The organism is Cellulosimicrobium sp. Marseille-Q8652 (assembly GCF_965112045.1).
In genome coordinates this window covers 1-54,836 of the sequence record NZ_CBCOPS010000003.1, presented here as the reverse complement: position 1 = coordinate 54,836, position 54,836 = coordinate 1, and the positions used below count along the sequence as shown (strand labels likewise).

The 54,836-nt window shown below is 69.8% G+C and carries 60 protein-coding genes, 1 pseudogene and 1 riboswitch (1 of these 62 running past the window's edge); of the genes and pseudogenes, 33 read left to right on the top strand and 28 right to left on the bottom strand.

What is annotated here, in order from left to right; all coding sequences use genetic code 11:
• Together ACWPWV_RS19710 and ACWPWV_RS19705 are read left to right on the top strand one after the other, a co-directional pair.
• Positions 1-579 carry the 3' portion of a DUF262 domain-containing protein gene (locus ACWPWV_RS19710; RefSeq protein WP_454044669.1) on the top strand. 639 nt of this gene lie to the left of the window's left edge, so the window shows 579 of its 1,218 coding nt (coding positions 640-1,218); its start codon lies beyond the left edge, outside the window; the stop codon is at positions 577-579.
• 128 nt (positions 580-707) lie between these two features.
• Positions 708-1,592 (top strand): hypothetical protein, encoded by an 885-nt coding sequence (locus ACWPWV_RS19705; RefSeq protein ID WP_454044668.1) that lies wholly within the window; start codon positions 708-710, stop codon positions 1,590-1,592.
• Between the two features lie 11 nt (positions 1,593-1,603).
• Here ACWPWV_RS19705 and ACWPWV_RS19700 read toward each other — a convergent pair whose 3' ends face one another.
• The 7 genes from ACWPWV_RS19700 to ACWPWV_RS19670 form a co-directional block, all read right to left on the bottom strand.
• On the bottom strand, positions 1,604-2,389 hold the full coding sequence (locus ACWPWV_RS19700; RefSeq protein ID WP_454044698.1) for a zeta toxin family protein: 786 nt from the start codon (positions 2,387-2,389) through the stop codon (positions 1,604-1,606).
• A 125-nt stretch (positions 2,390-2,514) separates the two neighbouring features.
• Entirely contained in the window at positions 2,515-2,982 is a 468-nt protein-coding gene (locus ACWPWV_RS19695) for a Fic/DOC family protein (protein ID WP_454044667.1), read from the bottom strand.
• A 174-nt stretch (positions 2,983-3,156) separates the two neighbouring features.
• Positions 3,157-3,288 (bottom strand): antitoxin VbhA family protein, encoded by a 132-nt coding sequence (locus tag ACWPWV_RS19690; protein WP_454044666.1) that lies wholly within the window; start codon positions 3,286-3,288, stop codon positions 3,157-3,159.
• A 55-nt stretch (positions 3,289-3,343) separates the two neighbouring features.
• Positions 3,344-4,369: a toprim domain-containing protein gene (locus ACWPWV_RS19685; protein WP_454044665.1), complete on the bottom strand. Its 1,026-nt coding sequence runs from the start codon at positions 4,367-4,369 to the stop codon at positions 3,344-3,346.
• 50 nt (positions 4,370-4,419) lie between these two features.
• Entirely contained in the window at positions 4,420-5,622 is a 1,203-nt protein-coding gene (locus tag ACWPWV_RS19680) for a hypothetical protein (protein WP_454044664.1), read from the bottom strand.
• 1,025 nt (positions 5,623-6,647) lie between these two features.
• Positions 6,648-6,989, bottom strand: a complete 342-nt coding sequence (locus ACWPWV_RS19675) for a helix-turn-helix domain-containing protein (protein ID WP_454044663.1) — start codon at positions 6,987-6,989, stop codon at positions 6,648-6,650.
• Positions 6,986-8,095 carry a tyrosine-type recombinase/integrase gene (locus ACWPWV_RS19670; RefSeq protein WP_454044662.1) on the bottom strand — a complete coding sequence of 370 codons (1,110 nt, stop codon included), beginning with the start codon at positions 8,093-8,095 and terminating at the stop codon, positions 6,986-6,988. Before ACWPWV_RS19670 ends, ACWPWV_RS19675 begins: the two co-directional genes overlap by 4 nt.
• Positions 8,096-8,334: 239 nt before the next feature.
• On the opposite strand from ACWPWV_RS19670, the gene ACWPWV_RS19665 reads away from it, so the two are divergent.
• Genes ACWPWV_RS19665 through ACWPWV_RS19655 form a run of 3 tightly spaced genes read left to right on the top strand, consistent with a single transcriptional unit; the run spans position 8,335 to position 11,576 of the window.
• A complete protein-coding gene (locus ACWPWV_RS19665; protein ID WP_454044661.1) occupies positions 8,335-8,718 on the top strand; it encodes a hypothetical protein in 384 nt (127 codons plus the stop codon).
• A gap of 17 nt (positions 8,719-8,735) precedes the next feature.
• Positions 8,736-9,401, top strand: coding sequence for an ABC transporter ATP-binding protein (locus ACWPWV_RS19660; RefSeq protein WP_454044660.1), 666 nt, complete (start codon positions 8,736-8,738; stop codon positions 9,399-9,401).
• Between the two features lie 18 nt (positions 9,402-9,419).
• Positions 9,420-11,576, top strand: a complete 2,157-nt coding sequence (locus ACWPWV_RS19655; protein WP_454044659.1) for a hypothetical protein — start codon at positions 9,420-9,422, stop codon at positions 11,574-11,576.
• A 51-nt stretch (positions 11,577-11,627) separates the two neighbouring features.
• On the opposite strand, the pseudogene nrdH reads toward ACWPWV_RS19655, so the two are convergent.
• The 4 genes and pseudogenes from nrdH to ACWPWV_RS19635 form a co-directional block, all read right to left on the bottom strand.
• Positions 11,628-11,870 (bottom strand): annotated as a pseudogene (gene nrdH / locus ACWPWV_RS19650) (glutaredoxin-like protein NrdH); the annotation flags it as partial.
• Positions 11,871-13,085: 1,215 nt separating this feature from the next.
• Entirely contained in the window at positions 13,086-13,688 is a 603-nt protein-coding gene (locus ACWPWV_RS19645) for a hypothetical protein (RefSeq protein ID WP_454044658.1), read from the bottom strand.
• The gene (locus ACWPWV_RS19640) at positions 13,688-14,464 is read right to left on the bottom strand and encodes a ParA family protein (RefSeq protein WP_454044657.1); all 777 of its coding nucleotides are present in this window, start codon (positions 14,462-14,464) and stop codon (positions 13,688-13,690) included. Before ACWPWV_RS19640 ends, ACWPWV_RS19645 begins: the two co-directional genes overlap by 1 nt.
• A gap of 153 nt (positions 14,465-14,617) precedes the next feature.
• On the bottom strand, positions 14,618-15,796 hold the full coding sequence (locus ACWPWV_RS19635; protein WP_454044656.1) for a hypothetical protein: 1,179 nt from the start codon (positions 15,794-15,796) through the stop codon (positions 14,618-14,620).
• 171 nt (positions 15,797-15,967) lie between these two features.
• Between ACWPWV_RS19635 and ACWPWV_RS19630 the strand changes: the two genes are divergently transcribed.
• The gene (locus ACWPWV_RS19630; protein ID WP_454044655.1) at positions 15,968-16,162 is read left to right on the top strand and encodes a hypothetical protein; all 195 of its coding nucleotides are present in this window, start codon (positions 15,968-15,970) and stop codon (positions 16,160-16,162) included.
• A 407-nt stretch (positions 16,163-16,569) separates the two neighbouring features.
• Here the strand turns inward: ACWPWV_RS19630 and ACWPWV_RS19625 are convergent, their stop codons facing one another.
• The 5 genes from ACWPWV_RS19625 to ACWPWV_RS19605 all read right to left on the bottom strand — a co-directional run bounded on the left by ACWPWV_RS19625 (position 16,570) and on the right by ACWPWV_RS19605 (position 20,493).
• A complete protein-coding gene (locus tag ACWPWV_RS19625) occupies positions 16,570-17,037 on the bottom strand; it encodes a hypothetical protein (protein ID WP_454044654.1) in 468 nt (155 codons plus the stop codon).
• A 157-nt stretch (positions 17,038-17,194) separates the two neighbouring features.
• On the bottom strand, positions 17,195-18,574 hold the full coding sequence (locus ACWPWV_RS19620) for an ATPase (RefSeq protein WP_454044653.1): 1,380 nt from the start codon (positions 18,572-18,574) through the stop codon (positions 17,195-17,197).
• A gap of 16 nt (positions 18,575-18,590) precedes the next feature.
• Positions 18,591-19,586 (bottom strand): M23 family metallopeptidase, encoded by a 996-nt coding sequence (locus ACWPWV_RS19615; RefSeq protein ID WP_454044652.1) that lies wholly within the window; start codon positions 19,584-19,586, stop codon positions 18,591-18,593.
• Between the two features lie 65 nt (positions 19,587-19,651).
• Positions 19,652-20,194 (bottom strand): hypothetical protein, encoded by a 543-nt coding sequence (locus ACWPWV_RS19610; RefSeq protein WP_454044651.1) that lies wholly within the window; start codon positions 20,192-20,194, stop codon positions 19,652-19,654.
• Between the two features lie 23 nt (positions 20,195-20,217).
• Entirely contained in the window at positions 20,218-20,493 is a 276-nt protein-coding gene (locus ACWPWV_RS19605) for a helix-turn-helix domain-containing protein (RefSeq protein WP_454044650.1), read from the bottom strand.
• A 144-nt stretch (positions 20,494-20,637) separates the two neighbouring features.
• Between ACWPWV_RS19605 and ACWPWV_RS19600 the strand changes: the two genes are divergently transcribed.
• Genes ACWPWV_RS19600 through ACWPWV_RS19555 form a run of 10 tightly spaced genes read left to right on the top strand, consistent with a single transcriptional unit; the run spans position 20,638 to position 31,517 of the window.
• Positions 20,638-21,270, top strand: coding sequence for a DUF6668 family protein (locus ACWPWV_RS19600; protein ID WP_454044649.1), 633 nt, complete (start codon positions 20,638-20,640; stop codon positions 21,268-21,270).
• A complete protein-coding gene (locus ACWPWV_RS19595; RefSeq protein ID WP_454044648.1) occupies positions 21,267-21,572 on the top strand; it encodes a hypothetical protein in 306 nt (101 codons plus the stop codon). The genes ACWPWV_RS19600 and ACWPWV_RS19595 overlap by 4 nt, the downstream gene beginning before the upstream one ends.
• Positions 21,573-21,585: 13 nt before the next feature.
• Positions 21,586-22,329: a hypothetical protein gene (locus ACWPWV_RS19590; protein ID WP_454044647.1), complete on the top strand. Its 744-nt coding sequence runs from the start codon at positions 21,586-21,588 to the stop codon at positions 22,327-22,329.
• A gap of 6 nt (positions 22,330-22,335) precedes the next feature.
• On the top strand, positions 22,336-23,964 hold the full coding sequence (locus ACWPWV_RS19585; RefSeq protein ID WP_454044646.1) for a hypothetical protein: 1,629 nt from the start codon (positions 22,336-22,338) through the stop codon (positions 23,962-23,964).
• Positions 23,951-25,459, top strand: coding sequence for an SCO6880 family protein (locus ACWPWV_RS19580; RefSeq protein ID WP_454044645.1), 1,509 nt, complete (start codon positions 23,951-23,953; stop codon positions 25,457-25,459). The genes ACWPWV_RS19585 and ACWPWV_RS19580 overlap by 14 nt, the downstream gene beginning before the upstream one ends.
• Positions 25,456-26,760, top strand: a complete 1,305-nt coding sequence (locus ACWPWV_RS19575) for a hypothetical protein (RefSeq protein WP_454044644.1) — start codon at positions 25,456-25,458, stop codon at positions 26,758-26,760. The genes ACWPWV_RS19580 and ACWPWV_RS19575 overlap by 4 nt, the downstream gene beginning before the upstream one ends.
• Positions 26,720-26,983, top strand: coding sequence for a hypothetical protein (locus tag ACWPWV_RS19570; RefSeq protein ID WP_454044643.1), 264 nt, complete (start codon positions 26,720-26,722; stop codon positions 26,981-26,983). Before ACWPWV_RS19575 ends, ACWPWV_RS19570 begins: the two co-directional genes overlap by 41 nt.
• A complete protein-coding gene (locus tag ACWPWV_RS19565) occupies positions 26,983-28,815 on the top strand; it encodes a TraM recognition domain-containing protein (RefSeq protein WP_454044642.1) in 1,833 nt (610 codons plus the stop codon). The genes ACWPWV_RS19570 and ACWPWV_RS19565 overlap by 1 nt, the downstream gene beginning before the upstream one ends.
• The gene (locus ACWPWV_RS19560; RefSeq protein WP_454044641.1) at positions 28,812-29,645 is read left to right on the top strand and encodes a DUF4913 domain-containing protein; all 834 of its coding nucleotides are present in this window, start codon (positions 28,812-28,814) and stop codon (positions 29,643-29,645) included. The genes ACWPWV_RS19565 and ACWPWV_RS19560 overlap by 4 nt, the downstream gene beginning before the upstream one ends.
• A 60-nt stretch (positions 29,646-29,705) precedes the next feature.
• Positions 29,706-31,517, top strand: coding sequence for a hypothetical protein (locus ACWPWV_RS19555; protein ID WP_454044640.1), 1,812 nt, complete (start codon positions 29,706-29,708; stop codon positions 31,515-31,517).
• A 108-nt stretch (positions 31,518-31,625) separates the two neighbouring features.
• On the opposite strand, the gene ACWPWV_RS19550 is transcribed toward ACWPWV_RS19555, so the two are convergent.
• The 3 genes from ACWPWV_RS19550 to ACWPWV_RS19540 are packed head-to-tail and all read right to left on the bottom strand — an operon-like array spanning position 31,626 to position 34,814.
• Positions 31,626-32,693, bottom strand: a complete 1,068-nt coding sequence (locus tag ACWPWV_RS19550) for a hypothetical protein (RefSeq protein ID WP_454044639.1) — start codon at positions 32,691-32,693, stop codon at positions 31,626-31,628.
• Between the two features lie 13 nt (positions 32,694-32,706).
• Positions 32,707-34,419, bottom strand: coding sequence for a relaxase/mobilization nuclease domain-containing protein (locus ACWPWV_RS19545; protein WP_454044638.1), 1,713 nt, complete (start codon positions 34,417-34,419; stop codon positions 32,707-32,709).
• Complete coding sequence (locus tag ACWPWV_RS19540) at positions 34,416-34,814, bottom strand: MobC family plasmid mobilization relaxosome protein (RefSeq protein WP_454044637.1); 399 nt, start codon at positions 34,812-34,814, stop codon at positions 34,416-34,418. Before ACWPWV_RS19540 ends, ACWPWV_RS19545 begins: the two co-directional genes overlap by 4 nt.
• 256 nt (positions 34,815-35,070) lie before the next feature.
• On the opposite strand from ACWPWV_RS19540, the gene ACWPWV_RS19535 reads away from it, so the two are divergent.
• The 5 genes from ACWPWV_RS19535 (at position 35,071) to ACWPWV_RS19515 (ending at position 37,479) form a co-directional block, all read left to right on the top strand.
• Positions 35,071-35,412 (top strand): hypothetical protein, encoded by a 342-nt coding sequence (locus tag ACWPWV_RS19535; RefSeq protein WP_454044636.1) that lies wholly within the window; start codon positions 35,071-35,073, stop codon positions 35,410-35,412.
• A 518-nt stretch (positions 35,413-35,930) separates the two neighbouring features.
• On the top strand, positions 35,931-36,641 hold the full coding sequence (locus ACWPWV_RS19530) for an SOS response-associated peptidase (protein ID WP_454044635.1): 711 nt from the start codon (positions 35,931-35,933) through the stop codon (positions 36,639-36,641).
• Between the two features lie 73 nt (positions 36,642-36,714).
• The gene (locus tag ACWPWV_RS19525) at positions 36,715-36,936 is read left to right on the top strand and encodes a DUF2188 domain-containing protein (RefSeq protein WP_454044634.1); all 222 of its coding nucleotides are present in this window, start codon (positions 36,715-36,717) and stop codon (positions 36,934-36,936) included.
• A gap of 3 nt (positions 36,937-36,939) precedes the next feature.
• A complete protein-coding gene (locus ACWPWV_RS19520) occupies positions 36,940-37,065 on the top strand; it encodes a hypothetical protein (RefSeq protein ID WP_454044633.1) in 126 nt (41 codons plus the stop codon).
• A gap of 186 nt (positions 37,066-37,251) precedes the next feature.
• Positions 37,252-37,479, top strand: a complete 228-nt coding sequence (locus tag ACWPWV_RS19515; protein ID WP_454044632.1) for a hypothetical protein — start codon at positions 37,252-37,254, stop codon at positions 37,477-37,479.
• Positions 37,480-37,526: 47 nt separating this feature from the next.
• Here the strand turns inward: ACWPWV_RS19515 and ACWPWV_RS19510 are convergent, their stop codons facing one another.
• From ACWPWV_RS19510 to ACWPWV_RS19490, 5 genes are all read right to left on the bottom strand, one after another.
• Positions 37,527-37,847: a metal-sensitive transcriptional regulator gene (locus ACWPWV_RS19510; RefSeq protein ID WP_454044631.1), complete on the bottom strand. Its 321-nt coding sequence runs from the start codon at positions 37,845-37,847 to the stop codon at positions 37,527-37,529.
• Between the two features lie 89 nt (positions 37,848-37,936).
• Positions 37,937-38,221, bottom strand: coding sequence for a hypothetical protein (locus ACWPWV_RS19505; RefSeq protein WP_454044630.1), 285 nt, complete (start codon positions 38,219-38,221; stop codon positions 37,937-37,939).
• A gap of 38 nt (positions 38,222-38,259) precedes the next feature.
• On the bottom strand, positions 38,260-40,578 hold the full coding sequence (locus ACWPWV_RS19500; protein ID WP_454044629.1) for a heavy metal translocating P-type ATPase: 2,319 nt from the start codon (positions 40,576-40,578) through the stop codon (positions 38,260-38,262).
• 49 nt (positions 40,579-40,627) lie between these two features.
• A complete protein-coding gene (locus tag ACWPWV_RS19495) occupies positions 40,628-41,608 on the bottom strand; it encodes a heavy-metal-associated domain-containing protein (protein ID WP_454044628.1) in 981 nt (326 codons plus the stop codon).
• Positions 41,605-41,823, bottom strand: coding sequence for a heavy-metal-associated domain-containing protein (locus ACWPWV_RS19490; protein ID WP_454044627.1), 219 nt, complete (start codon positions 41,821-41,823; stop codon positions 41,605-41,607). The genes ACWPWV_RS19495 and ACWPWV_RS19490 overlap by 4 nt, the downstream gene beginning before the upstream one ends.
• 97 nt (positions 41,824-41,920) lie before the next feature.
• Here ACWPWV_RS19490 and ACWPWV_RS19485 point away from each other — a divergent pair, with 97 nt between their 5' ends.
• From ACWPWV_RS19485 to ACWPWV_RS19440, 10 genes are all read left to right on the top strand, one after another.
• Positions 41,921-43,105, top strand: a complete 1,185-nt coding sequence (locus ACWPWV_RS19485) for an FAD-dependent oxidoreductase (RefSeq protein WP_454044626.1) — start codon at positions 41,921-41,923, stop codon at positions 43,103-43,105.
• A gap of 208 nt (positions 43,106-43,313) precedes the next feature.
• Positions 43,314-43,718, top strand: a complete 405-nt coding sequence (locus tag ACWPWV_RS19480) for a four-helix bundle copper-binding protein (RefSeq protein ID WP_454044697.1) — start codon at positions 43,314-43,316, stop codon at positions 43,716-43,718.
• Positions 43,719-43,778: 60 nt separating this feature from the next.
• The gene (locus ACWPWV_RS19475; protein WP_454044625.1) at positions 43,779-44,219 is read left to right on the top strand and encodes a DUF6153 family protein; all 441 of its coding nucleotides are present in this window, start codon (positions 43,779-43,781) and stop codon (positions 44,217-44,219) included.
• A 96-nt stretch (positions 44,220-44,315) separates the two neighbouring features.
• Complete coding sequence (locus ACWPWV_RS19470) at positions 44,316-44,939, top strand: DUF305 domain-containing protein (RefSeq protein WP_454044624.1); 624 nt, start codon at positions 44,316-44,318, stop codon at positions 44,937-44,939.
• Between the two features lie 66 nt (positions 44,940-45,005).
• A complete protein-coding gene (locus tag ACWPWV_RS19465; RefSeq protein WP_454044623.1) occupies positions 45,006-45,944 on the top strand; it encodes a F510_1955 family glycosylhydrolase in 939 nt (312 codons plus the stop codon).
• 149 nt (positions 45,945-46,093) lie between these two features.
• Positions 46,094-46,252: riboswitch (cyclic di-AMP (ydaO/yuaA leader) on the top strand.
• Entirely contained in the window at positions 46,252-47,055 is an 804-nt protein-coding gene (locus ACWPWV_RS19460; RefSeq protein WP_454044622.1) for a C40 family peptidase, read from the top strand. It overlaps the preceding riboswitch by 1 nt.
• 114 nt (positions 47,056-47,169) lie before the next feature.
• The gene (locus ACWPWV_RS19455) at positions 47,170-49,446 is read left to right on the top strand and encodes a heavy metal translocating P-type ATPase (RefSeq protein WP_454044621.1); all 2,277 of its coding nucleotides are present in this window, start codon (positions 47,170-47,172) and stop codon (positions 49,444-49,446) included.
• Complete coding sequence (locus ACWPWV_RS19450) at positions 49,443-49,889, top strand: hypothetical protein (protein ID WP_454044620.1); 447 nt, start codon at positions 49,443-49,445, stop codon at positions 49,887-49,889. The genes ACWPWV_RS19455 and ACWPWV_RS19450 overlap by 4 nt, the downstream gene beginning before the upstream one ends.
• A 32-nt stretch (positions 49,890-49,921) precedes the next feature.
• Positions 49,922-50,395: a hypothetical protein gene (locus ACWPWV_RS19445; RefSeq protein WP_435737699.1), complete on the top strand. Its 474-nt coding sequence runs from the start codon at positions 49,922-49,924 to the stop codon at positions 50,393-50,395.
• Between the two features lie 98 nt (positions 50,396-50,493).
• The gene (locus ACWPWV_RS19440; RefSeq protein ID WP_454044619.1) at positions 50,494-50,805 is read left to right on the top strand and encodes a hypothetical protein; all 312 of its coding nucleotides are present in this window, start codon (positions 50,494-50,496) and stop codon (positions 50,803-50,805) included.
• A 33-nt stretch (positions 50,806-50,838) separates the two neighbouring features.
• Here the strand turns inward: ACWPWV_RS19440 and ACWPWV_RS19435 are convergent, their stop codons facing one another.
• Both ACWPWV_RS19435 and ACWPWV_RS19430 read right to left on the bottom strand, forming a co-directional pair.
• Positions 50,839-51,345, bottom strand: a complete 507-nt coding sequence (locus tag ACWPWV_RS19435) for a hypothetical protein (protein ID WP_435737701.1) — start codon at positions 51,343-51,345, stop codon at positions 50,839-50,841.
• A 33-nt stretch (positions 51,346-51,378) separates the two neighbouring features.
• Complete coding sequence (locus tag ACWPWV_RS19430) at positions 51,379-51,753, bottom strand: ArsR/SmtB family transcription factor (protein ID WP_454044618.1); 375 nt, start codon at positions 51,751-51,753, stop codon at positions 51,379-51,381.
• 83 nt (positions 51,754-51,836) lie between these two features.
• Between ACWPWV_RS19430 and ACWPWV_RS19425 the strand changes: the two genes are divergently transcribed.
• Entirely contained in the window at positions 51,837-53,255 is a 1,419-nt protein-coding gene (locus ACWPWV_RS19425) for an FAD-dependent oxidoreductase (RefSeq protein WP_454044617.1), read from the top strand.
• The gene (locus ACWPWV_RS19420) at positions 53,252-53,752 is read left to right on the top strand and encodes an N-acetyltransferase family protein (protein ID WP_454044616.1); all 501 of its coding nucleotides are present in this window, start codon (positions 53,252-53,254) and stop codon (positions 53,750-53,752) included. Before ACWPWV_RS19425 ends, ACWPWV_RS19420 begins: the two co-directional genes overlap by 4 nt.
• A gap of 59 nt (positions 53,753-53,811) precedes the next feature.
• On the opposite strand, the gene ACWPWV_RS19415 is transcribed toward ACWPWV_RS19420, so the two are convergent.
• Both ACWPWV_RS19415 and ACWPWV_RS19410 read right to left on the bottom strand, forming a co-directional pair.
• Positions 53,812-54,249, bottom strand: a complete 438-nt coding sequence (locus ACWPWV_RS19415) for an arsenate reductase ArsC (RefSeq protein ID WP_454044615.1) — start codon at positions 54,247-54,249, stop codon at positions 53,812-53,814.
• Positions 54,250-54,265: 16 nt separating this feature from the next.
• A partial coding sequence (locus tag ACWPWV_RS19410) for an arsenate reductase/protein-tyrosine-phosphatase family protein (protein ID WP_454044614.1) occupies positions 54,266-54,836 on the bottom strand: 571 nt, incomplete at its 5' end.

The following is a 54,836-nucleotide window of genomic DNA, read 5'->3' as shown; positions in this document are numbered from 1 at the left end:
CGCAACGAGAAGTTCTGTCGCGCTTGGGGAATTCCGGAGCCAATCCCCGACGTGAACGATCTTGAGCGGGATGAGGTACTCAGCGACCTCCGCTTTCAGAGCATGGACGACGTCGAGATGGTCTTGCGCTTCTTCGCTCACCGTCAACGCGGCCTCGAGGGCGCACCACGGCGCCTCCGCGCGTTTCTGGACCAGTACTGGAGCAGGGCAAACGCGCAGCTCTCGACCGAAACCGTCGAGGCGATCGGCCAAATCTTCGAGCGCACCATAGAACTTGTCTACTCAGTCCTAGCAGAAAAATCGTTCTACATCAGGCGCGAGCGTTCTGGAGAACGCTCATGGGTGCCGAGGCCGACACTCTTGGCGTACGACTCGATAATGTCTGCATTCAGCCAGAGACTGGAACACGCAGAAGCATTGGTATCGCGCAAAGATGCCGTGCTCGAGGCACTTAGCGAACTCTACGACGAGCACGCCTCTGCTTTCGATGGGCGAAAGACGGACCCACAGGACATTCTGCTTAGGGACCAGTTGATACTGACAGCCCTTGACAAGGTCATCGGCAATAGCAGCATATGAGGAGCGTCCGGGCCACGGTGGTTGCAGATTGTGCAACCTTGCGGGATGACGTCGCTAATCTCCAGGCGGACATCCCTCAATTGGGCACGGAGACATCGAAGATTAGCCGCCTGCGAAGGATCGCCTATGTGGCCGGAATTATTCAGACCTACGGACTCCTTGAACAATCACTGGACGCTCTGCTGATAGCGGTGGCACAGGGATACAACGTGATCCATACGTCGTTCGACGAGATTCCTGAGCGGGTGCGGGTCGAATTTCGCCGGCTTTCGCTTCAGTCGATTCTTGATGGTAGTCGGTCAAGACTCCGGGAGCAGATTGACGAGAGCGTCGTACTGTCGGCAATAAATTCGAGTTCACTTCCGGAAGATCGGCGCCTAATTCCTGCGGTCTTTACCAAATCCCAGGCGAACTACCGTCACCCTCACGTAAGAGAATTGCTCGCACGCCTCGACGTATCGGTTGAGGTTCCGCCAAGTTCAACCATGCAGTCGGTCCTCGACGAATTGGGCATGGCGAACGCGGAGTCCGTAATTAGCGACCTCGTCGAACGCCGCAACGCTCTAGCGCACGCCTACTCGTTCCCCGACGACATCCTGGCAGTCGAACAGATTACCGCTATCATCGATGTCGTCGAGTTCTACTTGTTGTCACTAGAAGAGGCAGCAAGCAGGCGCATGCTCGACGAGTGCGTCAAGCATGCACGCGCTGTGCAGCTCGGGACGGTTGCGAAGCGATGGGCGCATGCGATCGGCGTTGACGTCGACGCCGGAGTGCTCAGCGTTGGAGAATCCCTACTCTTCAGACGAAAGAACGGGCGCTATCTCTGCCGTGAGATCGCGTCGCTTGTCTTAGACGGAGAGAATATAGCCAGCGTAGACGCTTCCTCCTGCCCGGGGCCGTTGGCGGTCGGCGTGGGCTTCGCAAATGGTGTTCCACCGAGACTGAATGGCGCCGCCGTGTTTCGCCTTCCCACTGACTACGTCGACTTCTACCCGGTAACCGATTCGTGACGTAGTCACATTCAGTCGCGGTCGAGTCTTTGGGATTTCCCTCGTGGTGGGCGACGATGGTTGGCGAGCGGTGCCAACCCTGCTGAAGCACGGGACTTAGTGGCGATAAGGGCGTGCTCCACGAGCTCTCGGCCGCGTTGAAAGCGTCCCATGTCGGTCTCGACCCGCATGGGCGCGTCGGCTGCCCGGGTCCAGAAGCGGCGGTAGCGCAGTACAGCGGGGCAGGTGGCGGCAAGTGTGGCGGCGGACTCTTGGGAGCGGGCGCGCCCGCCGGGTCCGTCGAAGACGTCGCGGGCGTACACGCTGGGCACCCAGCGGCCTCCGAGCCCTTCCCCGGTGACGACGGCGCCCTCGTAGGACTCGCGCCAGCGCTGGGCGATGCGAGCCTGGGAGAGCTCATACGGGACCTCGACGTCGACGACCTCGACCTCGTACCCGGCGGCCGCGAGCCGGTTGCCGAGCGCGATAGCCGCACGAGGGTTGGACAGCACCGAGTCGATGACGACGTTGGTGCCCTCGCGCAGTGCTTCGTCGCGGAGCAGGCGGGCGAGGTGGGAGGACTCCTCGTGCACGAGGGCCGCGAGCTCCAGGGGGAAGAACGGCTCCCCTGCGGCCTCGCGCTCACGCACGGCTTCGGGCTTGAGGAAGGTCTCATAGCTACCGTCGTTCAAGGCTTCGCGGAGCAGCTTGTCCTTGAACTTGTCGGCGTCGACGACGAGCCAGGCGTCCTTGTCGAGCCCCAGGACGTTGCCCTGGACGTGGCCCTTGCCCGCCCCGGGCGGGCCGGCGAGGACGATCGCCTTGCCGTCCTGGCGCGCCGCCGGAACCTCGGCACGTGCCTCGTCGCGCAGACGGCGCCACAGGGCGCGCCGTCGGGCGGTGGACTGGTCGACCTTCCCGTCGATGAACCACGCGGGGTTGTTCAGCGTGGAGTGCGGCCCGTCCTTGTCGAGCGGCCCCCCGGCGCGGGAAGCGTCACCTGGGTCCAGTCGAGGCGGTGCCCGGACTTGCGGGCCAGGGCGGTGACGAACTCGCGCTGCACGCGCCCGTTGTCCTCCCGGAAGGGGTGGGTCTGGTTGATGACGTCGTAGACGCTGGCGAGCGCGCCCGGCACGTCGCCCGGGTCGAGGGTGCGCAGGTTGTCGGTCTCGCGCAGGTAGGTCGCCACGACGTCCATCGCGTCCTCAATCCGGTCTAGCGGCGCGAACCAGCCGTCACGGCTCTTGGGGATCGACACGGTGCGCACGTCCCCGGCCCAGTCGTACACGTCTTGGAACAGGTGACGGTGGATCGCTCGCAGCCCGGCGAGGTCGTACGTGGCGGGCAGGCCGTACTCGCGCAGGGTCAGGGCGCGGGCCTCCACGCGCCGGTCCTCGCGGTCGCGCAGCATCTGGGGCGTGGTGGCGCCGACGCGGTTTGCGCAGGGTGCGCCCGGCCTCGAGCAGATACCCGTCCCAGCGGGCGTGCTCGTCACCGCTCTCCCAGGGGCGTTCGGTCAAGGGCTGGCTCCGTCCTGGTCGCTGTCGAGGGCGATCGTCTGCCGCATCAGTTCCTCGGCGTCAATCTAGCCGCGGACGTACTTGTCCTGGATCGCTCTGGCGGCGTCGCTGGTGCGTCCGCCCTCGAGCTCGGTGCTGTGTCGGATGCGCTGGGCATCCGCGGCGCGCTGGGCGCGCTCCTCGTCGCTGATCGGCATGCTCGTCCTTCCCCGGCCTGGTGCATGCCAACCTAGCCCGGGCCCACGTTCCGGCTCAGGTGTTGTCGTCGTGCGCCGCGGCGGCCGCGATCGCCAGCTCACCGGCGATCACACCGAGGTCGGTGCACGGGGCCAGACGCGCGTGCAGGTGCGTACCCACCCGAGACAGCGGCACGGCGGAGATGCGCGCGACGCGCGCGGCCGCGGCACGCAGGCCGGCGATGCGGCCCTCGGGGATGGTCAGGTCGTGGCGGGCGAGGACGGAGTCGACGACCACGGACGCAAGGGCCTGGGGCCGGGACAGGCGCTCGGCGAGGGCCTGCCCGTGGCTGTCCTGGACGAGCTGGGCGGGGTCGGTCCCGTCGGGCAGGACCAGGGCGCCCGCGGTGCCAGCCTCATCGTCGGTGAGCAGGTCCCACACCCGCGCCGCCGCGGCACGCCCTGCGTCGTCGGCGTCGAACGCGAACACCCCCAGCGCGACGGCCGATTCCTGGATCGCGCGCAGCTGGACGAGGTGGGTGGCGGTGAGCGCGGTCCCGCACCCCGACACCGGCACGACGACGGACCCGGTACGGCGGATCGCCTCGACGTCCAGCGCTCCCTCGACGAACACGACCCGCGCGCCAGCCTGGATGCGGCGCACCGCGGCGGGGTCGAGCCCGTACAGGTCCCGGCTCTTGTCGAACGCGGACGTGCTGGTCGTGTTGAGGTACTTCGCCGGTGCGTCGTCGACGCCGTCGGTCGCGGGATTGCGGCGCGCGGTGAACCCGATGATCGCGCCCGTCTCGTCGCGGTAGGGCAGGACCAGACGGTCGCGGAACACGTCCCCCACTCCCCCGGCCTCGGTGCGGAACGCCAGGCCGGCGGCCACGAGCTCCTCGGGGCTGTAGCCGCGGCCGCGCATCCTTCCCACGAGCCGGGCCCAGCCCTCGGGCGCGTACCCGGCCTGCAGGCCCCGCAGCCCGCGCCGGGCGAGGTACGCCCGGGTCCAGTCCTCGTCCTCGTTCGCGCTCCAGCGCCAGTACTCCCACGCCGCGGCGTTGATCTCCACGACCCGCTCACGGGTGAGCTCGACGCTCATGTCAGGCCTCCTGGCGCGCGACTGGCAGAGTGCCGATATTCGAGGGTGCGCTATTCATCCTTGCCACTCCTGTCACCAGACGTTCCGGTCCGTGCCGCGAGATAGTCGGCCCAGCCGGTCTGGGAGTGCACGGCCCATTTCGTAGCGGTGCTCTGGCTCAGGCCGAGGATCTCGGCGAGTACTGGTGCTGGCAGCCGCTCAGCGAGGAGCAGTAGCGCGAGATGCCTGCTGGCCCGCACGGGGATCCCGGCCTTGTGCAGGTTGACGGCGATCTGACGGGTGCACAAGTGCGCTCCCGGGAGCGCGGGCGAGGGCAGGAGCCACCTGTTGCCGCTCTCACCAGGGACGAGCGCGTAGGGCTTGTGCTGCGCGATGTGCGCCAGCTGGGTGATGCGTTCAGCGAGCACAGGCGGGAGCGGGACCGGGTGGTCGGCGAGGGCGAGTCGGACGACACCGTCACGCGTGTGGAGGTCGTTCGTGGTGAGTCGCTGGATCCGCGTGAGGGGCAGGGCGAGCACCATGACAAGCAGACCGGCGACTTGTGTCTCGAGCGACGCGTCGGGATCGGCGAGGAGGGTCTTGATGCGGGCATCGTGCTCATGGACGTCAGCGAGCACGATGGGTTCGTCGGGCTGTCGGAGAGGGACGACAAGGCGGGCATCGACGAGATCGCGCTGGCGCGCCCACGTGATGAAGCCGGTGAGTTGGGCTGCCCGGTTGCGATCGCCACGTAGGTGGTGGTCGAGGTCTGCTTGGGTCAGGTCGGCGAGGGATCGTTCTCGCCGGTGGAGCCAGCGCAGCAGCCGAATCGCCTCGCTGATGCGGCGACGGTCGCTATGGCCCGCGGAGAAGCTGTAGTGACGGCGAGCAGCGCGCCGCCGGGCCCGTCGTAGCACGCTCCATATGGCGTACGGGGCGATCACCGCCGCGTGTCCGGGCGGGAGGCCGACGAGCTGGTGCTCGAGCCAGGCTTCGAGCCGGCCGAGTGGTTCCTGGCGCGGCGGCAGGACTCCGCAGTGCACGAGCACTGCGCGTAGGTGGTAGAGCGCGAGCGTCGCTGGTCTGGCGTCGAGGTCGGCGTGGGTGACGGGCCGGGGAAGCCGCGCGATCTCGTGGAGCAGCTCAGTCGACGTGCTGCGCTGCAGCCAGCGCATGGTGGAGTCCGCGCGCGGGCTGTTCGTGATCATCGTGAGCAGCGGTTCGAGCCACGGGGGCGCGGTGCCGTCGTCGCCGGAGAGGAGGCGCGTCGCCATCTCGCTTCTGGAGCAGGCCATGCAGGTGCGGGTGTAGTAGAACTCCCCCGCGGCCGTGCACCGGTGGCACCTATAGTCGTACTCGGGTGCCCCCGCGCAGGGCCCGCACGCATGACCGTCCGCAGTGCGGCCCACCAGCACCGCGGTCTGGTGACAGCTCGCGCAAGGACCGGGAGTGCGAATCGCTCGCCGGGAGCACGCGCGGCAGACCGGGCCGATCGGCCAGTGCACGTGCGCCGGTCGGTCCTTTCCGCAGAGTCGGCAAGTGTGTGCCGGCTCGGGTGCGCAGCGCCGGCATAGGTCAGGACTGCCGTCGCGTGCCTTGAGCACGACGGGTTCGAGCCGCCCGCACCGGCCGCAGGGCCGCGGTTCTCGCTGGTGACAGACCTGACACAGCGGCCCGGCCTCCGTGACGCGCTTGACGTGCTGGAGTCGTCCGCAACTCGCGCAGGCGCGCCGCGGGCGGGCGCAGTTCTCGCACCGTGCCCGGCCGCTGGCGTCGCGCGCGTACGGCGCAGAGTGCTTGCCACATCCTGCGCAGGGCACCGCTCGCCCGGGTTCGGTGGCGTAGCAGCGCCGGCAGATCAGACCCTCGGGGCGGCGAGCGGTCGGGTGCCCGAGCGCCCCGCAGCGGGCGCAGATCTGGCGGCGGCTCTTGCTGCGACACCAGTCACAGCACCGTCCCTCGTCGACACGGCCCGAGAGACGACGGTTGGTCTTGCCGCACACGACGCAGCGGGGCAGGTCGACGTCGTGGCCGGCGTCGTGCAGGGCGAAGGCCAGTCGCACGAGCGCGAGCGGGCAGTGCGGGTCGTAGACCGCCAAGGCATCGGGCCTGCTGGCGAGATGGCGGTCCAGCGCGCGAAGACCGCGCGCACTGCTCCACACACCTGCGGCCCGGAGAGCATCGACCGCCACCGTGGCCCGGGCCTCGTCGACGCCGACGTGGGCAGCGACGACGCGGACGATCCGCTCGCGCACCACAGCCTCGGACTCGACGGGCCAACGGACGCGGTCACCACTTGTCACGGCGCCGAGTCGTGCCGCGGCCGGCGGATCTGCGTGCGTCGCGCCTGCGGCTTCAACGGGGTCACGGACGCCCCGCTGGTGGCGTCCTTGCGGATCTCCTCGTTGACGATCTTGGGCGTGATGAGGTCGTTCGGCGTGCACGTGAGGATGTCGCAGAGCGCGACCAAGGTGTCCAGACTCAACCGCTGCGGGGCCTGGGTCACCAGGCGGTAGACCTGCTCACGCGAGAGCACGATCCCACGCTCGGCGAGCAGCGGCTGCAGCTCGCTCGTCGCGTACAGGCCGTGCTCAGCCATCCGCAGCCGCAGGTGCCACTCGTAGCCCATCTTCTTGATCATGCTTGCTCCAAGTGCTCGCCGTAGATCGTGTCCAGTGCCCGTGCCAGCAGCTGGTTGCGGTAGGACGCTGACACACCGGTGTAGATCGACGTGGTCGAGGCGTGGGCGTGCCCAACCTGTTCTTGTACGAATCGCACCGGGTAGTCGAACTCGATCAGGTGCGTCACGTACGAGTGCCGAAGACAGTGCAGATCCAAGCCCGCGTCGAGACCGGCAGCGTCGCGCGCCGTGGCGAAGGCCTCGTTGATCGCCCTGCGCGACAACCGCGTGCCGCGCTCGCTCACCCACAACGCCGTCGACGCGTCCTTGCCCAGCGGCCCGCGCACCTCCTGCAGGTAGTGCGTCAGCACGTCCACGACCCAGTCCATCTCCGGCACGAGCAGCACGGTGCGCCGCTTCGACGGGCCGCCGCGCGACGCCTTGCCGTGCCGGACAGCGAACGTGCCGACACGTCCGAACCGGGAGGCCTTCGCGTTCCCGCGCAGATCGACCAGGTCGGCACCGAAGAGCTCGCCGCGGCGTAGGCCGAACGCGTAGCAGGTCTTGAGCAACGCCGAGTCCCGCAGCGCCGAAAGCGAGCCCTTACGACCCCTGCGCCGGATCTCGTCGGCCAACCCGTCAGCGGCATCGAACAGCGCCTGGACCTCGTCGAACGTCAGCGGCCGACGCCTCGGCACACCCTCATACTCATCCTTGTGCAGCACCGAGTTGTCCTCGTGGAACACCTCCCGCGGCGCGGCACCGAACCGCCGGACACACTCCACGTCCCACTCGTACCGAGGATCACGCACGTAGGCACAGAACATCCGGATGGAGATCTCGTAGTTGCGGAGGGTAGACAAGGCCCGCGGGGCGGGCCCCGACCGCAGGGAGCTGATCCACGCCTCACCTTCGGCCGGCCCCCACTGCCACGGGTACAGCCCGCTGAACTGGATGAAGCGCCGCACCAGCCGCAGCCGAGCAGTGATCGTCGCCTCCCGAAGGAAGCGAGCACGCTGCTGCCTCCCCCACCCCTCCAACATCGCCTCCAACACAGCCTGCGCCGGATCCAGAGCCACCACGTTGCTCGCAAGCACCGAGCGAGCTGAGACAGGCAGATCTTCCACTCGATAGTTGTATCAGATGCAACCATCATGCATGTGATCTAGCAGACGGTACTCCGGTCTCCCCGAAGCTGACAGCCGCCTACACCAACTCGCCCTCGCGCGGCGAGGAGACAGGACTTTCGCTTGCTGCTACGTTGACCCGCAAGTCGCTGGGGGGCGCGACAACAATGGAGTTCGACTGGCCTCTCAGCGCTTCGACGAGCAATGGCTGCTCGCCGTTGACACCGAGAGAGGTGTGTATGAAGCAGAGGGCAACCACCGCGTCCAAGGGGTTCAGGTCGCGGCTCAAGAAGGTGGCGATCGCCACCGCGCTGGTTGGGGCGGTCACGATCCCCACTAGCGCCCAGGCGTACTCGGTGCTGTACAGCTACAGCGGCCTCGACTACACCCGGAACAACACTTCCGCGAACTCGCTGGCGACGCACGACGGTGAGTGCGACGACCGCCAGGTGTCGGCCAACTGGTACCCGTGGGGTTCGACCAACTGGGTCGGCAAGGTGAACGGCAGCGGCTGCGGGACGACCGTCAACATCGGGACGAACGGACGTCACTACGGGCACCGGGTGGTCGAGCTGAACCCCGGCGGCGCGAACGACTACGGCCCCTGGAAGTACCCGGCGTGATCCTTCCTTCGACTCGCGTGAGCGATGTCGAGGTGAGGTACGGGGCAGCGGTCGCGCTGCCCCGTACCTCGCTCTCAGTCGCACCTGGTGAGGCTGTGGCCCTCATGGGGCCATCGGGATCCGGGAAGACCACGCTGCTGGACTGCATCACCGGACTGACGACGCCCACGTACGGCACCGTGGAGGTGATGGGCCGCCCGATGGCAGGCATGTCAGCCGCCCAACGAGCGACTCTGCGCCGCGAGCACCTTGGCCTCATCTATCAGAGCCCGGAGCTTCTACCCGAGCTTGACGTGGCTGAGAACGTCGCCCTGACCTTGCTCTTCGACCGAACACGACGCAGTACAGCGCTAGCAGCCGCGCAGAATGCCTTGAGCGCAGTGGGACTCAGTGAGGTCAGCAAAATGCGTCCCGAACAGCTCTCCGGAGGAGAAGCTCAGCGCGTCGCAGTCGCACGCGCACTAGTTCGCGAGACCGTGGGTCTGGTTATCGCCGACGAACCCACGGCATCACTCGATGCGGAGAACGCTCGCATCGTGACCGACCTCTTGGTCGCTCAGGCGAAGGACCGAGACGCCGGCGTACTGCTCGCCACTCACGACCCCGCGGTCGCAGATCGCTGCGATCGCATCGTCACCCTGGTGCACAGTTCCCATCGCTCCGAACACGTCGAGGTGTCCTAGGTGCGTTCGCTGGTTCGCATGGGAATCCGCCTGGGTTGGGCACGAGAGTCGGCTCAGCGTTGGCGCCAGCTCAGCCTCATCCTTGGGACCGCCCTCGGAGTTCTCGTCCTCGGGCTGGCTGGGAGTGTCGTCTCCGCCGCTCACGACGTGCACGACCACTTGCTTGCGCGTGGCGCGATCTGGGCCGAGTCCGAAGAAGCCGCATCCTTCTTCATCACCCCCCGCGGCTTCGTCCACAACCGTCAGGACGTGACGATCCTCTGGATCGAACCCGCCGCCGGGCACGAGGACGATCCCACGATCGTTCCCCCAGGGCTCTCGGCACTTCCCGAACCTGGGACTGCCGTGGTCTCCCAGCGCGCCGCGGAGATCGGGTTAAGCCCCGTCGATCTCGGCGTCGCTCAATCCGAGGTAGGCACTGGGCCAGATGGGACGATCGGGCCTGAAGGCCTGGGCGCACTGTCGGAAGCTCTCGTATGGCTCCGTCCTGCCGAGGGGCGATCCCTCGGTGAGGGCGGCAACCTGCTGCCGTTCGTGCGCTTCCCCCAGAACACCAGCGAGGCACTGCAGGCCGGGTTCAGCGCAGATCCCCCGCTCGGCACGATGCGTGATGCCATGTTTGGCGCGACGCTGTTCCTCGTCTTTCCTGGCGTACTCCTCATCGCATTCTCATCCCGCGCGCTCTCGCCCGCCCGCACCGCCCGCTCAGAGATGCTGTTGCGCTACGGCATCACCGGTACGCGCGTCCGGGCGCTCCTTGCAGTCGAAGCGGCGTCGCTCGCTGTGGTCGGAGCACTTCTGGGCGTAGTCCTGCACTCGCTTCTGGTCGGCACCAGTCATGCGCTGCCCCTCACGGACACCGTCCTGCACCCGGGTGCCCTGCGGCTGACCGGGCTCGAGATGATCACTGTGGCGGGCCTCGCCGTTCTCCTGGCCGTGGTCTGCGCTTCAGTCGGCCAGCTCCAGGTCTCCAAACGGCAGCGATCTCCCCGACAGCCGCGCTGGTGGTCCGCACTTCCGCTTCTCGCTGGCTTGGCCGTAACGGCAGGGAATCACCTGATCGCACAACAGCTCGGCCTTCGGCAAGACTCCGTGTTCGGGACCGGCGTCGTGCTCCTGGCGATCGGTGTCCCCCTGGCGCTACCGTGGCTCACTCGCCGGATCGCGAACATGTCTGTCGGCTCCGACGACCCCGCTCGCTGGCTCGCCGCGCGCAATGTGACGTTCTCTCCCCGAAGCCTCACACGGCCCGCATCAATGCTCGCGCTGCTGCTGCTTCTCGGAGCATCATCGGTCTCGCTGGCGGCAACAGTGCTGGCGCCCAACCAGTCGGCCCAGGAGCAATCAGGCCGCGTCATCGTCGCCAACTGGCGCGACGTACGCCCCGACGACGCCTCAATCCTTGACGAAGAGCTACAGGGCATCGGCGCGCGCGCCATCGAGGTGCAGAACAACGGAGACGACAACAACTACGCCGAGTGGCTCGTGGTCCACGACTGCAGTCAGCTCGATCCTGTCGAGGACCTGATCGGCAACTCCACCTGCACCCCCGAAGGAACAACCACGGCCGCAGCCTCGCAATGGCTCGAACGCGCCACCGGACTCCAGACACGCACCACAGAGCCCGGACAGGAACTTGGCGGCGCCGTCCTGATAGTCACACCGGCCGGCATCACCATCCCGGACATCCTGCAGGCCGGCGGCGGGACGCTGCCCGCCTTCAACCCCGGAGTCATGGGCAACGTCGACTTCGTTCCCACCATGATCCGCTGGTATATCGCAGGCTGGATCGCGGCAACCCTGGTCCTTTCACTCGTGATCCTGCGCGAGCTCGGTGACCGATCACTCGACAGTGCGGCACGAGAGGGCCGACTCCTACGGCTCGGACTCACCCGCTCAGAGGTCTCGCGCACATCCCGGTGGACGATCCTGCTTCCCGTTGTCGTCGCCATCCCCCTCGGATACGTCAGCGGATTACTCATCGCATGGGCAGGCCAAGGGCCGGAGATCACCCAGTACCTACCGACACTGATCACCTTCTACAGTCTCGGGATCGTCGCTCTCAGCGCGCTGACCCTGGCCGCAGTGACACCGCTTCGCCGCGCATGGGCCTTCCGTGCAGCCGGTGAGATGGGACGCACCGCATCTCCAACACTCGGCGTACTGCAACGCTAACGCGTCTACTCGCGCTTCAGAGCTCTCACGCGTTGCACCACGTTCGAACGTTGCTCGCTTTGCGAGGGCGGAAATCTGGTCAGGCCGGAATCCACTCCATGACTCCTCGCCGGCAACGACGACCGGGGCCTGGAGGAACCCGAGAGCGCGCACCTGCTCGAGCGCGTCGACGTCGGTGCTGATATCCACCACGGTGTACTCGATCCCCTTCCTGTCGAGCGCGCGGTACGTCGCGTCGCACTGGACGCACGCCGGCTTGCTGTACACGGTGACCTTGACCTGCTGGCTGGTCATGATGCCTCCCCCACGTCGTTTTTCGGACCGTCCCTGCAAGCGAAGCGTTTGGCCGCAAGCCGTCCCAGGACGCACCCGCAGGGCGTGAGCGCAGCGAGCGAGTCGGTGCGCCCGGGTGGCCGGGAAGTTCTGGGCGGGCTCAGCGACGAAGGAGCGCAGCCGAGAAGTTGGCGGGCGGTCGGGCCGGAGCGCAGCGGAGCCGACTTGCGCCCTGGGACGGCCGGCCACACTCGGAGCCAGGGACGGACCGAAACAAGAAGCGCTTGTGCAGCCGCGGCCCGCAGGGCCGCGTCATGTCGTTCCCGGCGCTACGTTGCCGGGAACCTCGGTCGCTCCTCGGTCCTGGGCGTGGAGCACAGGGACGGCAGTTTGCGCGCAGGTTCGCGCGCCACGATGACGGAGAGCCTAGAAGGGCAACAAGCGCCGCGCGTAGCGCGTCACAGCGGCCGCGCAGCGGCCACGACGCGGGCTTCGGCCACACCGGCTGGAAGCACGACGCACCCGGCGGGTTCGACCGAACGACCCGACAGGGCACCCCTCCCCCACCGGCCAGGTTCGCTGGGCCAGGTCAGGTCACCCACGAACGGTAGGCTGCGTCTGTCCAGGACCAGCCCATGCCGGCCTCTGCTCGACGCGTCGGCACGGGGGTTGAGCAAGATTGCCATGCGGTTCACGCCAGTGGTGGACGTTCGCACTGGCAGGACATTTCATTCATTCATGCCGCACTTCATGCATGAACGCACTCGCGGCCTAGCGGCCCGGCGCGCAACCAGACGTGCACTCGAAAGCGCAACTTGGTGGCGCGGGCACAGCATCCCGCTGCGACACGTTCATTCATACATGTTTTCATGCCCTGCGCTCTTCATGCATGAAGTGAGCCATGCAAGATTCGCTTCATGTATGAGTTCATGCGTTCATGTCGCGGTTCATTCATACTACCGCACCAATCTCGCTCCGGTTCATGCATTCATGAACGCAGTCGTACATTCAGTACTGCATGAAGTGGTTCATGAAGTAGTGCACGCCAACCGCTCCGCAGGGGCGCAACAACCGGCACTGGGCATCTGCCATCCCGCTGGCAGATGCCGCAGCAACTTCATGCCTTCATGACTTCATGCCCACGCGCGTCGCTCGGTATCGAAGGGCGTGAGATGGCCAAAGGGCCCGCCGTGGGTGTCTTCCCACGACGGGCCCTTCGTGCAGGCACCCGGGAGGCTACCGGAGACCGACCTTGCGCTCTGCGACCTCAAGCATGTAGTCCAGCGCGCGGTTTGTGAGACTCGTTGTTGACTCACCGGACACCGCTGAGTAGAGCTTGAGACGACGGCGCAGTTCAGGACTGAGGCGGGTGGAGAAGGGGACGAGGGCGGCGTCGTCGTTCCGGCCGAGCACGGGCTCGAACCGAGGGTCGGTCTGTTCTGGCGACACGGCCGGGCGGGACTGGCGGCTTGTCCCCGATCTCGTCCCGTTCGACGCGGGCGCGACAGCAGCGGGCAGCATGGCGACCGCGGGGGGCACGCTCTTCACCTGCTCGTCCTCACGCTCGTTGTCGGACACCTCACTGCCGAACACGGCCGCCCTTGACTCCGTATCCAACTCGGAGCCCACGGACGCTACCCGAGCCTCGCTCTCAGACTCGCCCGCGCCTTCTCCAGCGTCATCCTCCTGGTCGGCGCCGTTCTCTGCGGTGACGACCGGTACAAGAGACATGGAAGCACCGCTCGTCCCGTCCTCGGTCTCTGTCGATGAGATCTCCGGGGCCGGCTGGCCAAGGACGACGTCCAGCGCAGTCCTCTTCTGCATCCGTGGCTTCGGCATCAGTTCTTCTCCCTCTTGCCCTCGGCCAGCGCCTTGGCGTGCTCACCGAAAAGGTCCGAGAGGACCCTTGCACCGTCGTTCTTCAACTCGTGGAGTGGCAGCTGTTCGCTGGCAACCTCTGCCGCGGCCACACGCTGGGGGATCACCGGCTCCATGACCAGCCCGCCCACGGTCTCGTTGAGCTCGCTGATGCGGTAGCGGTGCTCGTTTGTCCTGCGCACCATGTTCACCATCACTCCGAAGAGCGTGAGCGACGGGTGCGGACCCTGCCTAATCCCTTCGAGGGTCGTCAGGAAGCGGTCGAGACCTTCGGAGCTCCAGGGCTCCGGAATCGTCACCGCGATCACCTGGTCCGCGGCGAGCAGCCCCGACACGGTACATGTGCCCAGGTCAGGTGGGAGGTCGATGATGATGTCGTCGTACTTCGAGAGCAGGTCGGCGTTGTCTCGGAGCACTTTCTGGAGCCGGAACGCGGCCATGACGTCGGGGTCGCGCTCGAGTGTCTGGATGGTGTCGGAGCCTGCGACGACGTCGATTCCCTCCCACTGCGACTTCTCGATCGCATCGGACAGGTGAGCAGGACCCTTCGCTCGCAGGACATCCTCGATCGTGATGTCGCCTTCAGCGCCCACTGTTGAGGAGGCTGACATCTGCTGGTCGAGGTCGATCAGCAGGCAGGACCTGCCCAGACGAGCAAGCTCGCTCAGCAAGCACAGCGAAACCGTAGTCTTCCCGACACCACCCTTCTGGTTGCCGAGCGCGGTCGTGGTCGTCATCGAGTACCTCTCTCAAGTTGCCCAGCGCGTCCTGCAGGCGGCTGGTTCTGACGATGTGCATGAATGCATGAAGTCACGACTCGGCGACACGCTTCATGACGCTCTTCATGTCTGTGTTCATGAATGAAGACTGAAAAGGCCTCGGCCCACATCTCAGGCCACCTCCGTCGCGAAGAGCGTCCCCGGGTTGGGGGAGTGGAGCACGCCCCAGTCCTCGTCGTCGTCCCAGACGCCCTCAAATCGTGCAAGCCATGCGCGCCAAGCTGCCCGCTGTGCACGATGGCGGCGCATCTGCTCGTAGATCGCGTCGAAGACGCCGAGGTGCTCGGCCACTCGGCCCAGCCGCTCCGGGAACGCGTGCAGCCCGTCGCCACTGCGCTCAACAAGGTCCCACGCGATGAGGAGATCAACACTCGTGTGGACGGCTCGTCGTGAGATACCCGTAGCTGACACGAGCTCTGTGATCGAGGAGGCTCTGCCCTGTTCCAGAGCCTCGAACACGAACGCACTAACGTGCCCGAGCTCGCGAAATGCCGGGCGCAACGAGAAGACCTTGCCTCTCTGCCATCGGAGGTCCTCAGCGCTCTCACGCAAGTCGCGAGGGAGCGTCAGCTCGTACAGGTCCGCCATCTCACGGCGGCCAGGCTCAATGAGGTCGATCCACCCGGCTCGCTGCAGTTCGTGGAGTAGAACCGACACCGTGGTGTAGTCCGCTCCGCAGGCTTCTGCGAGAGAGCGGCACCCGAATCCGACGTATCTGCTCCCGCTCTTGTGCGCAGCCTCACCGATGGCCCGAAGCACGAACCGTGCTGTGTACCAGTGACGCCCGGACAGCCGGACCGTTTCGTACGTGGAGACCGCCGCTCGCCACGTTCGAATCCAGCCGTGGTCAGCGCCCCCCTGTGACAGAGAAGCGCTTGTGTTGGAGATGTGCACAGTGTGATTCCGCGGCTCGGTGCGAGGTTTGACGTGCTCTGGTGCGTGAGCGATGAAGGCCTGCGCTTTGAGCCAGTCGGCACGGAGCGACGCCGGGCGTCGGCTGGGGGAGTAGCGGGCGTACATGCCGGCAAGAGCTGGCCATGTACCGTCGCTGATGCGGCGTTGGACGTCCGTGATGTTCCAGCCGGCGCGCACGCATGCGGTAATTACGGCCTGGCGGGCGGCTGAGGGAGAGTCGTACCTGCCGTCGTCCCACAGTCCATTGCGAGCGATTGCAACGACGCGGGCGGAGAGCTTGTTCGAAGCCGAGCCTCGGTGGGGCTGGCAGCCCTCTGGCGCGGCCGCGAGGTCGGCTCGCTGAGCGCGCACGGCGGCGATGTCGGCGGCGAGCATCCCGCGAAGTTCCGCTAGCGCGGTCGGTGTGTTCGGGCGTCGCAGCACGTCGACGGCGCTGGACAGGCTCGAGGTGAGCGTCTGGTGCCCTCCCGCGCCGTGAGCCGAGCCCGGGGTGCGAATACAGCCCGTGCGTACGCTGCGGTGCGGGCCGGGGTCGAGTGTAGGAGCGTGGCGGGCCAGTGCCTCGACGATCTCGCGCGCCACCTCAAAGGGCAGTCGCTTGCCGAGTGGGACGTAGATGTGCCGCCCACCTGTCGGCGCGACGTCAGCGAAGGTACGAAGCCCCGCCACCGCGAGGATGCGCTGCAGGACCGCCTCGTCACGCTCGACATCGGCCGGCCCGTGACGGCCCTTCGCGTCTAGATCGAGAAACAGGGCCTGACAGCATCCGTCATCACCGTAGACGCGCACCGCGGCAGGGCTGATGGGCCGCGCGAGCGTGAGCTTCCGCTCACCGCGGGTGGGGTAGTCGACGCTGCGGTCGGCCCGGACGGTGCCGATACGTACTCGGGCACACCCTGCAAGCAGGCTCGCGGTATCTGCCCATTGCTCGTCCGGCGAGCCGGCGCGCGGGTGCGCGGGGATCGCCTGTGAGAGCTCAGGAACGGTCGGCGGCGACACGCCCAGGTAGGCGTGATCGCGCCCCGTCGGGGCGGTGGGTATGATGGCTCCTGTTCTTAGTAGAGAACCACTCCGGTTTCCAGCCGCCAAGCAAGTCGCCGGAAGTGGTTCCATCTGGTGGCCCGTCCCGCGAGGGACGGGCCACTTTCTTATGCCGGTAGACGCATCGCCTCCCGCACGTAGCGCGTGCGGGGGGCGAGCACCGAGTCGGCGTCGCGCGTGATCCCATGCCACGCCATGACGGCGGCGACGATGTACTCCTTGTACGTCATGCCTTGCGTTCGCGAGCGTGAGCGCACGAGGTCGCCTATGGGTCGTGCTGGTCTCGTTGTGAACTTGACGGTTTCAGCCCATCCAGATGCCGGGGCGGTATCCCAGTGGCCGACACCAGCCTCATCGAGCAACTCCTGGATGCGTCCTGCGAAGGACGCCCGGGTCTCGACGGGGGACAGCCATGGCATCCCGAACTGCTCCGCGAGTACCGCTGCGATGTACTCGCCGTGCGGCATCTGCAGCGCGTCGGCATTGTGTCGGAGGACGTCTGCGACGGCGACGGGGAACTCGGGCAGGAACTGGTCCCTGTCGCCCTTGCTCGGTCTGCCGGTCGAGATCGTCATGCGCATACTCAACCACACGAGTTCCTGAATCTGTCCGTATTCTGCAGTCGGCGTGTCGGCGTGTCGGCAGTGGCGACATCTCGGTGTCCTACTGTTCGACGACACCGCTCCAGCGACCGGATTGCGGCGGACATCACAGCCGGTCATTGGCGAACCGTCACAGCCCACGTACGACAGCGGCGGCAGCAGCCAACCATGCACGTTGTGTGCTGGGGCGGAGGGAGCCAAAGCGCAGGGCGCCTTCGACCATGGACGGGTCGTAGGGTATGGCAACTGCTTCGCGGGCGAGGGGGCGGAATGCTGCTGCGACCTGCTCGGCTTCGGCGAGGGTGCCGTCCTTCTTGGGTTGGTTGACCACGACGACGGCGTTGCGTGCCAGTGCGGCGCTGCGCTCGTCGCGGTCGGCCAGCGCCTCGAGCAGAAGGGCGCCGGCCTCGGCGATGTCGCCGCGAGTCGTGGTCGCGACAACGAGTTGGTCGGCGTTCTCAACCATGCGCAGCCAGAGCGAGTCGGACTCGTCGTTGCCCGAGTCCATGAAGATGAGCCGGTAGTACTTGCGCAGAACGGAGTGGATCGCGTCGAACTGGGCCACTCCCAGGCGCTGCTCGTCCGCCAGGATCATCGGCTGAGAGCGCAGCACGTCGTACTTGTCCTGCGTCTGGTGGTGCACGAAGTGGGCGAGGTCCGCGGACTGGGCCGCGGTGCCAAGCAGCCGGTCGACCTCGGGCAAGAGCTCGAGGAAGGTCGCGTCGTGCGGCCCCTGCTCGGTGCGCCACCCGAGCGTGCCGCGGGTCTGGTTGTTGTCGTGCGTCACGACGCCGGCGCCGCCGTAGCGCGCGAACACGGCCGCAAGGAACGCGGTGGTCGGCGTCTTGGACGCGCCGCCCTTGCCGTTGACGATGGCAGTCGTGCGAGGCCCAGGCCAGTGCTGGGAGACGAGGCGGATGCACTCGCGCAGTTCGCGCTCAGCCTCGCTCGGCGCCATCCGGATACCGACGCGGGTCAGGAACCCGCGCAGCCCTTCGGTCGCGGGCTCTTCGGTCTGCTCGACCGTCAGGAACGACTCGCGGCGTTCTCGGCGGGTGTGCGGTGCGGCGTCCGCAGCTACGGCCTGGTCGTGAGCCGAGCGTGCCCATCCGCGTGGTGCGGTCGTCGCAAAGGGCGACGTCGCCGTCTCTGCGACCGGCGTCGCGGCGGCTATGGCCGGGGGAGCGGACGCATGCTCCGGTGCGGGTGTTGTGGTGTGCGTCTTGGTGGCTCGGTCATGGGGCTCGATGCTGGTGTCTTCTTCTACTGTTCCGTCGGCGTGGATGATCAGGGGCCATTCGCCGTCGGGGTCGCGCGTGATCGCGCGCAGGGGACGGCCGAGCTGGGTGGCCTTATGCGCGACGAGCGAGACGACCTGCACGCGTGCCTCGTCGACGCCCGAGGCGGCGATGGGGTGCAGGATGCCGCCGATGGAGACCTCGGCGGTGCCGTCGTCGTTGAGCGTCGCTTCGACGCGGGGCCAGGTCGCTGCTTCCGTGGTGGTGCTCATGGTGTTCCTCCTTGCGTTAGCCGAGCTGGATGCCCATGTCGTTCATGAACGGCACCGGGTCGGTCGGAGAGCCGTCGACGATGACTGAGAAGTGCAAGTGGCAGCCGGTGGACTGCCCCGAGGATCCGACGCGGCCGATCTGGTCGCCGGCCTTCACCTGGTCGCCCTCGCGCACGAGGATCCCGGAGGCGTACTCGTGCAGGTAGGAGGTCTGGACGCCGCCACCGTGGTCGACGGTGATCGTGCCGTTGCCGTTGCGGTCGAACCCGGTGAAGGTCACCACGCCGTCCTGCGCGGCCCAGATCGGTCCGTCGCATCCGCCGCCGTTGAGGTCGACGCCGCTGTGCAGGCGCCAGACGTTGTCGATGGGGTGCAGGCGCATCCCGTAGACGCTGCCGATCGGGCCGGCCGCGGGCACGGCCCAACCGGTCGCGCTGACCTCGCCCGGGATGGTCGTGCCGCCCGAGCAGACCTGCCCGCCGGTGCCAGCGTTGAGACCGCTGTCGACGCCCGACAGTCCTTCGACCACGGCGACTGCGCCGTCCCAGTACTTCGTGTAGTGGAACGGATCCGCGTTGCGCTGGGTACGGTGCGCGACGATCGTCGGCTCCAGCGACTCACGGTCGGGGACGTTCCCGATCATCGCCTTGAAGAAGTTTGTGGCGCTGATGTACGGGTCCATGCGGTCCTCGTACGAGCCCCAGGCGCCGTTGGCGCGCTGCTGGAACAGTCCGCGGCTGTCGGGTCCGGCCGCGTCGCCGTAGTCGACGACGCGCAGGCTGGACTCGCCCATCGCGGTCATGACCCCGATCGTCTGGTCCCGGACCCCGAGGCCGAGCGCCTTGCCAGCGGCGATGATGTGCGCGGCGTTGACGAGCTGCTCACGGTCGTAGCCCGCGATCGAGGCGTCCGGCACGGTCGCCGGATCCACCGCGATGCTGGTCCCGGCTCCCGCTGCAGGGTTGCAGGTCGCCGCCTCGGACGAGGACCCGAGCAGGAGCAAGCTGAGCACGGTGCCAAGCGCGAGAGCCGGCACGCCGGCCACTACCGCGACCGCTCCCGTACCGCGAGGCGCCACTACTGACCATCCTCGAGCGGACTGATGCGGGAGGTGAGCCACGGTGCTGCCGCATCCTGGCGGCTGAGGATGAGCACGTATGTCCCCGCATCGGTCGGCACCTCCACCGTCGCGACGTAGGCGCTGGACTCCTCGATCACCGTCCCGGGCCCGGTCACCGCGGTTGCGGGCACGTTCGCGGGGTCGGCGTAGACGTAGTCGAGCGCCGCCTGCTGCGTTAGCAACGGCTCGAGCCCTACCCACCACGCGTCGTGGTCCAGATCGGGACGGGCGAACGCACTCATCGTCGCCTGCGCAGCGTCGACAGCGGCTTCGCGCGACACCGCGTCCCAACTCGGTACGGGCCTAGCAGTGATGACCTCGCCGGTGTCCTCATCGATCACACCGTTCGGCGTCCCGGGATACCGGTCGATGCCCTCAGGCGCCGCGACCGCCGGCGCGGGCTCACCCTGCGAAGGTTCGGTCGCAGGTGCACCGGCGCAGCCTCCCAGCGCGACCGCGACCGCAAGAGTCCCGGCCGCCCACGCGACCCGTCGTGCCATGCTCAGCCCCCCGCTGGTCGTGCTCAGTCGCTCGGACGCGTCTCCTCGCCGTCCTCACGCGATACCGGGCGGACATTGGATCCCGCCTGCAGCGTCGCCTTGAGCTCGTCACGCAGGATGAACCACGTCGCCCCGATCTTGTACCCAGGGATCACGCCGTCCTTGAGCCACTTGTAGACACCCGGCTTGGTCATACCCAAGATCTCCGCGACCTGCGGCACCGTCAGCGTCTTGTCACGGCCCTCGAACAACTCGTCCAGAGCCGATATCACGGCAGACACCTGCACCAACGAACGCATGCGAACACATTGGACGCTACACCAGCCTCGGTGACTGTGTATAGGTCTGTAGATGTATAACGCATCCTGTTGCCTTCCATTGGTGTCTCACGCTAGGGTCGGCGCATCGACGACTGCGTCCAATTATCAGGGGGCTCTGGGCAAATGTCCGATACCAACCCGTGGGTGTCGCGCGCGCAAAATGTGCCGCCCCCCGCCGAGGCGACCGTAGCTGACCCCGCCCAGCCTGTGCTGACAGGCCCGTCTGTCCCACAACGTGGCGTCCCAGCGCCCGAACGCGCCGACCAGCTGCCGACCCGCCCTCAGCACTGGAACGCGACCCTGTGGTGGCTCGGTGTGCACGGGGGAGCGGGAGAGTCCACGCTCGCCGATCTCGTCCCCGGCTCGCGGGCCGCGGCGCACGCGTGGCCGCGGCTGCCGGACCACGCACCAGTTCGCGTCGTGCTCACGGCGCGCTCGAGCATGCGCGGCCTGCGCGCCGCGCAGGCCGCAGCCACCCAATGGGCGGCCGGCCTCGTCCCGCACGTCGAGGTACTGGGGCTGGTCATCCTCGCCGACGCACCAGGCCGGATGCCGCGGCCCCTGCGCGACTTTGCCCAGCTCGTCGCCGGCGGCGTCCCCCGCGCCTGGACTCTGCCGTGGATCGAGGGATGGCGCTTGGGGGAGCCGCCGGCACTGTCCGACTCCCCGCGCGAAGTCCGCCGACTCGTCGACGACCTCGACGCGCTCGTCCGACCTGGTGCCGCCGGCACCGTCAACCGAAAGGAAACCCGATGAGCACCTTGCACAGCGTCCTCACGGCGGCGAGCGACCTCGCCGCCGTGATCCCGGCGCAGCTTCCCGATCCCGCACCGACCCAGCCGCCGGGCACCGACGCGGTCTCTACCATCCTCGGCTGGGCGAAGTGGGTTGGCCTCGTCGTGTGCATCCTCGGCCTCATCGCGGCCGGCACCCTCATGGCGGTCCAGTCGCGTCGCGGCGAGGGCGGGGAGCACGTCGGCAAGATCGGCATGGCGCTCGGCGGCGTGATCGTCATCTCGGCTGCCGTCGCGCTCGTCGGCTTCATCTCCGGGGCCTGAGCGGAGTTTCGACATGGCAACCGACGACAACGAGCAGAACCCGTTCACCCGGCCCGGCTTCATCGCGGCCGCGGTGGTCGTCGCCCTCGTCGTGGTGCTCGGCATCGTGATCGCGATCGTCAACGCGACGCGCTCTGACGATCCCGCACCCGCACCGTCTTCCCCGTCGCCGACGATGAGCGCCGCCCCGACGTCCGAGCCTTCGGACGTCGCGGACGGTGCCAGCGTGTGCGGCCTCGAGGGGGTGGAACTGTCCGGCACGCTGTCAATCGCTCCGGAGGCCGAGTGGGCGTATCAGGGGACCACCGCTTACCCCACGTCGCCCGAGTACGGGCCCAGGGAGACCACAGCAGACGGGGTTCGGTTCTGCTTCCAGCACTCGCCCACCGGCGCGCTCTTCATGGCCGCGAACGCACTGGTCCAGGGCTCCGACCCGGCGGTGAGCGGGGCGTGGGTCGACTACAGCCTCGCCGACGGCCCGTACCGCGACGAGCTCATCGGTCAGGTGGGTGACACCTCAGGCTCTGAGGGCACCCGCATGAACCTGGCTGGCTTCCGAATGCTCGCCTACGACGGCGACACCGCCCGAGTCGACCTCGCTGTCCGGGCGTCGTCCGGTGGGCAGAACGTGACCCTCTCTGGGGTCTACGAGCTGGTCTGGCAGGACGGTGACTGGAAGATCAGCGCCGACGTCGCCCAGCCGCTCAACACCGCGACGGTTCCGGACCTCGCGGGCTACATCACCTGGGGGGAGTGACAGACGGTGGCGGAGTGCGGATTCATCGACTTCGGCTGCAAGGCCGAACAGCTCGCGACAAGCGCGATCGGTGACGCGATCGAGAACATGGCCAACGCAGTCCTCGAGGCGTTCGGCAAGGCGGTTGCCTCGCTAGGAACGATCTGGGTTCACATCGGCACTCCGAACCTCACCGGCTCCGGCGGGCAGTCTGCGATCAGTGCAGGCAGCTCGGCACCGAACTCGGGGAACATCTCCACGGTGATGGGGTACGTCACGTGGATCAGCCTCGTCGTCGCGATCCTCTCGCTCGTGATCCTGGGCGCACTCATCGCCACGCGCATGCGCGCCGGCGAAGGGATCGCGGCCGTGGGGAAGGTCGGCCTGGTCCTGGGCGCCGTGGTGCTGATCTCTGGTGCCAGCGCGCTCGTCACCGGGCTTCTGCCCACGGGGCCGCAGAACGCGGGCGGAGCAGTGCTCTTCCTCCAGTCGAGCCTCTGGTGGTACATGGGGGCGGCGGCGATCGTCTCAGTCATCATCGGAGGCGCGCGCATGGCGTGGGAGCAGCGTGCCGAGCCCGGGCGGGAGACGGTCAAGAGCCTGCTGACGCTCGTCGTGGTCGCCGGTGCCGGCGTCACGATCGTGGGGATCCTCGTCGCGGCCGCCGACTCGTTCTCGGTTTGGGTTCTGAACGGCTCGCTCCAGTGCGACGTCATGACTGCCGGGTCGGCATGCTTCGGGGAGAACATGCTGACCCTGCTCGCTCTGACAACGAACCCCGCAGCGGGTGGCTTGGGATCGCTGCTCATCATCATTCTCGGAATCATCGCGATCCTCGCTGCGGCGCTCCAGATCGTCCTCATGGTCGCCCGCGGCGGCATGCTCGTGATCCTGACCGGCATCCTGCCTCTCTCGGCGTCGTTCACGAGCACGGAGATGGGTAAGACCTGGTTCCGCAAGTGCATCGCCTGGCTGGTGGCCTTCATCCTCTACAAGCCCGCCGCGGCGATCATCTACGCCGCCGCGTTCCAGCTCGTCGGGACCGACGTCTTCTCTGACGACGGCTCGGGGCTGCTGGCCGTCCTGACCGGCCTGATGCTGATGGTGATCGCGCTGTTCGCGATGCCGGCGCTGATGCGCTTCGTCACACCGATGGTGGGTGCGATGGCGGCCGGCGCCGGTGGAGCCGCGCTGGCGGCCGGCGCCCTCGCGGCGCTGCCGAGTGGCGCTGCCGCGATCGGACGGCTCGCTTCGGGTGGGTCTAGCTCGTCGACGACGAGCAACGCGCAACCGGGTAGCAGCGGCCAGAGCGGGAGCCAGGGCCCCTCGGGTGGAGGCGGGGGCGGCAACACCGCTCCGACTGCGAGTGCGCCGCCGAACCCGCAACAGAGCGTGGCCGGAGCCGGGGCTGGTAGCGGCGCCGGAGCGGGCACCGCAGGCGCTGGTTCAGGCGCTGGTGCAGGCGCGGCGGCCGGTGGGGCCGCAGCGGCTGGAGGTGGGGCGGCCGCGGCTGGTGCGGCGGGCGGCCCGGTGGGTATGGCGGCTGGTGCGGCACTGGATGTCGCGTCGAAGGCAGGACAGGCCGCAGCAGGTGCAGCGAAGAGTCTTGGTGAGCAGTCGACGGGTGAGGGGGGCGGTCCTGATGGCAGCCGTTGAGGTGAACAGGGGTCCTCGGACCTACGGGAACTGGCGACGTCCGACGTCGCCAGGGATCCTCGGGCTCGGTTCCGTGAGTACGGGGATGCTCCTGGCAGGGCTCATCGCGGTGGTCATCACCGTGATGGTCGCCGGGCTGCTTGAGGCCGTGATCCTTGCCGCGGTGCTCGGGGGCGTCATGCTGGCCGTGTTGACGAAGGACGCGCACGGCAAGAACGTCATCAGCCGCGGCGGTGCGCGCGTCGCGTGGTGGTCCGCGCGCTCGCGTGGCACGCACGTGTACCGCTCGGGGCCGCTGGGTCGCGCGCTGTGGGGCACCTACCAGCTCCCGGGCCTCGCGGCACCAACCCGGCTGACCGAGCACACCGACTCCTACGGTCGGCCGTTCGCGCTGCTCTATACGCCGGCGACCGGGTCGTACTCCGTGGTGATCGGTACGGAGCCCGACGGCGCCGCTCTCGTCGACCAGGACCAGATCGACGTCTGGGTGGCCGACTGGGGTCACTGGCTGGCGAACCTCGGTGACGAGCCCGGCGTGGAGGCCGCGTCGGTCACGATCGAGACGGCACCCGACTCCGGGTCGCGTCTGCGTCGTGAGGTCGAGACGAACCTGGACGACGGCGCGCCCGAGTTCGCTCGGCAGATGCTCCTCGAGGTCGTCGACCGCTACCCGGCCGGGTCCTCGACGGTGAAGGCGTACGTCGCCATCACGTTCACCGCGGCGAACCGGGTCGGTGGCAAGAAGCGCAAGCCTGAGGAGATGGGCCGCGAGCTCGCCGCGCGCCTGCCCAGCCTCACGGCCGGCCTGCAGGCGACCGGCGCAGGTGCGGCGCACCCGCTGTCGGCGCAGGACGTGTGCGAGGCGATCCGCGTCGCCTACGACCCGGCCGCCGCGGTGCTCATCGACGAGGCGCACGCGGCGGGCGAGCCCGTCGAGCTGTCCTGGCCCGACGTCGGCCCCTCGGCCGCGGAAGCGTCCTGGGGCGGGTACCGCCACGACTCGGCGTACTCGTGCACGTGGGCAATGACGTCGGCGCCCCGCGGCAACGTCCAGTCGGGCGTCCTGGCCCGGCTCCTCGCCCCGCACCGCGAGATCGCGCGCAAGCGGGTGACCCTGCTGTACCGGCCGATCGACGCGGCGCGCGCCGCGGCGATCGTCGAGGCCGACCTGCGGGCCGCGGAGTTCCGGGTCACCTCGACCAGCAAGCCAGCCGCCCGCGAGACACTCGCTGTGCGCGCTGCGGCCGCGACGGCGCAGGAAGAGGCCAGCGGGGCGGGCCTGGTGCAGTTCGGGATGCTCGTCACCGCCACGGTGACCGACGCCCGCCGCGAGGCCGATGCCCGGGCCGCGATCGACAACCTCGCCGCGACGGCGCGCCTGCGGCTGCGGCCCGTGTACGGGTCGCAGGACTCCGCATTCGCCGCGGCCCTTCCGCTGGGCCTGGTGCTCCCGAAGCACATCAAGGTCCCGGCCGAGCTGAGGGAGAAGCTGTGAGCACCCGAACACGCGCGAAGAAGGCACGGGGGCAGCGCGAGCTGCGCCCCCAGCGCCCGCCGATGCGCGGGTGGCTAGGCCGCGGTCGCGGCCAGTCCAACTACATCCAGCAGGCCGACGAGTGGCGCGGCACCACCGTGCAGGTGTGCGGCATGTGGCCGTTCGCGATCGGCGCCGGCACCCCCATGGTGGGGGTGCCGTTCGGCCGGCACATCCTCACCGGCGCCACGCTGTGCTGCGACCCGATCAGCTGGTACCAGCGGGCGAACCTCATCGGGAACCCCTCGGTGTTCTTCCTCGGCCGTCCCGGTCTCGGCAAGACGTCCGCGGTCATGCGCATGGCCGTCGGCCTGTCCGGGCAGGGCGTGATCCCGCTGGTGCTGGGGGACACCCGCCCGGACTACGTCCGCATGGTCGAGAAGCTGGGCGGCCAGGTGATCCCGCTCGGACGCAACCGCGGGTCGCTGAACGTCCTGGACCCGGGCGAGGCTCCCGACGCCGCGCGCCGGTTGCGCGCGGCCGGGTACCACCAGGCGGCCGAGGAAGTCCTGGCCGATGCCCAGGGCCTGCGCCTGAACATGCTCGTCGCGCTCATCACGGTGCTGCGCAAGAGCGCCCCGACCTCGCGCGAGGAGACGATCCTCGCGCGCGGTATCGCCTGGCTCGACGAGCACCACGACGGCGTCCCCCTGATCCCGGACCTGCTGCGCGTGGTGCGCTCGGCGCCGCCCGAGCTGCGTGAGGCGGCCCTGGACCGCGGGACCGATCACCGCTACCAGGAGGTCACCGAGGAGCTGGAAGCCTCGCTCGTGGCGCTGAGCCCGGGCGGGAAGTTCGGGGACGTGTTCGCCAAGCCGACCACGCACCCCATGCGCCGTGACCGGGCCGTGGTCTACGACGTCTCGGCGATCCCTCAGTCCGACGGCGACCTGCGCGCGGTCGCGCTGCTCGCGTCCTGGTCCGCCGGCTTCGCCGTGGTGAACATCGCCCAGACCCTCGCCGACGTCGGCCTCGAAAAACCGCCGGCACTACTTCGTGATCCTCGACGAGCTCCACCAGGCCCTCAAGGCCGGCCCGGGCCTCGTCGACCGCGTCGACTACCTCACCCGCCTCAACCGCACCGTCGGGGTGGGCCTGGCGATGATCACGCACACGCTCAAGGACCTGCGCTCCCTCCCGCTCGAGGAGGACCGGCAGAAGGCCATGGGCTTCATCGAGCGGTCCGGCCTGGTCGTGTGCGGCGGCCTGCCCCTGAGCGAGATGCCGCTGCTGACGTCCGTCGTCGCACTCTCGCGCGGTGAGCAGGAACTGCTCGCCGGGTGGCAGGACCCGCCCGCGTGGGACCCAAAGGAAGGTCGCGAGACGCCGCCCCCTGGGCGCGGCAAGTTTCTCGTCAAGGTCGGTGGCCGCCCCGGCATCCCGATCGACCTCGTACTCACCGAGTCCGAGAAGTCGCTGCACATGAGCGCCGTGCGCTGGGCCGACCGGTCGCGTACGGGCCTGCTCGACGAGGGGGCGGCGTGATGAGCGTCCCGAACAACCGGCGCCGCGACCCCGGCGGCCTGTCCGGCGAGGTCGTGCTGCTCTGGGTCGGGATCGTCGTCGTCGTGCTCGGCGTCGGAGCGATCTACGCCGCGATGCACCTGGGCCACAAGCTCGCCGGCACCGGCGTCGTCGTGCCAGGCGACCCGTTCACCGTGACGTTCGGGCTGTTCGGCGGCGACCTCGCCTGGCCTGGCGCACCCGGCTGGTGGGTCCTGTCCGGCCTGGCGCTGATCGTCGTCGCGCTCGGCTCCCTGGTGGGCGTCGCCCTCGCGCGCAAGAGTGCACGCCGTACCCGCGTCGACCGCGCGGCCACCTACATGGGCCGTGGCCGCGACGTCGAAGGGCTCTCCCGCAAACACGTGAGCCGCACGGCGCAGCGCCTCGGGGTGCAGGCCGCACCCGGCCTGCCGATCGGGGTCACCGTGTCCACGGGGCAGCGCCTGCTCAGCTCGTGGGAAGACATGCGCATGACGATCGCCGGTCCCCGCACCGGCAAGACGACGTCGATGGTCGTCCCGGAGATCCTGGACGCACCAGGCTCAGTCCTGTCGACGTCGAACAAGCGCGACGTCGTCGACCAGACGCGCGGTCCGCGCGCTGGCATCGGGCCGGTGTGGGTGTTCGACCCGCAGGGGATCGCCGGCGAGGAACCCACCTGGTGGTGGAACCCGCTGAGCTACGTCACCGACGAGGTGCGCGCCGCCAAGCTGGCCGAGCACTTCGCGTCCGGCTCGCGCGACCCCGGCGCCCGCACAGATGCCTACTTCGACCCAGCCGGCCAGGACCTCCTCGCCGGTCTCCTGCTCGCCGCGGCGCTCGACGCCCGCCCGATCACCGACGTCTACACCTGGCTCACGCGCCCCACGACCCAGGCCCCGGTCACGATCCTCACCGAGCACGGCTACACGCTGACCGCCGACCAGGTCGCCGGCGTCATCGCCGCACCCGAGAAGCAGCGCGGCGGCGTGTACGGCACCGCGCAGCAGATGGCGTCGTGCCTCACCAACCGGCAGATCGCGGCCTGGATCACCCCTCAAGGCCCCGTCGACACCCGACCCCAGTTCAGCCCGGAGGAGTTCGTGCGCGCCGGGCTGCCGTCCGCGGCAGCGGGGCAGGAGCCGACCAAGCCCGGCACCCTGTACTCGCTGTCCAAGGAAGGACGCGGCACGGCCGGACCGCTCGTCACCGCCCTCACCGTCGCCGTCGTGGAGGCAGCCGAGGAGCTGGCCGCGCATTCCGCCGGCGGGCGGCTGGCGACCCCGCTCGTCGGCGTGCTCGACGAGGCCGCGAACGTGTGCCGCTGGCGCGAGCTGCCGAACCTCTACTCGCACTACGGCTCACGCGGGATCGTCCTGGACACCGTGCTGCAGAGCTGGTCCCAGGGCGTGGAGGTCTGGGGCGAGTCCGGCATGAAGAAGCTGTGGAGCGCGTCCAACGTCAAGGTCTACGGCGGGGGAGTGAGCGAGGCAAACTTCCTCGAGGACCTCTCCCGCATGATCGGGGACTACGACCGGCTCTCCTCCTCGACGTCGACCGGGCGCGGGCAGCGCACCGTCTCCCAGCAGCTGCACCGCGAACGCATCCTCGACGTGGCCGACCTCGCGGCACTGCCCAAGGGCCGCGCCGTCGTCCTGGCCTCCGGGGCCCGCCCGACCCTCATCCGCACCGTCCCATGGATGGCCGGGCCGCACCGCGAAGCCGTCGAGGCGTCCATCACCGCGAACGACCCGCAGGCAGGGCGCACCCTGCGCGAAGCCCACGACGAGATGGCGACCGTCGCGGCCGCTACTCCGCTCGAGGAGGCACCGTGAGCGACTGGGGCACCGACGACTACGAGCCGACGATCGAGGCCCAGCCCATCGACGTCAACGACGCGCCGGCTCTCACCGGCCCGGCGGACATCGAGCCCCCCGAGGTCGCCGAGGCACGGGCCACACTCGAGAACGCGCTGGCGGCGCACGCACGCGCGACGACCCAGCTCGACGACGCGCGCGACGCCCTCGCAGATGCCGAGGGCGTCCTGCGCGTCGCAGAGGCAAAGGGCACCGACTACGAGGACGACGAGACCAAGGCCACCTGGCAGCGCGTCGCCGCGGCCGAAGACGTCTTGAAGGCCCGCCGAGCTCTCGCCCGGCGTACCGCCACGGTCAGCACCCGGGAACGCGAGCTCGAAGACGCCGCCGCCGTGGTCCACCACGCCGACCAGGACCTCGCCGCCGCCATCGACCAGGCGCGACCCGTAGCCGTCGAGCAGGCGGGCGCCGACAGCACGCCGGCGCTCTACTACGGGTCGGTCGACGAGTTCGTGCGCGAGTACCTGCGCAACGTCTACCGGCGCCACATCGCCGGCCGCGGCGAGCACCGAGTCTGGGCCGCCGAGTGGTGGAAGTACGACGAAGCAGTGATCCGCCTCGAAGCGCTCTGGCGCGCCTGGGAGCACCTGCGCCAAGACCCCGCAACCGGCATGAGCGTGTGGTGGCGCGACCACGCCGACCACCACATGGCCGTCCTGCTCGACCCCCAGAACGGCCCGTTCGGCCCCGTCGACGGCGAGCACGACCGCAACACCCCCGGCGCGCCGCTGCCGTACGCCGCGCCCCCCGAAGGCATGTTTCCCGACGCGCGCGAGGAACCGAGATGAGGCAGCTGCAAGCGGTAACCTCCCCAAGATCGCACACTAGCCGGAGGCGGGAGGATTCGGGTGAATACCCCAAAGGGGCACACGGACCCAGATTGGCGAGAGCGCTATCGCCAGAAGCGACGGCGCCCGCGCAAAAAGCGTGAACCGAACGAAGAGGGCGTTAAACTCTCGGCAGAGATCGAAAGAGTTTTCGACCTGGTCCCAGAGATCGGCGAAGGACGTCGGTGGTACGACCTGCCATACCGCATGCTCTCTTGGTTGTCTAGCGGATGGCGAAGGCGCTTCCTACCAGAGCGCGCAAGGAGAGCCGTAAACAACGGCATTAACAACCTATTTCAATATAACGAACACGACCGCGATAAAGCATGGTCGCTCGATGACTGGATGCACAACATTTGTGTCCCCGACGACGAGCATGTTACTGTCGCAGGACTTTGGGTGGTTGAGCTATTCCCGCCGTCGCAACTGCCAGCGTTCGAGAGATCTCTCAACAAGAACGGCTGGAAGCACTCACGGTGGGGAAGCCTCGAAAGGGAAGACAACCCGACCATTCTCCAGCAAGCCCGCTCGGGCAAAGGCATGCACTGGTGGCGACTCGTTGACGTGGCGCAAAAAGACTCCAAGTTGTGGAATCCGGACGCGATTCGCTCCGAACTTCCGTCCGAATTCGAGTGGATAGAACTGCGGGCGGTCCAGATTGGCGCGGGACTCACCGCGATCGTGGCACATTTCACGCTAACCGAGTCCGCGGCATCGTCGCTGGATCGCGAGTGGCACCGACCACACGAGCCAATCATGGTGCGGGAGGGCCACCACAATATACGCCGACGGAGCCTAGACAGACAGTGGGCGGCGTTTCACGAGACCCAGGCGGTCCGGCGCAGCCTTCACGATGCCGCGCGGGATTGGATGGCCGAGCAAGTCCCAGGCTATTTTGCGGCGAACGACTCTCCTCAGCTTCTCTTGGATCTGATGCTGCTTGAGCAGCATGACCCAGCCACGGAGAGCTACGTGGAACCAGAACTCGACGACGCCCGGAAACTCAGCGACGCGCTCAGAGCCATCGGGTTGCCCGACCATGAGGCGCACCAGATCGTCTCGCCGTCACTGGAGAAACTTGTTCTCACAGAAAACGACCCTCGCATGCATCCGACGCTCGGCGATGGCCCACTCTGGACCCTTTGGGGAAACCGTGGCGCGATCACTGAAGCCTGGAAAAGAAGCCGGCATTCAAGGCTAATGGGTGACAATATCGATAGGGCCGTAGCCCATCGGGTGGAGTCGGCGTACTTCCTGATGATTATGCTCGCGGTCTCAGAATTCCTCGAAATAAGCGCGCAGCGCTACGCCGAGATTCGTGATCGCGCTACGACTCGACACGGGCAATTCAAGGCAGGGGCGCTGCGCGATCTCCGGCAGAACTTCCTCACGCTTAGTCTGGATCTGGCAACGGTCAGTCGCGAAGCGGCAGTGTTTTGGGGAGAGGATCGAAAGTGGATGTGGGACGGGGCTCACAAATTTGTTTACGAGCTCACCCCCAGCGCACGCGCGAATCATCCAAACCTTGAGGACGCAGGGGGGAAGCCGCGCAGCTTTATTGAGCGCGTGCGCAAACTGCAAGATCAGCGGCTCGAAGCGTTGGTCACCGCGGATCGCGAGTACCGCGACATTCTCTCATCCGTTGCATCGCTTGGCGCGTCTGCAGATGCATTTAAGATTGGCCGGTGGGCACTCTGGGTCGCCCTTGCGTCCTTGGCGGTGGCGATAGCTACGATCGTCCTCGCAGACGTCGGCTGCAACAGTGTCATTCACCAGATTGTCGGTTGGCCGTCTCCGGAAAGTTGCCAAGTTTCGCCATCACCGGATGACTGAACCCATCAGTTGCCGTGTTTCGTAGGGTCGTTCACTCGAGGCATTGCTCCGGCTCCAATGAGCAACATGCCGTCTCGCTTCTTGGGGGAGCTTGCTGAATGCTGCGACTCAACGTCCAAGTCCCGTGCGCTGAGCCTGAGCCCCTCGGCCCCGGGTCTTTCGGGCCTTCGGGCTGCGGCCCGCGGTCTTGGCCGCAACGGCCTCAGTGGCAGGCCGGGCCTGGCTGACGTCGGCGCGCATCCGGGTCTCGACGACGTCGCCGTCGATACCTTTGGCGTGCAGCTCGCTCGCCGTGGTCTCGCGGCGTTCGGCGCTGTCGTACGTGGCACGACCGTCCTCGCGGGCACGGTCCCCGAGCGCGTCACGCTGGGCTGCCTCGGCTGCCGCCCGCGCGCGCTCGTCGGGGTCCGGTTCGTGCTCGGCGGCGCTGCGCGCCTCGTCCGCCAGCCGGTCCTCGCGGTCGGCCTGCTGCATGAGTCGCTGGGCCTCGGCGTGCTCCGCGGCGGCGCGGTGGCGCTCCTTCTCGGCGGCCGCGACGGCCACGAGCTCGGCCTGGCTCATCAGGTGCGGGAACTTCGACGCGATCGCGAGATCGACGTCGGGGTCCTTGCCCTTCCAGGCCTGCACATCGCGCAGCCCGCCGCGACCAATCGGTCCCAGTTCGGCGTCCGCCGGCAGGCGATCGATCATCGCCAGAGCGTCGTCCTTCGTGAGCTCGCGGACCGGCTGCGAGCCGTCGAGCTCGTCGCGGGCCTCGAACCGCGGGCCGGGCGTGCGCGCGTCACGCTCGGCCTGCGCACGGGCGGCGAGCCCGTCCGGGTCCAGTCCGTACCGGGTGCGCATCTCGGTGCGCATGTGCTCCTCGGCGCGCACCGCGTCGGGGTCCTCGCGGGCCCACGTGCGAGCGACCTGGTACGTCTGGGCGACCTGCTCGGCAGACGCCCGGTCCCACCAGTCCGAGCGGTACACGTTGCCGAGCTCGACGCGGGCGGCACGCCGCTCGGCCTCGAACCGGGACTGCATCTCGCGGGCCTGCTGCTCGCTACGTGCCTGGGCGCGTCGCAGCGCCTGCTCGCGCATCCGCGCGAGGCGTTCACCGACCTGCCCAGCGGCGGTGACCAGCACGCGTAGCTGGCCCTCGAACGCCTCCTCGATGCCGTCGCTCTCCTCAGCCATGACCTGCCCCCTCCTATCGCTCCGGGCCGCGCTCTGCGCCCGGCTGGACCGCGTGCCGTCGCCGTGCCGCCTCAAGGTCTGCCGGCAGCGGCGACGCCGTCGTACTCGCGTCGGTGTGTCCCGCGTTGAGCCTGTCGAGCACGGCCTGTGCCTGCGGGTCGAGCACCGTCGTCGTCGGCGCCGGCGCGGTGACCGTCGCCGTGCCGCCGCCGCTCTGCGTGAGACTCGGCAGAGCCTCGCGCACGCGCACGAGCCGTGCCCGGGTGTCCTCGGCGAGCAGGCGCGCATGACGCTCCTGCTGGGCCGCGACGGCCGCCCCGTGCACTGCCTGGGTGAGCCGGAGCAGCTGACGGATCATCGCGGCCTGCGCGACGGTCCCGTGCCCGCCGCGGGCCGCACTCGCCAGGAGCATCGCCGCCCCCGAGATGGCGATCGTCCCAGCCTTGTCCGGGCGCACGGTGCGTCGGTGCGTCTGGGCCGATCGGGAGAGCGCGTCGGCGGCCGCGGCGAGGTCGCCGGGCGTCTCCTCGGTCGCATTCGACCATGCGGCGAAGGCACCCGCGGTCTGGCGTGCGACGGTCGCCCACGTGTCCCGGTCCTCGACCGGGACCGACCGCAACCGGTCCACGAGTGCGCGCAGCTCGTCGTGCTGCTTGGCCCACATCTCGGGGTCCGGCTCGGTCGTCTCGCGACCCGCGGACACGACCCGTCGGCCGCGCTTGGCAGCGTTCCACTCGGCCGCCGCGTCGCTCGCGCCGGTCGGTGTGTCCGGCCACCCGTCGCGCAGACGGGGCAGGGACAGGTCGCGCGCGAGGTGGCCACCGCCGTACCAGATCGGTCGCTCGCCAGCCTGTGGCCGCTCGGCCACCGAGTAGCCCGTGACGACGTCCGTGCGTCCGTCCGCGAACCGGGCCCGGACCAGCAGTCCGGCCCGGCGCATGCGCCGCACGAACTCGGCCTCGTCCTGGCTCGCGCTCGCGCACCCACGCACCTTGAGGGCGAGCAGGTACCGGGGCTGATCGGTGCGCAGCTCGGCCGCGACGCGCGCCTGTCGGTCCGCCCCCGGCAGCGCTGACCAGGCCGGTACGCGCCCGCCCTCGAGGCGGCTCGCGCGCTCGTACTTGGCCTGCGCCCGTGCACGCGCCTGAGCCTCGCGCTCGGCCGGGTCGTAGCCGCGCGTCGAGCGCTCCGCCCGTACCGACTCCAGCTGCTCCAGGCCGTGCTTCACCTCAAGCGCGCGCACCGCAGTCTGGGCGCGCCGGAAGTCGTTGTGCACCGACGCCTTCGTGCCGTCCTCGCGCACCAGGTTCACGGCAAGGTGGATGTGGTCGTTGCCGTTCGTCGAGACACCGTGACGCACGGCGACCCACCGACACGGCGCCTTCGTGCCCTCGTTGTCGTCGAACCCCATCGCGCGCACGAAGTCGTTCGCGATCGCGTTCCACTGCTCGTCGGTCAGCGTCCCCTCATCGGCTCGCAGCGACAGGGAGCAGTGCCACACGTGACCGCCGGTCACGTGCACGTCGTAGGCCGTGCGCGGCTGGTCCAGATGGTGCGCGATCCGCAGAGCCGCGTCGCGCCCGAGCTCGTCGTCGTTGTGCCACGCCATCAGCGCCGCGTCACCCGCGACCAGGTGCGGCTCGGTGTGCTCGTTGGCACGGCCCGGCCCGACGAGGTAGGACATCAGTCCGGCCATGCGGTCGCCCCGGACGACGTTGGGCATCACGGCCGGCTCAGCCCGTCGATCGTCGCGTCGATCCGCTCGGCGAGACGGCGCACCGCCCGCAGCGTCTCGACCATCTCGTCCTGCACCTCGCCAGTCGCGTTGGTCGCCTTCGCCATCTGGTTGACGTTGTTCGACACCGCGGCCAACAGGCGGTGCAGACCGAAGAGCTGAGCCATCGCGTTGCGACGCTCGGTCGGCGTCTCCGACGTGCCAGACGCCAACGCCGACTCCACGAGTAGACGCGGCACGGTCACGCGTTGCTCGTGCGCGAGGCGAAGCAGCATGCCCTCTTCCTCAGGCGTGACCTTCACCTCGTGGCGGTGCTGTCGGCCGCCCTCGACGTTCGCGCGTCGCCGTCGGGTGAGCTGCCGCGACCGAGGAGCCTCGTCGCTCATGCGTTCCACCCGCCTTTCAGCCCAGCGCAGCGACCCCGCCCCGTGCGGGGACCACACGTCCAGTGTGCCAGGGGCCGGCGGAGCCGTCCACTGATCGAGCCACTTAGCCGTGCTAAGTGTATAGCTTGCTCCGTCCGGGACGCCTTGGTCGTTCGTCGCGCCCTGCGCGTTGCCCGTGCTCGCAGCGAGCCGCGAGGGGCGCCGTGACCGGCGCGTTGGGGTTCCGCGTTGAGCACAGCTCTCGTACGCTCAGACCATGGCAAAGACACTGAGCGTGGATGAGGCACTGGAGCGCGCGCAGCGCGCACAGGAAGCACGAATGGGGGCCATTCGCGCCGTCGCGGAAGCACGGCAAAGCGTCACAGACGTCCGCGAGGAGACCGACCGGGAGCTCGCGGAGTTCCAGCGTCGGATCACCGAGCGGATCGCGTCCGCCGAGCGCGAAGACGTGCGCGCGTTCAACGCCGCGCTGAGCGCCGGCTGGACCGTCGACGAGCTGCGCAAGATCGGCTTCGCCGAGCCGGACAAGAAGATCCGCACCCGACGTCGCGCCGCCAAGCGCGACGTCCCGGTGCAGGACGCGACGAGCAACGACTGACCCTCGCCGTGATGGCCGCGCGGAGCGACGGCGAGTACACGACGCCGACCGAGTTGGCACGGGAGATCGGTGTCTCTCGTGCTGCCGTGTACGCATGGCTCCGCGCGGCCTTCCCACCGCCCGCGGACGGCCGATGGCGACTGGACGCGGGCGCAGCACAACGCGTCCGCGAGCGGTTCGCGGACACAGGCCGCGCACGCACCGAGCACGGTCGGCCGTGCTCGGTTGACGGGTGCGGCCGGACGGCGAAGGCCCGACGCCTCTGCAAGATGCACTACGACCGGTGGTACCGGTCGGGGACTCCCGCCGGGGTCGGTCCCGGCGGCTGGCAGGCAGCCAGAACCCACTGCCCGCGGGGACACGAGTACACCCCCGAGAACACGATCGTGTACCCATCCGATGGACGTCGTCGCTGCCGCACCTGCCGCAAGGGCGAGTGACAGCAGGGCCTCCACGTTCGACCCGGGCGCCGAGGTGCTGTGGTCGCGGGGCACCCGCGGGAGGGGCACGCTGTGCGCATGTGTGGTCGATACGCCAGCGCCCGCCGCGACGACGAACTTGCGCGCCGCTTCGGCGTCTCCGAGCTCGTGGGCGACGAACTCGGGCCCTCGTGGAACGTCGCTCCGACGCAGGACGTTCGGGCCGTGCTCGAGCGCGTCGAGAGTGAGCACCCGGTGCGCCAGCTGCGCACGCTGCGCTGGGGCCTGGTGCCGTCGTGGGCGAAGGACGCGAAGATCCGTTCGCGCATGATCAACGCCCGCGTCGAGACGATCACCGACAAGCCGGCCTTTCGCCGGGCGGCCACGAAGCGGCGGCTCATCGTGCCGATGGACGGGTACTACGAGTGGCAGGCACCCGAGTCCGGCAAGGGCCGCAAGACGCCCTACTACCTGACCGACCCCGACGGCGCGCCGCTGGCGGCCGCTGGCTTGTACGAGCTGTGGCGCGACCCCACGAAGGGCGACGACGACCCCGACCGGTGGTTGTGGTCCCTGACCGTCATCACGACGAACGCGACCGACACCCTCGGGCACATCCACGACCGGTCTCCGCTGCTGCTGCCCGACGACTTGTGGGACCGCTGGCTCGACCCCGACCTCACAGACGCCGGCGACGTCGACGCGCTGCTGCGACGCGTCCCCGAACCGCACCTCCACCCTGTCGAGGTCTCCCCGGCCGTGGGGAACGTGCGCAACGACTCGCCCGCGCTCGTCGAGCCCGTCGCCTGACGTCAGCGGCGAACGTGCGAGAACCACAGGGTCGTTCCACGGTGGTCTCTAACACCACCGGAAGGAGCACCCCGTGGCCGTGACGATCGAGGTCTACCACAAGGACGAGCAGTGGCACGTGCGCCGCCAGGGCGAGCGGGAACCGCTGTCGAACCACGCGAAGAAGGACGACGCGGTCGCCGCCGGACGCGCGGCCGCCGAGCGTGACAGCGCCGAGCTCGTGATCAAGAACCTCGACGGGACGATCGCGCAGAAGGACTCCCACGGGCACGACCCGCGCAACGTCCCAGGCTGAGCCATGGCCGGCGCGAGGGCGATGCCGTACGACGTCGCCCTCGCGCGCGCCGTCGAGCAGATCCCCGCGCCGAGCGCGCTCGAGGGCGGGTGCCGGTACGAACCCAAGTGGGACGGCTGGCTTCACTGAACATGGCGTGTCCGGCGGTCGTGCGGCGTTGGAGCGAGGGAGGGTGGACCGTAGGAGCGGGGCGAGCGCGTCTCGGTTGTTCGCCTGATCGACGGTGACCGGGGGTAGTAGATGCGGATGTCCGAGGAAGCTCGGGCGCTGGTCGTGGTCGGTACTGAGATCGCTCGGTTCCGTGGTGCTCCGCAAGTGACGACGCTCGATATCGCGCTCGCGTTCGCGCTGGTTCAGGCCCGGCCGCACGGTGAACTCTTCGCTGACGCGCGTTCGAGTCCTTCGCCGCAGATGCTCGAGTTTGCCCCGGCGCTCGCCGAGCTTCTCTCCGGCACCGACGAGGTCGGGGTGGAGGACCTTCGACGCGTCACCGAGCAGGCGCGGCAGGCGGTACGTCGAGCCGTCGACGTCGAGGACACCTGAGCGCTGCCCGAGCGGTTCTGGTGATGCGCATCGGCCGTGGGTGGTCGCTAGGAGCGGACGAGGCGGGCGATGGCGTCGGAGGCTTCCTTGATCTTGATCTCCGCGTCGGCGCCGTCGGTCTTGGCGGCGTCGACGACGCAGTGCTTGAGGTGGTCGTCCAGCAGCCCGAGCGCGACCCCTTGCAGGGCGCTGGTCAGGGCGCTGACCTGGGTGAGGATGTCGATGCAGTACTGCTCTTCGTCGACCATGCGGTGCAGGCCGCGCACTTGTCCTTCGATGCGCTTGAGGCGTGCGAGGTAGCGGGCCTTGTCGGTGATGTACCCGTGGGGTGCGTCCTGTGGCGTTGCGAGCTCGGGGATGTCCGTCATGGTCGTCCTCTCGGTGATGGTGCGGTCGACCGCTGGTGCCCGGTGCCGCGCTGTGCACATCGTGCACGAGAACGGCACCGGGCAGTGGTCTAGGCGGTGCGGGCGTACTGCTGGGGGTTGGCGTCGAAGAGCGGGCCGCAGGAGGAGCAGCACAGCCAGTAGCGCTGACCCTCGTACTCACGGACGAGTCCGGCCGCTTCCGCGTCGGCCTTGACGCTCATGCTGCCGGGCATGACCGGGCACTCCGCGAGGTCGACCTCCTGCGAGGTACCGCTCGGGGCCGCGGGTGCAGCGTGGGCGTGGTGCGTCCCGTTCTGCTGGTCGTTGTCGCCGTGACCGTTGTGGGCGTCGTGGTGGTCGTGCTGATGGCACATGGTGGTCCTCCCGGAGATCGTTGGAATTGGTGGTCTGGTCAGACGCCGGCGAGCTGCGCGGCCGGCGCGGTTGACGTGGTGGTGGACGGGTTCGGGCTGGTTGCCCGGCTGGTGAACGACCGCAGGCGCAGGCTGTTGCCCACGACGAAGACGCTGGAGAACGCCATCGCCGCGCCGGCGAGCATGGGGTTGAGCAGGCCCAGGGCGGCGAGCGGGATCGCGGCGACGTTGTAGGCGAACGCCCAGAACACGTTCACCTTGATCGTGCCGAGGGTGCGTCGGGACAGGCGGATCGCGTCGGCCGCGGAGCGCAGGTCGCCTCGCACCAGGGTGATGTCGGCGGCCTCGATCGCGACGTCGGTGCCGGTGCCCATTGCCAGGCCGAGGTCGGCCTGGGCCAGGGCTGCGGCGTCGTTGACGCCGTCGCCGACCATCGCGACGACCTTGCCCTCGGCCTGGAGCCGGGCGACGACGTCGACCTTGTCCCGGGGCATGACCTCGGCGATCACCTGCTCGATGCCGACCTCGGCCGCGATCTGGTGCGCGACTGTGGCGTTGTCGCCGGTGAGCAGGACCGGGGTCAGGCCGAGCCCGCGGAGCTGGGCGATGGCCTGGGCGCTCGTGGGCTTCACGGCGTCGGCGATGACGAGCACGCCGCGGGCGTGCCCGTCCCAGCCGACGACGACGGCCGTGCGGCCCTGCTCCTCGGCGCGGGCCTTGGCATCGGCGAGGTCGTGGGGGAGGTGCTGGGCCCACTCGGCGAGGAGCGACTCGCGCCCGACGAGCACGGCGTGCCCGTCGACGACGCCCTGCACGCCCTTGCCCTCGACGTTGGTGAAGTCTTCGGGCACGGGCAGCGTGCCGACCTCCTGGGCGGCGCCGCGGGCGATCGCCCGGGCGACGGGGTGCTCGGACGCGTCCTCGAGCGCGCCGGCGAGGCGCAGGAGGTCGGTGCGGTCGACCCCGGTGCCGGTGACGACGTCGGTCAGGGTCATCACACCCGTGGTCACGGTGCCGGTCTTGTCGAGCACGACCGTGTCCACGGCGCGCGTGGACTCCAGCACCTCGGGACCCTTGATGAGGACGCCCATCTGCGCGCCCCTGCCCGTGCCGACCAGGAGCGCAGTCGGGGTGGCGAGGCCGAGCGCGCACGGGCACGCGATGATGAGCACCGCGACGGCGGCGGTGAACGCGGCCGAGGCCGGCGCGCCCGCGCCGAGCCACGCGCCGAGGGTGCCAACGGCGATGGCGATGGCGATGGGGACGAAGATCGCGGAGACGCGGTCGGCGAGGCGCTGGACGCGGGCCTTGCCGGACTGGGCGTCCTCGACGAGCCGCGCCATCTGCGCGAGCTGGGTGTCGCCGCCGACGCGCGTCGCGCGCACGACCAGCCGCCCGCCCGCGTTGACGGTCGCGCCCGTCACGGCGTCGCCCTCGCCCACCTCGACGGGCACGGACTCGCCCGTGAGCATCGAGGCGTCGACGGCGGAGGTACCGGTGACGATGGTGCCGTCGGTGGCGATCTTCTCGCCGGGGCGCACGACGAACTCGTCGCCCACGCTGAGCTCGGAGATCGGGATGCGGGTCTCGGCGCCGTCACGCAGCACCGCCACGTCCTTGGCCCCGAGCTCGAGCAGCGCGCGCAGCGCGGCGCCGGCCTGCCGCTTGGACCGCTTCTCGAAGTAGCGGCCGGCGAGGATGAACGTCGTGACGCCGGCCGCGACCTCCAGGTAGATGTTCCCGGCGCCGTCGGTGGGCGCGACGGACAGCGTGAACGGGTGGGTCATGCCCGGCTCGCCCGCGGTGCCGAGGAACAGCGCGTAGAGGGACCACAGGAACGCGGCGCTGGTCCCCACCGAGATGAGGGTGTCCATCGTCGCGGCGCCGTGGCGCAGGTTGGTCCACGCGGCGCGGTGGAACGGCCAGGCCGCCCACACCACGACGGGCGCGGCGAGCGCGAGGCTGGCCCACTGCCAGTACGTGAACTGCAGCGCGGGGACCATCGCCATCGCGATGACGGGCACCGAGAGCACCACGGCACCGATCAGACGGTGGCGCAGCGCGGTGAGCTCGGGGTCGGTGTCGTCCGCCTCGGCCGTCGCCGGGGCGTCGGGGTCCTCGACGCGCGGGAGCGCGGCGGTGTAGCCGGTCTTCTCGACCTCAGCGATGAGCGTGGCGGCGTCGACGCCCTCCGGGACGGTGACCTTCGCCTTCTCCGTCGCGTAGTTCACGGTCGCGGTGACTCCGTCGAGCCGGTTGAGCTTCTTCTCGATCCGCATGGCGCACGAGGCGCAGGTCATCCCGCCGATCTCGAGCTCGACGAACGTCCCCGGTGACGGGGCGGCCGGTGCCGTCATGAGGTCCTCCTTCCGGCCCGGCAGCGCACTGCCGGGCGTACGGGTGTGATCAGTGGTCGTGCGTCGCCGGGTCGTGACCGGCCCCGGGGGAGTCCTCGGGCGCAGGGGCGGGAGCCGGGGCGGGAGTCCCGTCGGCCGTCGCCTCGACGACGAACGCCGCGGTGCGTACCTGGCCCTCCACCTGGAAGTCGAGGTACAGCAGGTAGCGGCCCGGGGTCGGCGCCTCAACGCCGAACGACACCGTGGGGCCCGAGACCTGCCCGGCCTCCGGCTCGGCGCCCTCGGGGTGCACGTGCAGGTAGGCGAGGTCGCCGTCGCGCAGCGCGACGAGGTGCCCGTAGGCGCCCAGGTACGGTTCGAGCGTCGTGACCGGCTCGCCGTCGCGCGTGACCTCGACGGTCAGCCGGGAGACCGTCCCGGCCTCGAGGTTCCCGTCGAGCGCGACGTCGTACCCGTCGACCGTCGCCGCGGTGGAGACCTCGGCGTCGCGGACCGGGGCGAGCTCGCCCGCGACGTCGACCGTGCGGGTCAACGTGACGGCGCCGCCCGCGCTGGGCACGGCGTCCGCGTAGACGCGGTAGGTCCCGGCGGCGTCCCAGGTCCAGGGCAGTGACCAGCGCCCGTCCGCGTCCATCACGGGGTGGACGTGGCGGAAGTGCGCGCCGTCGGAGCGCACGACGATCAGATGCAGGCGCTCCTCGTGCGAGACGTCGAACTGCGTGACGGGCTCGCCGGCGCGGTCGGTGACGGTGAACGCGAGCTCTCCGGCCTTGCCCACCGTCCCGGGGGCCTCGACCTCGCCCAGCGTGTACCCGTCCTGCTCCAGGGACAGTCCGCGGACCATGTCTGCTCCTCTCGTGCTCTGCTGCTCGGGGGCGTCGCCGGTGGCGACGTGCTGCTCCGGGGCGTGCGAGGCGGCCGGGCCCGACACGGCTCCCTCCGGGACGACGGCCCCGGCGATCGCGGCCGAGGCGACGAACACGACGCCGAGCCCCGCGACGTACAGCCCGATCCGGGCGGGGGCTCTCATCGCACCCGCACCGCCTGGTACCCGGCCTCGTCGACGGCGGCCACGACCGCGGCGTCGTCGAGGGGCTGGTCGGCCGCCACGACGAGCCGACCGGTGGTCGCGCTGACGTCGATCGCGGTCACGCCGGGCACCTGCCCGACCTCCTCGCGCACCGACATCTCGCAGTGGCCGCACGTCATGCCGGTCACCTGGTACTCGATCTCGACGATGCTCATCGCGCTCCTCCTCGACTTGGATACCCCGACGGGGTATGACTAGGGTGGCGAATATACCCACAGGGGGTATGCAGGTCAAGAGGGAGCGGTGAGGGACGTGGAAGAACGGGCGGACGTGGTGGTCGTGGGTGGCGGGGCGGCCGGGAACGCGGCGGCGAGGACGCTGCGGGCGCAGGGGTTCGACGGGCGTGTAGTGCTCGTGCACGGCGAGGACGGGCGGCCCTACCTGCGCACCCTCGTGAGCAAGGCGATCGTGCAGGGCCTGCTCACCGCGGAGCAGGCGGCGCTGCCGGCGCCGGAGGGCGTCGAGGTCGTGCGCGGGCGTGCGGTCGGCCTGCGCCCGACGCGGCCGGGCCTCGTCCTCGACGACGGGCGCGAGCTCGAGGCCGGCGCATTGGTCCTCGCCACGGGCGCGGTACCCCGCCCAGCTCCCGCCGACCGTGGCGCCCGCCCGACTGCGCGGGTCGGCGCGGCCGGGGCGCCGCGTGTCGTGCACCTGCACACGGCGCAGGACGCCGACCACCTGCGCGCGTTGCTCGGGCAGGCCCCTTCGGGGCGGACGGTCACGGTGCTCGGCGCCGGGTTCGTCGGGTCCGAGACCGCGGCCTGGCTCGCCGACGCCGGCGCGAGCGTCCACCTGGTCGCGCGATCGCGCCTGCCGTTGGCCCGGGCCCTGGGTTCCGCGGTCGCCGCGGCCGTCGCACGCCAGCAGGGGGACCGGGTCGCGACCTACTTCGGTCGTCGCGTCGAGGCAGTGACAGAGCACCGCGAGTCGGTCACGGTGCAGCTCGACGACGGCACGGTCCTGGAGTCCGACCTCGCCGTCGTGGCGCACGGCACCGTCCCGGACGCCGCGTGGGCCGGGGCCCAGCCGGACGGCGTCGCGGTGGACGACCGGCTCCGCGTCGTCGCGACACCGGGCCACTATGCGGCGGGAGCGGTCGCGCTCCACCCGGATCGGCGCGGCCGTTCGTACCGGACCGACCACTGGGACGCCGCCGTCGCGCAGGGAGCTCACGCGGCGCGCGCCGCGCTGCGCGACATCGTCGGTGCCGCCGACCCGGGGCCCTACGTGCCCGACGCCGGGTTCTCCCTGAGCCTGCATGGCATCCAGGTCACCGGCCTCGGGGTGCCGGTGCCCGGCACGGTCGAGCAGCACCGCCGCCTCGACGGGGGAGGGGTCATGACCGAGTTCCGGCTCGACGGCGACCTGGTCGCGGCCACCGGGGTCGGCGCGACGCGCGAGGTGTCCGCCCTACGCCCGGACCTGCGGCGGCCCTGACCGACGCACGGCCACCCTCGCGCGTCGGTGCGGAGTCAGGTCGTGGACGGATCCGGGCACGGGCGGCCGCACCACGCCTCCACCCCGTACCCGCCGTCGACAGTCACCGAGGATGCGATGGGCGAGTGGCGCGCACGGTTCGTACGGTGGATCGATGCTCACCGTCCAGGGTCGGGCAGGTCGGCCGCGGTGGGTCGAGGAGGTCGTCATGAGCGTGACGCGAGAGATGATCGAGACGTTCCCGGGCCAAGGGGCCGTTTCGATAACGGAGCTGGTGACCTGCATCGACGCGTGTGTCGAGTGCGCCCAGGCGTGTACTGCCTGCGCGGACGCGTGCTTGAGCGAGGAGCACGTGGGCGAGCTGCGCCGGTGTATCCGGCTGAACGCCGACTGCGCCGACGTGTGCGCCACGACCGCGGCGGTGCTGACTCGTCAGACGGCTGCGGACGTGCAGGTCCTGCGCGCGGTGCTGCAGGCGTGCGTGGCGGCGTGCGCCGCGTGCGGGGCCGAGTGCGAGGAGCACGCGCAGATGCACGAGCACTGCGCGGTGTGCGCACGCTCGTGCCGCGCGTGCGAGCAGGCGTGCCGAGAGCTTCTTTCCGCCCTCGGATGAGCTCGAGCCGAGGGCCGGTCTTGGAAGAACTGCGGGGGCAGTGGTTAGGCTGACCGGGACATGAACCTCATGGCCACGTTCCGTTCGCTGCTCGCCGGTCGCCGGCGAGGGCTTTCGGGCGCCCTGCTGATCGCGGCGCTCCTGCTGGGCGTGGTGACGATGCACGCGATGAGCGGGTCGGCCAACGCCCACGTGGGCCCGGCGGCGGCGATCATGGCCAGCCCCGACAACCACGACGCCTCCGCCCCCGAGGTCGGGACGCAGGAGGACGGGGCGCATGAGCACGACGCGCCGGGGGGGTGCACCGACTGCGGGGGCCACGAGATGGCGTCGGCCATGTGCTTGATGGTGCTGGTCGCGCTGCTGGCCTTCACACGCCCGGGATCGAGCCTGCTGGCGCGTCTTGCTCCGGTGTGGTCGCGCCTGGTCGAGGCCGGGCGGACTCCGACTGTCGCCGGCGCCGCACCGTCGCTTCATGTCCTGGGGATCTCTCGAACGTAGGACCCACACGCCGTCGACGCGCGCGTCGACCGTTCCATGCCCCGCTTCGGGGCCCCGTGTGTGGTTTCTGAGTGCTGATTTGAGAGGTCCTTTCCCATGAACTTCAAGCGTGTGCTTGTTCCAGCGATCGCGCTGGTGACCGCCGCGAGTCTTGCGGCGTGCTCGAACGACGACGAGCCCGGGCACGACATGGCGTCGATGTCCTCCTCGACCGAGGCCGGGGAGCAGGAGAGCCCGGCAGAGGGCGACTGGTTCAACCAGCAGGACGTCGACTTCGCCCAGATGATGATTCCCCACCACGAGCAGGCGATCGAGATGTCCGACGTCATCTTGGCCAAGGAGGGTGTCGACCCTCAGATCACCGACCTGGCGAACCAGATCAAGGACGCCCAGGGACCCGAGATCGAGCAGCTGACGACCTGGCTCGAGGAGTGGGGCTCACCGCTGCCGGAGTCCGACTCGATGGACTCCATGGACCACGGGTCCATGGACGGGATGATGAGCGAAGAGGACATGCAGGCCCTGCAGGACGCGCAGGGCGCCGAGGCGGGCCGCCTGTTCCTCGAGCAGATGATCGTCCACCACCAGGGCGCCATCGAGATGGCCCAGATCGAGGTGGACGAAGGCAAGAACGAGGACGCTGTCGCGATGGCGCAGCAGATCGTCGACACCCAGCAGGCCGAGATCTCCACCATGGAAGACCTGCTCGCCTCGATGTGACCCTCGCCCTGCGGAGGCGTGCTGCGTCGCGCACGCACCGCGGGCCCTTGCCGAAGGACTGCCTTGATGAACCCTGCCCTGAAGGGGCGGGCGAGCCGGTGGGCAGCAGCAGGAACCGTGCTGCTGCTGGCTGCCTGCACCCCGACCCCGCCACCTGCGAACACCCCCACAAGCCAGGAGCCGCAGGACGTGGCCGAGTTCGGCCACGTGCACGACGTGCAGGTCGACCCGGTCGACCACACCATCCTGGTCGCGACCCACACCGGGGTGTGGACCATGCCGGGCCCGTTCGGCGACGAACCAGTGCAGCCGCAACGCGCCGGGGCGGGCCGGCAGGACACGATGGGCATGACCCTCGCGGTCGACGGCACCGTCTACGCCTCCGGCCACCCCGCGCCCGGGGAGCAGACCGACCTGAAGGCGCCCAACCTGGGCCTGGTCCGCAGCACTGACGGAGCCGCGACCTGGGAGCAGGTCTCCCTGGCCGGGGAGGTCGACTTCCACGCGCTGAGCACCGCGACCACGGATACCGGTGCCGTACGCGTCGTCGGCCTGGACTCCGCGACGTCCCGCCTGCTGATCAGCGACGACTCCGGAGCGACCTGGACACCAGGGGCAACCGTGCCGGCTCGCGACGTGCACGTCGTGGACGCCGACCCGGACACCGTCGTGGCCACCACGCCGACAGGCCTGCAGCTCAGCCACGACGCGGGACAGACGTTCACCCCGGACCGTGACGCGCCCGCCCTCGTGCTCGTCGAGGCAGGGCTCGGCTCCGAGCTGATCGGCCTGGACACCAACGGCACCGTGTGGACCAGCACCCCTGGCCTGGATCGTTGGACCGCGCACGGAGCCGCTCCCGGCCAGGTGCAGGCCATGACCTACGTGCCCGACGACAGCCCCGGCAACCAGCCGTGGATTCTCCTCGTCACGGACATCGGCCTGTTCACCAGCCGCGACCTCGGCGCGAGCTGGGACCCGGTGCTCGGCCAGGAGACCGGGTGAGACACCAGCCGGCCGCGCGCCGACAGACCAAGCCTTCCCCACCTGCCGCGATCCGCCCGTGCCCGCACGGTCGCGCGCGGCGGACCACTCCATGCTCCTCGCGGGACATCCGCGAGGGATCCAAGAGAGCGCCGAACCCTGTCACCTCTTGGAGCACACCACCAACACCCATGACAGGGACGGGGGAACCACTCAACCGGGCACCACGGTGCCCTCGGGGTGAAGCCGCACCGCACCCAGCGGTGAGACCGGGTCACTCTCCGATCCGAACCCGACAGCTCACCCCGCAGGCGCGAAGGAGAACACCATGACCGCACGAAAGCCGGGACGCCACCGCGCGTCCCACCGACCCATCACACCCCTGACCCCGATCGCCCGCGCAGCCCAGGAAGGAGCAGTCAGCACCGCCCGCAAGGGCGCCCTGCTCGCGGCAGGATCTGGCCTGCTCGTGTCGGTGTTCGCGGCACCGGCCAGCGCCGCACCGAGCACCGACCAGCCCAAAGCCGTCTCCAGCGTCGACCTGAGCGCGCTGACCGAGCCGGCCCGTCAGGCGCTCAGCGCCGCCCCAGCGGTCACCGTCTCAGCCGACGCCGCGTTCGTGATCGAACAGGCACCGGTCGCGGTCACCCCCGCCCCCGAACCCGAACCCGAGCCGGAACCGGAGCCCGAGCCGGAACGCCAGGAGCGCTCGTCCCGCAGCCAGGAGCGCGCTCCCGCCCCGCAAGAGCAGGCGGGCACCGCTGCGGCCCAGGCCCCGGTCGAAGCTCCGCCGTCCGCGGCGGGCTCGAGCGTGGTCGGCGTCGCGATGCAGTACCTCGGCGTGCCCTACCAGTGGGGCGGCACCACACCGGCAGGGTTCGACTGCTCCGGGTTCACGTCCTACGTGTACGCCCAGGTCGGCATCAACCTGCCCCGCACGTCCTCCGAGCAGCGGTATGCCGGCACCGTCATCTCCCGCGACCAGGCACAGCCCGGTGACCTGATCTGGAGCCCGGGCCACATCGGCATCTACGCCGGGGACAACATGCAGATCGAGGCACCCTCACCCGGCAAGACCGTCCGGTACGGGCAGATCTGGCAGGCCAACCCGACCTACATCCGCGTCGGCTGACACGGGAAGGGCCCCACCAGCCAGGTGGGGCCCTTCCGCCCTGCGCAGGAATACCCCTAGGGGGTATAGTGTTGTCGCGTACCCGGTCGCACTGTCAGGAGAGGAAGGTCGATCATGAAGCCTCACGGTCACGACGAGCACGGACCGAGCACGGACCATCATCACCACCCCGCACCAGCCTCCGTCGACGCCGGCGGCGACGACCGGGCTCCATCGCGCGCTGCGCCCGACCCGGGCCACCACGGTGAGGTACATCCTGACCACGCCGATCGCCAAGGCCAGGGCCACGACCATGAGCAGCACCACGGACACGGCGGGCACCCTGAGCCCGCTGGCCACGAGGGCCACGGTGGGCATGGCGGCCACGGCGGGCACGGTGATCACGTCGGGCAGTTCCGCCGGCTGTTCTGGATCATGCTCGTCCTGGCAGTCCCGGTGGTCGCGACGTCGAGCATGTTCGCGATGATCCTCGGGTACGAGCTGCCCGACGTGCCAGGTCTTGGTCTGGTCTCTCCGGTGCTCGGCACGGTGATGTACGTCTGGGGCGGGCGCCCGTTCCTGACAGGCGCGGTATCGGAGATCCGCTCGCGCAAGCCCGGGATGATGCTGCTCATCGGCCTGGCGATCACCGTCGCGTTCGTCGCCTCGTGGGGCGCGAGCCTGGGCCTGCTCGACCACCAGCTCGACTTCTGGTGGGAGCTCGCGCTGCTGATCGTGATCATGCTGCTCGGCCACTGGATCGAGATGCGGTCCCTGGCGCAGACAACCTCCGCCCTGGACTCCCTGGCCGCGTTGCTGCCCGACGAGGCGGAGCGGGTCGAGGGTGATGACGTCGTCACCGTGGCGCCTGGCGACCTGCGCGTGGGAGACGTGGTCGTGGTCCGACCCGGTGGCCGGGTCCCGGCCGACGGCAAGGTCGTGGACGGCGCCGCGAGCATGGACGAATCGATGATCACCGGGGAGTCACGCACCGTGCGGCGCAGCAACGGTGACCTGGTCGTGGCCGGCACCGTCGCGACCGACTCGGGCCTGCGCGTGCAGGTCACCGCGGTCGGGCAGGACACGGCACTGGCCGGCATCCAGCGCCTGGTCACCGAGGCGCAGAACTCCAGCTCACGCGCCCAGCGTCTGGCCGACACCGCGGCCGGGTGGCTGTTCTGGTTCGCGCTCGGCGCCGCGGTGCTCACCGCTGCGACGTGGACCCTCCTGGGGACGCCGGACGACGCCGTGATCCGCACGGTGACCGTCCTCGTCATCGCCTGCCCTCACGCCCTGGGCCTGGCGATCCCTCTCGTGGTCTCCATCGCGACCGAGCGCGCGGCGCGCGGCGGTGTCCTGATCAAGGACCGGCTCGCGCTGGAGAGCATGCGCACCGTCGACGCGGTGCTGTTCGACAAGACCGGCACCCTGACCAAGGGCGAGCCCACGGTCACCGAGGTCGAGACGACCGGCGACCACGACCAGGACACTGTTCTCGCGCTGGCGGCAGCCGCGGAGTCCGACTCCGAGCACCCGCTCGCACGCGCCATCGTTCGCGCCGCTCGCGACAAGGGCCTGCCCGTGGCGTCCGCTCAGGACTTCCAGTCGTCCCCGGCGGTTGGCGTACGCGCAAGCGTGTCGGGCCGCAGCGTGGAGGTCGGTGGGCCCAATCTTCTGCACGAGCGGTCCGCCCAGGAGCTGGCGGTCGTCGACCGGTGGCGCGAGTCGGGAGCGATCATCCTGCACGTCCTCATCGACGGGCAGGTCGCGGGAGCTCTACGCCTGGCCGACGAGATCCGCACCGAGTCTCGCGAGGCGGTCGCCGCGCTGAACCAGCGTGGCGTGCAGGTCGTGATGATCACCGGCGACGCCGAGGCCGTGGCGGCGTCTGTCGCGCACGAGCTGGGCATCGAGCGGTACTTCGCTGGCGTGCGGCCCGAGGACAAGTCAGCCAAGGTCCAGCAGCTGCAGCGCGAAGGCCGCAAGGTCGCGATGGTCGGAGACGGCGTGAACGACGCCCCGGCGCTGGCCCAGGCGGATGTCGGCATCGCGATCGGTGCCGGCACCGACGTCGCGATCGCCTCGGCCGGAGTCATCCTCGCCAGCGACGACCCCCGGTCCGTGCTGTCGGTCATCGAGCTGTCGCGGGCGAGCTACCGCAAGATGAAGCAGAACCTGTGGTGGGCAGCCGGGTACAACCTGATCTCCGTCCCGCTCGCCGCCGGCGTGCTCGCGCCCATCGGCTTCGTCATGCCGATGTCCGTCGGTGCACTGCTCATGTCCGCATCCACCGTCGTCGTCGCGCTCAACGCCCAGCTCCTGCGACGTCTGGACCTGCGCCCCGAGACGAGCACCCGGGCCATCCTTGGCCAGCCCGCCGTCGAGGCCGAACGCCAGGACATTCACGCATGACCGATCAGCGTTTCGGCGCCCGCGCGCAGCCGCCCACCGGCCGCGCGCGGCGCGCCGTCCCCGGCCTGACCGCCTGCCGCCTGTGCGCCGGCGAGACCCTGGGGGAAGACGACCCCCGCCCCGGCGGCCAGCTCGAGCGGGTCCGCGAGATCGCGGCAAGCGGTCACGCGCGCCTGACAGTCGTGGACTGCCTCGACGCGTGTGAACGTGGAGACATTCTCGTCGTGCGACCCATACCTGATGTGCGGGCGAGGCAACGACCGGTGTGGTTCGAGCGCCTCGCTGGCGAGGACCTCACCACCGAGCTGCAGGGCTGGCTGAGCGCGGGAGGCCCTGGGATCGCTCCTCTGCCCGAACCCCTGCGTCCCCTCGTGCTGCACCTCCAGCAACAGGTGCCGCCCGACCGCGCCCCGGGGTCGGCAGACGTCAACGCCGGTGTGTAGCGGGCCCGCCCGCCCGATGGAAGGCTGCTGGGATGGCGGACCCGGTGTGGGAGGAGATCGACCTCGAGAGCGCTCGGAACCATGCCCGGGCGGTCGTCGACGGCGCCCCAGCGGACGAGCGCATCATCGCGCACCACGTCCGCAACAGCGCCGCAGTCGTGCTCGTGCGGGCCGACCCTCACGGCGCATGGGGCTTGCTCTACATGTGCACGACGGCGGGAGCACGCGCGGACTACTCGAGCACGCTGCTGGACCTGGCGGCCGAGCACACGATCCACGTCGGAAGCGCCGCCCCGCAGTACGGGCAGGGACCACGACTGCACTTCGCGGCAATCCGAGCCGCAGGCATCACCACCGCCCGAACCCGGCAATCGGGTGAACCGTGGCGCACCCTGACCGCAGACGACAGCGGCTGGATCCTCGACGTTCGCGTGACCGACGACTTCCACGATGCGACTGCGTACGAGTTCGAGGCTCCCGACCGAACCTGGCACCCAATCGCCTGACAGCGTCCATTGCGACGCGCGACGCCTCGCAGGCGAGGTGAGCGATGGACGGCCACGAACACCACAGCACCACTTGCAGAGCGAGAGAGGATGGACAGATGAAGGTTGAGCTTCAGGTCGTCGACGCGTGCCCGAACGAGGCACCCGCCCGGGACGCGCTGCGCCGGGCCCTGGACCGGGCCGGCATCGATGTGCCGATCGCCACCGTAGTCATCACTGACGACGACCAGGCCCAGAGGTACGGCTTCCACGGGTCGCCGTCGTTCTACGTCGACGGGCAGGACGTGTTCCCCCTGCCGGGGGCTCGTCCTGGTGTGGCGTGCCGCGTCTACCCCACGAGCGCAGGTCTGCGCGGTGTTCCCGACGACGAGGCGCTGGCCGCCGCTGTCGCGGCCCGGGCCGCGCGCTGACCGAGCTCGACCGACCTACGGTGTCGGCGCCGGTTAACGCGAGTCGGTCGGGTGGTGTGGGCGGTGGCGTCGCATCGCCCGCACTGTGAGCGGTGTCCCGATCGCCGCGGGCAGGACCCAGAACGACCAGGCGGGCAGCCGTTCCCAGATCGGTAGGTGTGGTCCGTTGTCGACGTAGAACGCGGTCAGCATCGCGATGTAGGCCAGGGCCATCCACGCGATGTGCGCACGGTCGCTGCCGCGGCGGCGCCGGTTGCGCCACCCGAGGGCCGCGGCGGTCAGCGCGACGCCCCCGAGCGCGGCCAGGTGGATGGTGGCGGGCCAGCGGATCGCCACCATGACGACCATGGAGCCGAAGAGGGCGGCGATCCCGCCGAGGAAGACTCGCCCTGCCCCGACGTGCCACCGCCTACCCTTGGGCGCGACCATCGCCACCAGACCCGCGAGGACCGCAGTCAGCCCGGCAGCAATGTGCACCAGCAGCGCGAGGTCGAAGATCGGGCCCGCGTCCGGCTCCGGTAGGCCTGGGATGTCCATCACGGCCGCCTCCAGGAGGCGCGTGGTACTGCTCGGTCAGCTGCTCGGGGCTGTCTCGGTGAGCGAGGTCGCGAGCTGGCTGAGCGCGCCGGGGACCAGGGAGAAGTAGGCCCAGCGCCCACGCTGCTCGCGGTGGAGAAGGCCGGCCTCGACGAGGATCTTGAGGTGGTGGCTGACCGTGGGCTGGGCCAGACCGACGGGGTCGGTGAGGTCGCACACGCACGCCTCGCCGCCGTCGTGCGCGGCGACGATCGACAGCAGCTGCACCCGGGTGGGGTCGCCGAGCGCCTTGAACACGCGGGCCAGGTCGCGCGCGGTCTCGGGGTCGGCGGCGTCGCGCACGAGCGGCGCGCAGCACCCGCCCCTCGCAGAGGTGTCCGGTGCCTCGAGGGTGAGCGCGGTGGTCGTCATCCCCCCATCTTGCCACTCATCGACGTTTATGGATACGTTGGCGTCCTGTCTTTGATCGAAGTTTGTCGATGCGAGGAGGCGTGATGGGCGAGGTAGTGCGGGACGAGCTTCCGGTCGTGGTGATCGGTGCGGGCCCGGTGGGGCTGGCGGCGGTGGCGCACCTGCTGGAGCGCGGTCTGGAGCCGCTGGTCCTCGAGGCGGGTGACGGTCCGGGCGCGGCGATCGCGTCGTGGGCTCATGTGCGGTTGTTCTCCCCGTGGCGGTACGACGTCGACGCCGCGGCGCGTCGTGTGCTGGACCCGACGGGGTGGGTCGAGCCGGACCCGGACACGCTGCCGACCGGTGGGGAGCTCGTCGGGCGCTACCTGGCGCCGCTGGCCGCGACGCCGCAGATCTCCGCGCGGCTGCGCACCGGGACGCGGGTGCTGGCGGTCGCGCGCGACGGCGCGGACAAGACGCGTTCCCTCGGGCGCGGGCGGCAGGGCTACCGGGTCCGCACCGTCAGCCCGGACGGGCAGGTTCAGGACGTGCTGGCGCGCGCGGTGATCGACGCGTCGGGCACGTTCTCGACGTCGAACCCGCTGGGTGTCTCCGGTCTCCCGGCCGCGGGCGAGGCCGAGGCGGCCCGCTTCGTGACCGGGCCGCTGCCCGACGTCCTCGGGTCGCAGCGCGACCGGTTCGCCGGCCGGGACACGCTCGTGGTCGGGATGGGGCACTCCGCGGCGAACACGCTGCTGAGCCTCGTCGAGCTTTCCGAGGCGGAGCCGGGCACCACGGTCACGTGGGCGATCCGCGGCGGGTCGGCGCGGCGCCTGTTCGGCGGCGGGGCCGACGACGAGCTCCCCGCGCGCGGGCTGCTCGGCACGCGGCTGCGGGCGGCCGTGGAGGCGGGAAGGTTGACCCTGCTCACCCGGGTCTCGATCGAGCGCCTCGTCCCGGACGGGGACTCCGTGCAGGTCCTGGGCACGGCGCGCGACGGGGCGCTGAACCTGGACGTGCACCAGATCGTCAACGCGACCGGGTTCCGACCGGACCTCGACATGCTGCGCGAGGTGCGCCTGGACCTCGACCCCGTCGTCGAGGCTCCGAGCGCGCTGGCCCCGCTGATCGACCCGAACCAGCACTCCTGTGGCACGGTGCCGCCACACGGGGAGCAGGTGCTGTCCCACCCGGACGACGGGTTCTACCTCGCCGGCATGAAGTCCTACGGGCGCGCACCGACGTTCCTCCTCGCGACGGGGTACGAGCAGGTGCGCTCGATCGCGGCGGCGCTGGCAGGGGACCGCGCGGCGGCGGACGCGGTCGAGCTGAACCTGCCCGCGACCGGCGTCTGCTCGTCCGACCTCGCCCTGGAGGCCGACGGCGAGAGCGCGGGCGGGTCGTGCTGCGGCACCGCGCCCGCCGAGCCGCAGCTCGTCACGCTCGGCCTCGGGGCGCCCGTCGGGGTGGGGTTCGCCACGGGTGTCGTGCACGGGCGTTCGGGCGACGGTCTGGACGCGTGAGCCTGACCGTGCGGAGCGCGACCCCCGCCGACATGGCGGGGGTCGCGCGCATCTACGACCACTACGTGGCGACGTCGACCGCGACGTTCGAGCTCACCCCACCGGGTGAAGGCGTGTGGTCGGACAAGCTCGAGGTCCTGCAGGGTGCGGGCTGGCCGTTCCTGGTCGCCGACCTCGACGGCGCCGTGTCCGGGTTCGCGTACGTGGGGCCGTGGCGCCCGCGTCCGGCGTACGCGCACACGGTCGAGGACACGATCTACCTCGACCCGGCCGCGACCGGGCGCGGGATCGGGACCCGGCTGCTCGACCAGGTGCTCACCGACGCCGCGGAGGCCGGGGCGCGGGAGGTGATCGCGGTCGTCGCCGACGGCGACACCGACGCGTCGCTGGCGCTGCACCGCCGGGCCGGGTTCACCGACGCGGGACGGCTCGAACGCGTGGGCCGCAAGTTCGACCGGTGGCTCGGCACGAGCCTGCTGCAGAAGACGCTGACCTGACACGCGCGTCGGCCGGGACCCTGGGCAGGGTCCCGGCCGACGTCGTGGTACGGGCAGTGTCAGGCGGTGGCCACCTGCACGGGCGCGACGCCGAGCTCGTCGAGCAGGGTGAGCACGCGGGTGCGGATCTCGTCGCGGATGGGGCGCACGGACTCGATGCCCTGCCCGGCGGGGTCGGCCAAGGCCCAGTCCTCGTAGCGCTTGCCGGGGAAGATCGGGCAGGCGTCGCCGCAGCCCATGGTGATGACGACGTCCGAGGCCTGCACGGCGTCGGTGGTGAGGATCTTGGGCTGCTCGGCGCGGATGTCGATGCCCTCCTCGAGCATGGCCTCGACGGCGACGGGGTTGATCTGGTCGGCCGGCGCCGAGCCGGCGGAGCGGACCTCGACGGCGCCGCCGGACAGGGCGCGCAGGTACCCGGCTGCCATCTGGGAGCGGCCGGCGTTGTGGACGCAGACGAACAGGGCGGACGGCTTGGCGGTGCTGGTCTCGGTCACGGTGGTCTCCGGTGGTTCAGGGGGTGGGCAGGTCGAGGTCGGGCAGCAGGTCGGTGAGCAGGGCGCGCACGCGGGTGTCGAGCTCGTCGCGGATCGCGGCGACCCCGGCCGGGGACGCCAGGGCGGGGTCGCCCACGAGCCAGTCCTCGTACTGCGTGCCGGGAAGGACCGGGCAGACGTCGCCGCAGCCCATGGTGATCACGACGTCCGCGGCGCGGACCGCGTCGTCTGTCAACGGCTTGGGGAACGCCTCGCCGTCGGTGGTGCCGAGCGCGGTGAGCTCGGGGCGCACCGCGGGGTGCACGTCCGCGGCCGGGGTGGAGCCCGCCGAGCGGACCACGACGCGCTCCCCGGCGTAGCGGCGGACCAGGGCCGCGGCGAGCTGGGAGCGGCCGGCGTTCGCGACGCAGACGAACAGCACCTGCGGTCGAGCGTCGGGCTCGCGGGACATGTCCGCGAGGCGTTGGCGGGCGAAGCGGTCCGTGAGGGTCAGCAGGTGCGCCGAGACCGTGGCCGAGCGGGCCAGGGCCGTGTAGGACTCGCGCACGGTTCGCAGCACCACCTCGGGGCCGACGTTCGGGTGGCGT

Bases quoted from the DNA above. Each gene is read 5' to 3' on its own strand.
- ACWPWV_RS19580 (WP_454044645.1), top strand. From the start codon at position 23,951: ATGGCAGCCGTTGAGGTGAACAGGGGTCCTCGGACCTACGGGAACTGG.
- ACWPWV_RS19680 (WP_454044664.1), bottom strand. From the start codon at position 5,622: ATGGCGACGCGCCTCCTCTCCGGCGACGACGGCACCGCGCCCCCGTGG.
- ACWPWV_RS19570 (WP_454044643.1), top strand. From the start codon at position 26,720: ATGCCGCTGCTGACGTCCGTCGTCGCACTCTCGCGCGGTGAGCAGGAA.
- ACWPWV_RS19640 (WP_454044657.1), bottom strand. From the start codon at position 14,464: ATGACGACCACGACCGCGCTCGGCAACCAGAAGGGTGGTGTCGGGAAG.
- ACWPWV_RS19440 (WP_454044619.1), top strand. From the start codon at position 50,494: ATGAAGGTTGAGCTTCAGGTCGTCGACGCGTGCCCGAACGAGGCACCC.
- ACWPWV_RS19470 (WP_454044624.1), top strand. From the start codon at position 44,316: ATGAACTTCAAGCGTGTGCTTGTTCCAGCGATCGCGCTGGTGACCGCC.
- ACWPWV_RS19480 (WP_454044697.1), top strand. From the start codon at position 43,314: ATGAGCGTGACGCGAGAGATGATCGAGACGTTCCCGGGCCAAGGGGCC.
- ACWPWV_RS19635 (WP_454044656.1), bottom strand. From the start codon at position 15,796: ATGCTCGCCGCCGACATCGCCGCCGTGCGCGCTCAGCGAGCCGACCTC.
- ACWPWV_RS19510 (WP_454044631.1), bottom strand. From the start codon at position 37,847: ATGACGGACATCCCCGAGCTCGCAACGCCACAGGACGCACCCCACGGG.
- ACWPWV_RS19445 (WP_435737699.1), top strand. From the start codon at position 49,922: ATGGCGGACCCGGTGTGGGAGGAGATCGACCTCGAGAGCGCTCGGAAC.
- ACWPWV_RS19595 (WP_454044648.1), top strand. From the start codon at position 21,267: ATGAGCACCTTGCACAGCGTCCTCACGGCGGCGAGCGACCTCGCCGCC.
- ACWPWV_RS19475 (WP_454044625.1), top strand. From the start codon at position 43,779: ATGAACCTCATGGCCACGTTCCGTTCGCTGCTCGCCGGTCGCCGGCGA.
- ACWPWV_RS19530 (WP_454044635.1), top strand. From the start codon at position 35,931: ATGTGTGGTCGATACGCCAGCGCCCGCCGCGACGACGAACTTGCGCGC.
- ACWPWV_RS19425 (WP_454044617.1), top strand. From the start codon at position 51,837: ATGGGCGAGGTAGTGCGGGACGAGCTTCCGGTCGTGGTGATCGGTGCG.
- ACWPWV_RS19520 (WP_454044633.1), top strand. From the start codon at position 36,940: ATGGCCGGCGCGAGGGCGATGCCGTACGACGTCGCCCTCGCGCGCGCC.
- ACWPWV_RS19490 (WP_454044627.1), bottom strand. From the start codon at position 41,823: ATGAGCATCGTCGAGATCGAGTACCAGGTGACCGGCATGACGTGCGGC.
- ACWPWV_RS19695 (WP_454044667.1), bottom strand. From the start codon at position 2,982: ATGCTGCGCGACCGCGAGGACCGGCGCGTGGAGGCCCGCGCCCTGACC.
- ACWPWV_RS19505 (WP_454044630.1), bottom strand. From the start codon at position 38,221: ATGTGCCATCAGCACGACCACCACGACGCCCACAACGGTCACGGCGAC.
- ACWPWV_RS19605 (WP_454044650.1), bottom strand. From the start codon at position 20,493: ATGCGTTCGTTGGTGCAGGTGTCTGCCGTGATATCGGCTCTGGACGAG.
- ACWPWV_RS19665 (WP_454044661.1), top strand. From the start codon at position 8,335: ATGAAGCAGAGGGCAACCACCGCGTCCAAGGGGTTCAGGTCGCGGCTC.
- ACWPWV_RS19495 (WP_454044628.1), bottom strand. From the start codon at position 41,608: ATGAGAGCCCCCGCCCGGATCGGGCTGTACGTCGCGGGGCTCGGCGTC.
- ACWPWV_RS19565 (WP_454044642.1), top strand. From the start codon at position 26,983: ATGAGCGTCCCGAACAACCGGCGCCGCGACCCCGGCGGCCTGTCCGGC.
- ACWPWV_RS19645 (WP_454044658.1), bottom strand. From the start codon at position 13,688: ATGCCGAAGCCACGGATGCAGAAGAGGACTGCGCTGGACGTCGTCCTT.
- ACWPWV_RS19455 (WP_454044621.1), top strand. From the start codon at position 47,170: ATGAAGCCTCACGGTCACGACGAGCACGGACCGAGCACGGACCATCAT.
- ACWPWV_RS19500 (WP_454044629.1), bottom strand. From the start codon at position 40,578: ATGACGGCACCGGCCGCCCCGTCACCGGGGACGTTCGTCGAGCTCGAG.
- ACWPWV_RS19460 (WP_454044622.1), top strand. From the start codon at position 46,252: ATGACCGCACGAAAGCCGGGACGCCACCGCGCGTCCCACCGACCCATC.
- ACWPWV_RS19620 (WP_454044653.1), bottom strand. From the start codon at position 18,574: ATGAGCACCACCACGGAAGCAGCGACCTGGCCCCGCGTCGAAGCGACG.
- ACWPWV_RS19535 (WP_454044636.1), top strand. From the start codon at position 35,071: ATGGCAAAGACACTGAGCGTGGATGAGGCACTGGAGCGCGCGCAGCGC.
- ACWPWV_RS19600 (WP_454044649.1), top strand. From the start codon at position 20,638: ATGTCCGATACCAACCCGTGGGTGTCGCGCGCGCAAAATGTGCCGCCC.
- ACWPWV_RS19590 (WP_454044647.1), top strand. From the start codon at position 21,586: ATGGCAACCGACGACAACGAGCAGAACCCGTTCACCCGGCCCGGCTTC.
- ACWPWV_RS19625 (WP_454044654.1), bottom strand. From the start codon at position 17,037: ATGACGATCTCGACCGGCAGACCGAGCAAGGGCGACAGGGACCAGTTC.
- ACWPWV_RS19550 (WP_454044639.1), bottom strand. From the start codon at position 32,693: ATGGCTGAGGAGAGCGACGGCATCGAGGAGGCGTTCGAGGGCCAGCTA.
- ACWPWV_RS19450 (WP_454044620.1), top strand. From the start codon at position 49,443: ATGACCGATCAGCGTTTCGGCGCCCGCGCGCAGCCGCCCACCGGCCGC.
- ACWPWV_RS19685 (WP_454044665.1), bottom strand. From the start codon at position 4,369: ATGAGCGTCGAGCTCACCCGTGAGCGGGTCGTGGAGATCAACGCCGCG.
- ACWPWV_RS19675 (WP_454044663.1), bottom strand. From the start codon at position 6,989: ATGATCAAGAAGATGGGCTACGAGTGGCACCTGCGGCTGCGGATGGCT.
- ACWPWV_RS19610 (WP_454044651.1), bottom strand. From the start codon at position 20,194: ATGGCACGACGGGTCGCGTGGGCGGCCGGGACTCTTGCGGTCGCGGTC.
- ACWPWV_RS19540 (WP_454044637.1), bottom strand. From the start codon at position 34,814: ATGAGCGACGAGGCTCCTCGGTCGCGGCAGCTCACCCGACGGCGACGC.
- ACWPWV_RS19690 (WP_454044666.1), bottom strand. From the start codon at position 3,288: ATGCCGATCAGCGACGAGGAGCGCGCCCAGCGCGCCGCGGATGCCCAG.
- ACWPWV_RS19430 (WP_454044618.1), bottom strand. From the start codon at position 51,753: ATGACGACCACCGCGCTCACCCTCGAGGCACCGGACACCTCTGCGAGG.
- ACWPWV_RS19655 (WP_454044659.1), top strand. From the start codon at position 9,420: ATGGGAATCCGCCTGGGTTGGGCACGAGAGTCGGCTCAGCGTTGGCGC.
- ACWPWV_RS19465 (WP_454044623.1), top strand. From the start codon at position 45,006: ATGAACCCTGCCCTGAAGGGGCGGGCGAGCCGGTGGGCAGCAGCAGGA.